The sequence below is a fragment of the Pantoea sp. T14 genome (assembly GCF_036663535.1).
GTDB lineage: Bacteria > Pseudomonadota > Gammaproteobacteria > Enterobacterales > Enterobacteriaceae > Pantoea > Pantoea phytostimulans.
This window is the reverse complement of sequence record NZ_JAWUEB010000025.1, coordinates 345,211-402,881: the sequence shown is the minus strand read 5'-3', so window position 1 is coordinate 402,881 and position 57,671 is coordinate 345,211. Positions and strand designations below refer to the sequence as shown.

Here is a 57,671-nt window from a genome sequence, read left to right as displayed (position 1 = left end):
TAACAATAATAATTAATAATCCAATCAAGGTACCGGCATCGCGCACATTAAACTTAAACAGCGACGATGAGTGCGGAACAGCCCGGTTATTTGTTTGTGTCATCATGTTCATGGCCTTTAAATAAATGCAGGTGAAAAACTCAGGCAGTTTGGTCTACATCTTTAATCGCAAAACGGGCAATGTTATCTTCCGTTATTGCATCACCCTGTAATTCTTTCGTGATTTTCCCTTCTCTCATCACCAGAACGCGGTCAGAAATACGGATGATTTCGGTCATTTCCGAGGAAACAACAACTATCGCCTTACCCGCTTTCGCCAGCTTCTCAATCAGGTTATAGATTTCGGACTTGGCACCAATATCAATTCCCCGGGTGGGTTCATCAAATAAAAAGACTTTTGCATCGGCGGCGACCCACCGTCCAATAATCACTTTTTGCTGGTTGCCGCCACTGAGCGTACCGATGGTTTTTTCAATATCCATAGGACGCAGTTTCAGATCATTCATGACCTCATGCGCCACACGGTTCAGTTTGCTTTTATTAATCAGGCCCGCCAGCGTGAAATTACCCATTGACGGTAACGCCATATTCATTTTTACGGCGCGCTCTTTGATGATGCCCTCTTTCTTACGATCTTCAGGTACTAATCCAATACCCGCTTTGATGGCGGCACTGACGTTGTGATTGCGCACCGCATTGCCATTCACCAGCACGCTGCCGCTACTGCGCTTATCAATGCCGGCGATCAGCTTCAACAGTTCTGTACGGCCTGCGCCCACTAAACCGGCAATGCCAAGCACTTCACCCGCTTTAACGCTGAAGTTGGCCGACAAAACATCATGGCCGCGTGCCAGGTTCTCAACGCGCAACACTTCCTGATCGGTCACGTAGGAGTTGTGATCGAGCCTCTCAATCTTGCGTCCCACCATTTTGGCGACAATGCTCTCTTCATCTTCATCGCAAATATTCACCACGCCAACCTGCTTGCCATCACGCATGATGGTAGCGCGATCGCAGACTTTGAAAATCTCGTTCATCTTATGCGAGACGTAAATCAGCGACACGCCCATCGCTTTTAAATCGGCAATCAGCTCCGCCAGGCGATCAAACTCACGGGGTGTCAGGCTCGATGTCGGTTCATCCATCGCGATGATTTTGGCGTCATCCAGCATAGCGCGGGCAATTTCTACGATCTGCTGCTGCGATACCTTGAGATTTTTGATTGGCTCGTTGGGATCGATGCTCGGATCCAACTGCTTCAAAATCAGTTTGGCGCGCGCCAGCTGCGCTTTTTTATCAACCCATAAACCTTTTGCTTTGGTCAACGGGCGGCCAAGAAACATATTCTGGGCAACAGAGAGTTCTGGAACATGCTGTAACTCCTGATGAATCATGGCGATGCCAGCATGACGGGCGCTGAGTGGATTCTTCATTTGTACCGTTTGGCCGTTAACGCTGATCTCGCCACCGTCAGCCGCACGAACGCCAGAAAGAATATTCAGCAGCGTTGATTTCCCCGCGCCGTTTTCACCAATCAGTGCATGCACTTCACCGGGCTTTACAGAAAAATCCACATTTTGTAAAGCAGCAGCACTGCCATAGGTTTTGGTAATGCCGCGCATCATTAAGCGATACTGTTCCATACCCTCTCCGCCTGACTTATTGCTGGGCCAGAAGCTGGCGCAACGTGTTGTTATCTTTGGTCGAAAACGCCTCAACATTCTCTTTGGTGATCAGCGCCTGAGGCGTAGAAACAACGCGAGAGATTTTCTGACCGTTGATCAGACGAATCATGACGTCCATTGCCACTTCACCCGTTAATACCGGGAAGCTGTCGACGGTGCCGGTTAGCTCACCGCGTTTGATGGATGCATAGGCGTCTGAGATACCATCGGTACCAAATACCGCAACCTGCTCAGATTTGCTCAACGAACGCACGGCTTCCACTACGCCAAGCGCCATGGTGTCGTTGTTTGCGTAAAAACCAATCAGATCAGGATGCTGCTGCAAAATGGTGGACGCGGCGTTGTAAGCCTGCTCACGACTCCAGTTGGCGGGGACGCTGGCAACAATGTTGAATTTGCCATTAGCTTGTAGCGTTTCTTTGAAACCGCCGGTGCGCTGGCCAGCCGCATACACGCCCGGCTGCCCTTCAATCACCGCCACTTTGCCGCCTTGCGGATGGTGTTGAATAAACCACTTGGCCACGCGAACGCCGTTGTCTTTTTGCACGTTACCGACGTAGTGCTGTGCATTTGGCATCACGGCATCGTTGACGTTTATCACCGGAATATTTTTACTTTTGGCCGTTTCCAGAGCGGGTTCGAGGTTGATGTCTGTTTGCGGCGAAACCAGCAATCCATTGAAGCCCTGAGAAATCAGCGTTTCCGCAATGGATAACTGTCCCATCTGATCGTCTTCATTCGCGGCCGCCTGATACGCCACGGTAAATCCCTGTTTTTTGGCTTCGTTCTGATAACCCTGACCCAGCGAGCGCCAATATTCATTGGTCAGCGTTTTTGATACGCCACCAATTTTCAATGCCTTATCTGCTTTCGGCAGCGCGCCATATTTGCTTTCAAGTTGCGACCAGTCTGTGCGATCCGGTTCGGTGTCTGATTTTAAGGGTGCCAACTCAGCAGCATAAACTGTTGAGCAGAGCAGTGATGAGGCAAGTACAGAGAGTAATAATTTCTTCATTTTTCAGCCTTTTAGTCTCAGCATGTGGGGTACAACTTTTCTCTTTATGACGAGCAGAGCATTTTTATTTGGCGAACATAATGTCATTAACGATCTGTTGCGAGGCGACGGCATCCTGACGGCTGATAGCGTCTAGCAGCGCCGGGTTATCGTGCAGTTTTTCACACAGCTTCAGCAAATGAAGCACCGTGGTGATATTGGTTTCCGCTTCACGGATTGGATCCAGACCGCTGGCATCCGGGAAGGTGTCAAAGTAGTAAGCACCTTTATAACCATCGCGCTGCATCTGCCAGAGGAATTCCAGCGTGGCGCGTGGATTTACAGAACCCGCCATCAGGCCATCATCGCGTTTGCCCCAGCCATCGTTGAGATCCAGGCCTAACAGTCGTGAACGACGGGCAACCATCGCAGCGGCATAAGCAGGGATTTCATTAGCGAACAGCACGTGGGCGAAATCCAGGGTAATACCGAGATTCGGGCAGCCCGCTTCTTCCACCGCCAGCAAACAGGTGGTGGCATTCGGGAAGATACTGTAGGCGCGCGGCTCGTTGGGTTTGTATTCGATACTGACATCAACATCTGGCGCATATTCAGCGATTTCACGTACTGCGCTGACCGCGTCTTCCCAGATTTTTTTGTAATCCGCCTGGAAGCAGTAGTCGAAACCATCTTGCCCCATCCACAAGGTCATTAGCGTTGAGCCAAATTCACGTCCCGCATCAATGCCACGCTTGGTCAGTTCAATCGCTTCACGACGAATTGCCGGGTTCGGGTTAGTGAATGCACCAATTTTGAACTGCGGCGCATCCCAACGCATCTGCATGCCATTCACTGCCAGGCCTGCATCTTCGATTGCCTGTCGCATGGTTTTGATATCGGTGGTCATATGTTGCGGATAATTCAGGTCGAGATGTGTTAATCCTTTGACCTTACCGGCGCGAGCAATCATCTGCAGGACTGATGGCTTTCCCTGTAGGTCTGGCCAGTAAAGGTTTGCTCCAGAGGCAAACGAGTTAAGGCGTGTAGCAAATTTCAGTTCCGACATAAGGATTAACCCTTCAAAATTAGATTGTGATGTACTTTCCAAGTTCACGACATCTCGTGAAGTTATATAAAATCTACCTTTACCCAAATAATAAGCAAGCGTAATTATGTGCAGGTGTTGTTTTTTGGGATGTGCTTCACAAAGCGTGCAAGAGCAGCAGAAGCCCCGTTATTTCTGGCACACGAAAAGCGCAGCGGTACATGGCCGACCGTTTTTTAATCCAATGCAGTTAGCTGCGCGATTATTTTATGGAGGGTTTTCAGTCGATTTACTTCACAAACTTGCACCAAGTTGTTGAGCAGCGATCTCTTTTGAAAAATTATTCGCGGCCAAAAGGGGTGAAGCATGATAATGGCGGACGCTTGCGGCACGCCGGACTCATCCGTGCGTTCTGCAACACTTACTCTCTCAAGGAACTGGAGTGATATATGTCCACATTGCGTTTACTGTTATCGGAATCGAATGATCCCTGGTTCAACCTGGCCGTTGAAGAGTGCATATTCCGCCAGATGCCCGCGACGCAACGGGTTCTGTTTTTATGGCGAAATGCAGATACCGTGGTGATTGGTCGCGCGCAAAATCCGTGGAAAGAGTGCAACACCCGACGAATGGCGGAGGACAATATCAAACTAGCGCGTCGCAGCAGCGGCGGGGGCGCGGTGTTTCACGATTTGGGTAACTGCTGTTTTACTTTTATGGCGGGCAAGCCGGAGTACGATAAAAGCGTTTCTACCGCCATCATTTTGCGTGCTTTGACAACGCTGGGTGTGCCTGCGGAAGCCTCTGGTCGTAACGATTTAGTGGTTAACACACTGGATGGGATGCGTAAAATTTCAGGTTCTGCCTATCGTGAAACCCCCGATCGCGGTTTTCACCATGGCACAATTTTGATGAATGCCGATCTTTCGCGCCTGGCGGATTACCTTAATCCTGATATCAAAAAATTACAGGCCAAAGGCATCACCTCTGTGCGCTCTCGCGTAGCGAACCTTGAGGAGTTGGCGCCCGGCATCAGTTATGAACAGATCTGTTCCTCCATCATTGATGCCTATTTTGAACATTTTGGTGAGCAATGCGCACCCGAATATATTTCACCCGATGCATTGCCTGACTTGCCTGGTTTTGAACAGCAGTTCGCCAAACAAAGCAGCTGGGAATGGAATTTTGGCAACGCCCCGAACTTTTCTCATTTGTTAGATACGCGTTTTAGCTGGGGCGGCGTGGAAATTCACTTTGATGTGGAACGTGGGGTTGTCAGTCGGTGCCAGATATTTTCCGATAGCCTCAATCCTACGCCGCTTGAAACGCTGGCGGTGCGGCTACAAGGCGTGATGTATCGTCGAGACGCTTTATCCGAACAGATGCTGCAATTAAAAGCTGAGTTTCCTGAACAACACAATGAACTTGATCAGCTGGAAGCGTGGCTAATTGAAAGTGTGAGTTAAATCCTTACTCTTCACTGTTAGTACCTTTAAAAACAATAACATGCAGTTTTTTTGGAACGCAATGCTATGCGATTTATCAAAGGATTCTAAAAAATAGCTTCCCTTATAAACATAAAAAACCGGCCCTGAGGCCGGTTGTCTGTTTAACGCAGAATCCACTTTTGCAGGATGTAGATATAATAAAGCCCTGTCCTATTGGACAGGGCCTGATACAAAAGATGACTTAAACAGAGACACCGTGCTGTGATGCCAGTGCTGACAAGCCACCCGCAAAACCTTGACCAACCGCTTTAAATTTCCACTCACCGTTGTGGCGATAGAGTTCGCCAAACACCATTGCCGTTTCAGTGCTGGCGTCTTCAGAGAGGTCATAACGCGCGATTTCGGCGTTGTTGTCTTCGTTAACAATGCGGATATAGGCATTGGAAACCATACCGAAGTTCTGCTTACGCGTTTCTGCATCATAAATAGTGACGGCAAAAACCGCTTTCTTCACTTCTGCAGGGACGTTGTTCAGTGCAATTTTAACCTGCTCATCATCGCCTTCGCCTTCACCGGTGCGGTTGTCGCCTTGGTGCGCAACTGAGCCATCTGGGCTGGTCGCGTTGTTGAAGAACACGAAGTGTTGATCGGACAGTACTTTACCGTCATCACCGACCAGAAATACTGATGCATCGAGGTCGAATGCCTGTCCGTCAGTCACACGAGCATCCCAGCCAAGACCCGCGATCGCTTTGGTCATGGTTGGGGCTTCTTTGGACAGGTTAACGTTACCGCCTTTCGAGAGATTCACTGCCATTGTGTTATTCCTCTTTGCTTTTCACTTAGGCCCGGAGTCACTCTCCGGGCAGGATTTAACTGCTTAAAACACCCTAATGTTAGGATGCGTTAATACCATATTGAGCACAGACAGAAGCCAGACCACCGGCATAACCTTGGCCTACCGCGCGGAACTTCCAGTCACCGTTGTGGCGGTAAAGCTCACCAAACAGCATTGCGGTTTCGGTGCTCGCATCTTCAGACAGGTCATAGCGTGCGGCTTCAACGTTGGTGTCGTTATTGACCAAACGGATGAAGGCGTTAGCAACCTGACCAAAAGATTGACGGCGCGTGGTGGCGTCATGGATGGTCACAACAAACACGACTTTGGTCACTTCAGCCGGGACTTTATTCAGTTCGATGATCAGTGATTCGTCATCGCCGTCACCTTCACCGGTACGGTTGTCGCCGGTGTGGGTCACTGAGCCGTCAGAAGAACGTAAGTTGTTATAGAAAATGAAGTCCTGATCGCCGCGGACTTTGCCCGCATCAGTTAACAGGAATGCGGAAGCATCAAGGTCGAAATCCTGACCATCAGTGGAACGGGTATCCCAGCCGAGGCCGATTTTCACGTTTTTCAGTGAAGGATCGACTTTTGCCAGAGAGACGTTTCCGCCTTTAGAGAGAGTCACTGCCATGTTGTTTTCCTCATCAATTCATTGTGCATACTGCGTATGCTTCTGTTAGAGGCGCGACTTACTCGCGCCCTTCTTCTTTCTCTTCTTCTTTTCCTGGGAAAAGCAGACTTGCAATGATACCCAACGCCAGTACGCCCATGACGACATACAGACTGGCGGTTGCGCCGATCGAATAGCCGTGATGGAAGAAGTGTTCTGTTGCATTCAAGCCCAGTTTCACTGCAATAAAGAACAGCAGAACAATAACGGCTTTTTCCAAATGCACCAGATACTGCTTCAGGCCTTCAAGCACGAAGTACAGGGTACGAAGCCCCAGAATGGCGAACATCATCGCACTGTAAACAATCAGTGGCTCACGGCTTACCGCGATCACCGCCGGTACCGAGTCGAAAGCAAACATAACATCTGAAAGTTCAACGACAGCCAGACACAACAGCATTGGTGTTGCATAACGGGCTGCTTTGGCCACACGACCTATTTGAACATCTGCGTTCTCAGGTTTTGCCAGCTCTTCATCCACTTCCTTCTGGCTTATGACAAACGCATTGCCTTTGAGTTTCGGCCAGATAGGATAAAAACGTTTCACCATACGGTAGGCGAGGTGCTGAGAGTAATCTTCGATCTCATCATCGTTACCGCCACCTTTAAGCATCATTACTGCTGTCCAGCCTACAATGATGGCAAACACAACTTCCACCCACGGGCCTAACGCCAGCAGACCGGTACCGATGGCAACGAACACGCCACGGAAGACGATTGCACCGATGATGCCCCAATAAAGCACGCGATGGCGGTAGCGATCGGGGATAGCAAACCAGGAGAAGATAGCCATCATCACGAACAGGTTATCAACGGACAGCACCTTCTCAAGGGCGTAACCGGTAACAAACAGGCTAGCGACTTCGGGGCCGTGATGAATGTACAGGAAGCCCGCAAAGGCCAGCGCCATAAATATCCAGAAAACAGACCATGCGGCCGCGCTTTTCAATGAGATTGGCTTGTCATGACGGTGCATGAACAGGTCAATAAAAATGGCACCGACAGACAACAGCAGGAATACTGCTACCGTCTCAATCGGAAAGCCAATGTGGGTGGATTGCATGCATTTAACTCCAGGGATTGAAAATCAGTAACCGTTACAGACCAAATTCGCTGGTCTTGAAGCCCAGGGCTTCAATGATTTCGCGCGCGTTGGTTTTTTCGGTTTCATCAAAGTCGCCATCGCTTTTAGCCACAGCAATGCCCACGCGGACAGCAAGTTGCGCCTGCTCGGGCTTGTTTTTTAACGCAAGGATGTACTTCATGGTTTCGCCTTTGCCAATTTCGATATCGAAACTGAAAGAGGTAACCAGCTTGTTGAAAAAGTCGATGACTTCCGTGGTATCGAAGATGCTCAGCTCTGGCGACTCACGCAGGAAACCGATCATTTTCTGTTTTTCTTCCGGGCTGACGCCGTCGCTTGCTATCGCAATTCGGGCACATACGGCTACCGTACCTTCAAGGAAAGCGCGGTTCTTATAGCGGCCAACCTGCTTGGTCAGTTCGGCGCGGCCAGAATTAAAACTCTCTTTCAGCTTGTTGAAAAAGCTCATTAAAATACCCTCTTAGTTACTTAGAGCCTGACTTCCAGCGGAATCCCCAGCCGAAAGCCTGATCCATATCCTGATGACCACCAAAATAGCGATTGATGCGTTCAACGCGGATTGCACCAGATTCGTTGACCAGGCGCGCAATGGCGCACATGGTTTGGCGATTATTGCCTTCGGTCAGCAACGTCTCGATAGGTGGCTGGCCAGGCACATGCATCGTGACGATGCCATCTGTGTTTTCCCAGCTTGGTACACCTTCAAAAATAAAGGCGAACACCAACACCTCACGCACGTTTTTCCACTCAGCGCCGTTGATGTGGATCCATTCACCGTCGCTGACAGCACCGGTGCGATCGTCACCCTGCAATTTTACATAGGGCGAACCGTCTAAATTGCCAAAGTTATTACCCAGCGCCTGAATAATGGTGCGCTGCCCATCGGCAAGTTCAACATAGGCGGCAAGATCGAGATCGATGCCTTTATTGTTATTGAACACGCCGCTGAAAAAGCCTTTTTTGCTGGGCTCGCTGGAGCGTTTATTCCAGTTCAGGTTGATGCGGATCAGACCGTAATCATCTTTCTTTTTCAGGCTGATGGCGGGCTTTTCTTTAGTCAGGCTGACTTTGCTCAGATTCACCGCTGGTGCTGGTGCTGGCGCTGGCGCTGGCGTAGGAGCCTGAGCCGGTGATGCCTCATCAGCCACATCAATACCAAAGTGCTCAGCAAGCGGTTGCAGACCTCCGTTGAAGCCTTGCGAAACGAAGCGGAATTTCCATTCGTTGTTACGGCGATAAAGCTCACCCAAAATCAATGCGGCTTCGCTACGTCCCGCAACATCGACGTCGCAGGTCAGCAAGACATTGCCGACTGATTCGACCTGAATCGTGAGACGCTGAAGTTGTGCGACAGTTTTACCTGCCTCACACGTCACCGTAAAAGCGACTTTTTGCACGTCCTGACGCAGCTGGGGCACGTTCACCGTGAACATGGTTTCGTTACCAGAAGAGGAGAGACGAATGGTTTTATCGTCATTCTCACGCTGGCCATAAAAAACCATATCCGCATCACCGCGTACTTTTCCGTTTTCGTGAAGTCGGAATGATGAAACATCGACCGGTATGCCGGAAGAGACACGAACCACCAGCGATTGATTAGGAACGGGGGCATTGCCCCCTGGCGTCAGGTTCATTAGCAACCTACCGCGGCTTTGATGTCGGGGATCATGTCGTTAATGGTGCTGCCACGGGAGATGTTTCCGTGTGCAGTGAAATTCCACTCTCCGCCGCTGCGGCGTAGAGACGCGATCACTACAGCTGTATGTGAGCCTTGCTCAGCCAGTTTGTAGCGGGCAAGTTCTTTACCTTGCTGATCGACCACGCGACAGAATGCATTATCAACATCTTTGAAGGTCTGACCGGTAAAGCTGTTAACGGTCAATACCAGATGTTCAACGTTAGACGGCAAGCGAGAGAGATCCGCGCTGATGACTTCGTCATCGCCATCGCCTTCACCGGTGCGGTTGTCACCACTGTGGCGGATGGAACCCTCTTTTGAACTCAGTTGGCGAAACCAGACGGTGTCCAGAACGTTACCGGCGCTGTCGAGAAGAATGCAGCTTGCGTCAAGATCGATGCTTGAGCTGTTTCCACCCAGAAGCCCACCCAGAAATCCCTTTTTCTTGGCAGGATCCCAGCCGAGGCCGAACTGAATTTGGGAAATTGCGCTGCTGGATTTAGCCAGCGAAATCGTCTGATTCTTACTTAAAGATACCATCATATCTCCTTACTGATTGGTGTTTTGCTGCAGTAAAAAAAGGCGATCAATTTGAAAGCCCGGCAATCATAACATGAGATTTTTCCCTACAACATAAAAATCATCGTATGATATTGTAAAGTTATTATTTACATGTTTTTAAAGACAAATAATCAAAATTACCTTTTTGAATTACAAAAAATACTATACCAAAACAGAGCCTGTTCAAATTATAGTCAATAATATCATGTTATGATTGAATTATTTTAAGCGGGTGCTTACACTGCATTTTCTCGTCCTCCGGCAAACTTTTCAGGGCTCAAAAAAAATGGTCAAAACCAAATCCGTATGGTTTATGGAAGGCGTGTCTTCGCAAAAAGATATCTTGAATGCAGTGAGTGAAATGCGTGCGGCAGGTGGATATAACTTTGTCACGGTAGCTTCGCATCGATCTCACCGCCCGGAAATACTCTCTGAAGCTGACCATGCTTACATTGAGCCAGAGAATCCCGACGCGCTGATCCCGTTCATGAAAGCGGTGATCGAGAAACACAACGTTGTTGCCATTCATGCGGGCAAACGCGGCGCGCTGTATGAAGGGTTGCGACAGGAAATCGAAGCGTTGGGCGTGCGTTTAATCACCGGTGCCAGTCATCCAGCAACCTTTTTACTGGCCGATGATAAAGCTGCGTTCAGTGAGCAGATGCTCGCGCAAGGCCTTGCTGCTGTGCCTTCAGAGGTTGTCGCGTCATCTGAAGAAGTTTTGGCAGCCCTTTCCCGTTTGGAACACGCGGGTAAGCTTCCCTGTATTAAACCCGTAAGGGGTATATACGGCATGGGGTTCTGGATCCTTAAGAAAACCGCGCCAATTATGCAGATTTTAAATCACCCGGATTCACGCATCGTTCATCCTTCGGTCTTGATCAATACGTTGAAAATGGCCGAAGCCGCAGGTGAAAGCCTGCCGAAGCAAATCGTTATGCCTTTCCTCTCTTCACCCGAATGTTCAGTGGACATGCTGGTTGAGAAGGGAAACGTACTTTTGGCCGTATCACGCAGTAAAAGTGGATCGGTTCAGACGCTGGAAAACAGCGGCGCGGCTTTTGACCTTGCTTGCCAATGTGCGCAGACCATGAAAGCAGATGGACTTATCAATGTTCAGACGCGAACCAATGACAGCGGTGAACCTGTCTTGCTTGAGGCTAACCTGCGCCCTTCGGGGGGAATTGGCTTCACGCTTCATTCTGGGGTGAATCTTCCCGGTATTTTTGCGTTACGTCAGCTCGATCTTATCAATGAGCACGACATTGCTGTTCACGCAACCCGCTTCACCCGCGTTCAGGTTACACCGACCCATGCTGTTAAGCCGATTCCGGCCTGCACGGTCAACATCATTCATGAGATTTCGGCGAAAACTGAGAGCATATAATAATGACTAATAATCCTCCCCAAACCGCTGGATTTGAAATGGCTGGCGGCACGCTGTCTGTTGTCACCCATGACACACTTCCGCTCACGTCACTCTTTGGCGTAGCGGAGCGTAAAAACCCTAAGCGGGCCTTTCTCTTTGTAAGCAAAGTGCTGGGTCGTCATATCCCGATTGCCCCTGCGACCATGCGCCAAACCTATTGCCAGTTAGCCGCACAGATTCCGCAGGATTTACCCGAGCCAGTGCTCTTTATTGGGATGGCTGAAACCGCGGTTGGCCTTGCCGCAGGCGTTTTCCAGGAAGCCAAAAAGCAACTGGCTCAACCGGTCTTTCTTACCAGCACGCGCCACCCAGTGTCAGGTGAACTGCTTTGTGAATTCAAAGAGAATCACAGCCACGCAACGGATCACCTGATCTATCAACCAGAAGATGCTGAACTGCGCAGCCGGGCGCTTAATGCCCGAACACTGGTGCTTGTTGATGACGAAGCGACAACCGGTAACACCTTCCTCAACCTTTTGCAGGCCTTGCGTGAAGCTGGCCTTGATGAAGTTGAACGGGTGGTGACGGTGACGATAACCGACTGGAGCAACGGTGACATTGCGAACCGTAGCCCTTTGCCCGTCGATGAAGTCGCCTTGGTTAAAGGTCGCTGGAGTTGGACCCCGCGCCCTGACGCGCCTGTTCCGGTCATGCCTTCTGTCAATGTCACCGCATCAGGTACTTCTCGCCTTTCTCCGTATCAGGATTGGGGCCGTCTCGGTATGGATGAAACCGAATGCCGTATTGGTACCCATATTGTGGCTGAACCAGGTGAAAAAGTGCTGGTGTTGGGATCGGGTGAGTTTGTCTGGCAACCCTTTCTGCTGGCAGAGAGACTTGAGCAGCAGGGTTCAGATGTCCGCTTCAGTTCGCTAACGCGTTCTCCGATTGCAACGGGAATGGCTATCGAGTCCGTGATCGCCTTCAGTGATAATTATGGGCTTGGCATTCCTAATTACGTCTACAACGTGGCTCATCAAAAATTTGATCGCATTATTGTCTGTGTTGAAACCCCGGCTGAAACGGTTTGCCCTGCGCTGCTTAAGCAGCTCGCAAACGTTGCACCACACGTTGAGGTGCTGACTTATGAATAAGCCTGTGAATCTGCCGGTTGTACTTTGCGATCTGGATGACACGCTGTTTCAAACGCTGCGTAAAATGAAAGATGAAACGCATCAGGAGCCGGTTCGCGTAGGGGCATTTGATCGACAAATGGAACCGCGAAGCTTCATGTCGCAAGAGCAAGCGATGCTGGTGGATTGGATGATGGCCACCGCTGAATTGATCCCGGTTACTGCTCGCGGAACAGAGGAGACAAGCCGCGTTGCGGTGCCGTTTACCTCCTGGAAAGTCATGACTCACGGTGCGGTGATCACCCGCCCGGATGGCAGCCTTGATCCTGAATGGGCTGCGCACGTGCTGAGCAATCTTGGGCCTTTACAGAAACGTTTGATCAATTACCGCCAGCAAATCAGCGATGCACTTGAGCAGAGTGGCGTTGATGCCTGGTGTCGCATGAATCATGAATATGACGGCACGTCGGTCTATTTCGTGATGAAACATCGCGACAGCACCCGCATTGAAGAGCTTTACCGATTTAACCAGCAGATGATGGCAGTACTGGATACCTCCGATTTCTATATTCACCAGAACGGCAACAATGTTGCCTGGCTTCCGCTTTGTATCCAAAAAGGATTAGCGGTGGACTGGCTGTTGAAAAAACTGCGTAGCGATCGTGGCGCTTTCCCAGTGATGGGGCTGGGAGACAGCTTGAGTGATTACACCTTCATGAAGCATTGTCACTGGTTCGGCATGCCATCGCGTAGCCAGTTTTCCGAAGCCATTCAACAAAAGCTGTTTTAGGAGAAGTGGGCATGACAATTCAAAAAGAAAGCCACTTTAGCGGCTCATACTCTCCTTCAGACATTGAATTTCTTTTGACGCCAGTTGAGATTGAAATGACACCGGTTGAGGAGAAGGAGCTACTGATCCAGTCTGGACAGAAACACTACTCCGATATGTTGAGCCAGGAACCTGCGCCAACAGAGCAGCATCTGGAACTTTTTCATAAAGCGCTTGATATCGAAGGGCCACGTTTGGCCCGCGAAGTTGTGATGCTGGCGAAAGGGCTTGCTACTGAATTGCGCGATAAAGCCATTGTGCTGGTCAGCCTGGTTCGCGCTGGCGTGCCACTTGGTGTGATGTTACAGCGTGCGCTGCAGGATATGGGTGTTGAATCGCACCATTATGGCATCAGTATCATCCGCGACCGGGGTATCGACACTGAAGCACTCAATTACATTGAACGCCGACATGGTGCGGAAAACATCGTGTTTGTTGATGGCTGGACCGGTAAAGGCGCGATCACGGGTCAGCTGATTCAAAGCCTTGCAGGTCGTCCGGATTACCCTGAAAGCCCAAGGCTGGTGGTTTTGGCTGATCCGGCCGGTTGTGCCTGGCTTGCTGCATCAGACGATGACTGGTTAATTCCGTTCGGCATTATGGGTGCGCCCGTATCGGGTTTGGTTTCCCGTTCGATTTGGACTGAGCAGGGTTATCACGGCTGCGTTCACTGCGATCATTTAAAAGAATTTGAATGCAGTGTGATGCTGGTAGATGCGGTGGACGCATGGCGTCGCCGGATCAATGTTGCCGAAATCAAACCCGCCTCTCCCCTCTTCACACAACAGGCAGAACAGCGGAAACGGAGCCAGCAAGTGGTTGCAAATCTTGCCGCGCAATTTGAAATAAGTTCGATTAATCGCATTAAACCCGGCATCGCTGAAGCGACGCGCGCCGTTCTCAGACGTGTCCCCGATTATGTCTTGGTGAGACATAAATCTGATCCTGATGTTTCTCTGCTGGTCTATCTTGCTGAGAAAAAAGGGATTGAAATCATGGAAGTCGGCGACGCGCTCGATCAATACAGGGCTGTGACTATTATCAAAAAGGTGGCCTGAGATGAAAACAGCTCTTTCACCCTACATGCTGGGTGCCACGCTTTATATGCCAGCGACTCGCACAGATCTGGCTGATATCATCCTCAACGATAAAATTCCTGAGCTGCGCTCGCTGGTCGTCTGTCTTGAAGATGCCGTGAGCGATTCAGAAGTTGAGTATGCGTTACAGAATTTACATCAGCTTTTGGCTGAATTAGCCTGCACCGCGTCAGAACCACAAGAACAGAGGCGTCCGCTGGTTTTTATTCGCCCACGTAATGAAACAATGGCCGCAAAGCTGATCAGCGATCACTCGCTTGAAGGCATCGACGGGTTTGTTTTACCGAAGTTTACCTTGGCTAATTTATCCTGCTGGTGGGACATCATCTCCGGTACTGATCTGCATATGATGCCTACCTTAGAAACACAGGATGTGTTTGATGTGAATGCCATGACAGCGCTGGCAAACGAACTCACAAAACACGCTTGTCGTGCCCGCATCATTGCATTACGAATTGGCGGTAACGATCTTATGAGTGTTATCTCATTGCGCCATCCGCGAAATATGACACTTTACGATGGCCCGATGGGATATGTAGTGAAAATGCTGGTAGCCGTCTTTGCATCACGTGGATTTGCTTTGACCGCCCCCGTCTGTGAGCAAATAGACAATGTTGAGTTACTGCAACGTGAGCTCACACTTGATATTGCGCATGGGCTGGTGGGTAAAACTGCCATCCACCCTACCCATTTAGATGTTATTCACCGCGCGCTTGAGGTTCAACCTGACGAGTATGAAGACGCGTTACGTATCCTCAACTCTACCCAGGCGGTGTTTAAGTCTCAGGGAGCGATGTGCGAACCTGCCACCCATCGCAGCTGGGCTGTCAATGTGCTGGAGCGGTCAAAATATTGCGGCATCGCTAAGCAGTTTAATAATGTCCTTTACGCCTCACGCCAGTAAACCGTGAGCGTCTTTTGAGAAATGGTGTGAAATGTCCCTGAGCGCAAAACAATACAGACAATTTAAGCTGATTGTCTTATTGCATACCGGAAAGCCAGTAGGTAAGGAGACGCTTATCAAGGAACTGGATTGTTCCGAACCCACTTTTAACCGCGATTTGCGGAATTTACGGGATGAATATAAAGCTGAAGTACGCTTCCTGAAGAGCACTAACAAGTATCAGCTCACCACACCGGGCGACATTACCCCAAAAGTGGTGCGTTATACGCGTGAAGCGCTGGCTGTTTATGAGAAATCGGCCCCTATTGGTAGCACCTCTTCTGTCATTTTGGACAAAGAGGCCAAGAAGCCCGTTTCATTATCTTTGCGTTTGTCCGTGATACGCAAAATAGAATCTTATGGCAATAAAGAAGGCATGAATCGTAGCCAAGTGGTGGAGTGGTTGGTAGATAATTACCTTGCCCGCTGCCTCGGTGCGGCGAAAACCAAGAAATAAGCGGGTCCATACAATACAATAAACGGCTTTAGGGCCGTTTATTTTTTTATAAATAGTTTTTCTCGCTCTTAATTACTGTCGCTAAATATAAATCACTCACTGTGGCTCATTCTGTATTTGTCTCACTTTACGGTGATGACGATTTCTCTCCAGCGAAAGAGTAGAAGAGTTACCCTCTTATATCCTCAATCATTCGAATTGCAGAGAGGCGCTAAGCGGCTAAATTCCGGGCGCTTACCGTGGTCAGTGAAAATAGTGAACAAGTGAAGCTTGAGGTATGACGGGTCTCTATCATTAATGATCAAGATAGAGATAATGCATCCAGCTGGTCATGCGCAGCAAAACCTTTCGCATCACGGAAACATGACTAAAGTGATCAGAATAAACAGCTACTTGTGCAAATATTCCATCGGGGAGCGCGTCAACATCATGGTTGGGATCTAATTCAATCACCGTCAGGACCCCGTCAGAGCCGGGCACGATATTCAACGATTGCAGCACGCCCTGAGCTTGATAAGTGCCGCCCGGTACCACCGGTAAAACGCTAATAAGCTTGCCGGAAAAAACTTGACCCGGTAATGCATTAAAAACAACTTCAGCTTCATCGCCTGTCTTTAAGCGCAGCAGCGAATTTTGCCTGAACTGCGCAATGATCAACCGTTTTTGCTCCGGTATAAAAATCATTACCGGACGCAGAGGAAGAGCCGCCGCATAGGTTCCGGGCCGAATCAATACCTGTGTGACATAGCCGTCACTCGGGGCGCGAACCACTGTTTGTTCCAAATTATATTGCGCTTCGGTCAGCTGGGCCCGCAGGCTGACAATTTGCGATTGCTCGCCATTGACCACGCTCTCCAGCTGACTTTTAATCTGCCCCTGCTCCGCTACTGAGCCTTTTACTAAGGCATCCTGCGCTAAGAAATCCTGCCGGGCATTATCAATATCTCTTTCAGAAAAAGGGTTTACCTTGGCCTTACTTCCCGCCACATAGCGCTGGTAATCTTTGAATAAGCGGTCTCTTTCAGCCGAAACGTGTGAAGTATTCGCGATGGCTTCTTCTAGCTGGCCTTTTAACGCCTGTATGTTATGAACAGCTGTCGTCAGATCGGCCTTGAGCCTGTCGACTCTGGCCTGAAAACGGGTTCGATCTAAACTAAACAGCATTTCGCCTTTGCTGATTCGCACGTTTTGTTTATCAGTGACTTGCGTAACGATCCCCGTCACCTGAGGCGTGACAGGTATAGCAATTACCGCCTTTTGCGCCAACGCGGTGTAAGGATGGTTATAATTCATCAACAAGATCAGTGCGCTAACCAGAAAAACACCCCCTAATGCGGCAGTGGGTATTGTCCATTTATTTACCGGGATTTTGAATATTTTGAAGACAGCCCAGGCGAAAGCAACATAGGTGAGGATAATGAGTAAATCCATAGGGTTACTCCCGCGGACGCGCCTTGATACCGCTTAATTTGTGCTCCAGTTCCGCCACCCGCTGCTGCAGTTGTTCCAGTGACGCCTCTTGTTTTTGCATTCCCCAGCCACGATCCGCCCGATAAAGAGTGGCCCAAATCCACAAAAAGGGCCAAATGACATGCAAGGTAAACAAGCTAACCCAGCCCGCAACGTGAATAGCATCGGCATGGGGATGATTACGCGATTTAGCAATCAGGTAGGGAATATCATGAAGAATGATAATTCCATAAAAGATGATCAGAAAAACAACCACCAGAACGCCTAGCGCAAAGTAGTTAAGAAACATACCCGCCTCGAATAAAATACTTAGTTACTTAAATGTAGCCGTTATTTATTTACAAAATACGCCTATCGAGAAATTCCCACTCAATACAGCCCCGACAAATTAAATTATTTTCAGTTAAGCAATGAAGCTACGCCCGACTCTTTAACTTCATGTGAATAAAATTAAACCCTGTACCGATTAAACGAGACAAACCTCTTAATTAAGCATAACGTTCATTCATGCAAATGCGTTTTTATGGTTAAAAATGACATGAGGAGACATAAGGAAAATTTACGTTTATTGGCCGGCTTATCTTTTAATTTTTCAGCCCAATTTTGATATTTATCATAAACATGTTATCAGCAATCGTCTGGCTTCCGGCAGAGATTAACTATAATGACAGAGTTAAAATAGATGCAGAAGAAAGCCGCACCTCATCTAAAGTAAATTCAACTATTGCAACTCATTAATTTAATTGCGTTTCATTTAGTCACCTTTGCGGAATATTTATTTATCGCTGTAATCATGTCTCTAAAAAAGCAGCCTTAAGGAGGCGTGTCTTGAAGGCAAATAGTGATGGCATTGCCAAAATTGATAAAATAAAACGCTGGTCACCGGTCTGGATTATCCCCGGCGTGACCTTATTGATTGGCGGATGGATTTTATATTATCACTACAGCCGTCAAGGGCCGGAAGTCACGCTGATCACAGCGAATGCTGAAGGAATAGAAGAGGGAAAAACCACGATCAAGAGTCGCAGCATCAACATCGGTTTGGTTGAAAGCGCAGTATTGAGTGAGGATCTTCATCACGTTGAAATCAAAGCGCGTCTGCAAACCGGTATGGAAAGATTGTTGCACGGCAATAGCGTATTTTGGGTGGTCAAACCGCAAGTGGGACGCGGCGGCGTGACAGGTCTCGGGACGTTATTATCCGGCGCCTATATTGAATTACAGCCGGGTTCCAGCGGCGCACAGCCAACGCAATACACCTTATTAGATTCCCCTCCGCTGGCACCCGCTAACGCCAAAGGCATTCATATCACCCTCGACAGCAAAAAAGCGGGACAGCTCAATCCAGGCGATCCGGTGTTATTTCGCGGCTATCGCGTAGGCGCAGTTGAAACCAGTGCCTTTGATACCGATAAGCGCCTTATGAATTATCAGTTATTTATCTATTCACCTTATGACGCGCTGGTGACAACTAACGCCCGCTTTTGGAAAGACAGCGGTGTGGCCGTAGAAATGTCTGCTTCTGGGATGCGCGTAGAAATGGGATCGCTGACCACCCTGCTCAGCGGTGGCGTAAGCTTTGACGTGCCGGAGGGCTGGCAACCCGGTGCAGCGGCAGAGAATAAAGCGGAATTCCATCTGTTTGACGATCAGCGCAGCATTCAGGACTCCCTTTATACCGAACACATCGATTTCCTGATGTTCTTTACGGATTCAGTGCGCGGTCTGCAAGCGGGCGCACCGGTGGAGTTTCGCGGCATTCGCCTTGGTACCGTGGCTCAGGTACCCTTCTTTTTGCCGGGCGTGACGCAAGATCTTCACACCAATTATCAGGTTCCGGTGCTGATCAGCATCGAACCGGATCGTTTTATCAAAGGTATGGGCAAGAATTTCAATCTTGAACAACGACTTCATGAGGGCAAAAAACGCGGCCTGCGTGCCACGCTAAAAACAGGGAATTTGATCTCCGGCGCGCTTTATATCGATTTAGACTTCTATGAAAATGCGACGCCTTATAAAGGCCCTGTTGAAGTTGCCGGATATGAGATCATTCCCACCACCAATAGCGGGCTGAATCAGATTCAACAAAAACTGGTTGCCACGTTAGATAAAATTAACGGCTTGCAACTCAACCCGGTGCTGGCTGAGGCAACAGGTACCTTGAAAGAGAGCCAGCGCACACTGCGCGAGCTGCAAACATCACTGAAGCATGTCAATCAGTTCACTGCTAGCCCGGCCATGAAAACCTTGCCTGAAGAGATGCAGCAAACGCTGCGTGAATTGGGACGTAGCATGAAAGGATTACAACAAGGTTCCCCTGCCTATGACAAGTTAGTCGGCGATATGCAGCGCCTGGATCAGGTACTACGGGAATTACAACCGGTACTGAAAAAGCTCAACAGCAAAAGTAATGCGCTGGTGTTTGAAGCTGAACGCGATCAAGATCCGCAGCCAAAAAGAGCCAAATAACAGGCGACGCGTCAACGCTATGAATCACGCCGCCTTTTATAATTGAAAGGCGGCGTGAAAGACTATGTACGTTAATAACGCGATAAAATATTCACCTTTACCACATCAGTGGTGAAGCATTTCATCAACAACCTGTTTATTCATTAACTGGTAAGGATAGTAAGTAGGCCAACTTTCCATCTCTTTCAGCAGGGCCTCTTGAGAGCTGTTGCCAATGAAAATATGGTAGTGCGCGGACTTGCGTGGAGCGATGGTGTGATCGCTGAACTGCACATACTTAGGCGCTTTACTGTTGGGCTCTTTACACTCAAATAAATAGCGAACGCCTTTATTGCCCGATGCATAAGTGAGGATTTTGTAACCGGCACTGTCATATTTGCATGAACTGACCTTATCGCCTTGATGAAACTCTATTACGCCGTTTTCAATACCAATGGTATCAATATCTGTCGCGTATCCTTTACGGTAATACTCTTTTATCTCTTCAAATGTTTTACGTGTATCTTTTTCCGCTTTTTTTCTGAAGACAGGATCCAGCTCGCCACTCTGCAATAAAGGATAAACAGACTGCCAAATGCCATCCCAGTCTGTCAGGCTTCTCTCTTTCACGCTTTCGTTACTAAAAATCCCTTCAGACGCTTTTTGCTCAGCTTCAGTCAACGGTTTACCGTGTGAATGATGCGCATGAGCGAAAACCTGACTGCTTAAAACAAGCGTACCCAGAGCCAATACAAGTTTACCCAAGCTATGTGCCAAAACGTAATCCTCAGTGAGCAACATGAGATGTAATGTTATATTATTACATTTGGCGCATCAACTGAAGTTTCATTGCTGACTCAGCAAAATCGCAACGTATTGAGCTAAGTAATAAGCCCATTCAAAAACAAGGATATCGGGGGAAGTGCTGACAATAATAAAGCAGCAAGTCAGCGCACAAAGCTGCGGCTAAACTTGCAGCGCGTGAGGCGATAAAAACGGGAGAGTTTTACACCCCCTTTTTTATCCACTCGATGGCGTAATCAAGAATCTGTTGTTGAGCGCGGTTTTGCGAGAAACTCCGTTTTTTTTCGATCATCTTCAAGATGCTGTCAGAAGCAACCAGCTCTTTTCTTTCAATGAGTTCCAAAACGGCTTCTCCAATAACGCCAGTAAGAAGTGCGTTTGTAGACATTATCTTTTCCTGGTTAAGGATGAAAAAGGGTAAAAAGTTTAACACCTAAACTTAGCAACTCGTGTGACCTCTGACCACGTAGAACTGTCCGAATCGTGATAATGAGCGTGGAGGCTTGATGAATGCAGGATTGTGCTGCAAACCCGGCGTAAACATAAACCGGGCTTCTGGCGACTTCAGCGGGTAAAGAGGGGCGGAATTTCAATAAGCTGCTTATCCGTGGCACCGGCATCAATAATCTTGAATATCGCGTCTAACATGGCCGGTACATCTTGCCGCACCATTTCGATGTCATACCCTAATAGCGCGACGAAAGGATCCCAGTCAAAGCAGCCCATCGCCAGCTGTTTTTCACCGGTATAGCCTGACATCAGCATCCATCGCATTACCCCTTCCAGCGAAATAGTGGAGTTAACAAACAAGCCTGCAATAGGACGTTCGCCCTGCCCGACATACTCTTTAAGTGCCTGTTCTGATTTTTCTGGCGCATAGCCGCAGGCCAGAAGTCTCGATTCAGCCACCTCTAAACCCCATTCTTTGTGGGCATCCGTAAATCCGCGCAAACGTTCAAGGGTGTTGTGATCTGTCCGCCGGCCCCCCACAAACACCAGCGACTGCGCCGAACCGAGACGCCTCTCACAGCTTTTAAAAATACGATGCGTCAGCTCTTTTGCGCCGCCATAGTTATCTGAAATCACTGAGGGCGCGTGTCTGCCGGGAAGATCCAGATTAAGCGTTGGCACGCCAGCCTGGGCACAAATATCGGTGATTTTGTCGGGATCGGTTGCGCCGGTCGAGATCATCCAATCCACCTGATAAGAGAGCATGGCGCTTGCGGCTTCGACTTCCAGCGCAGGTTCTCGTTGGGTGCAAGTGATGATGGGAAAAAGCCCGCGTTCGCGCGCCATGGACTCGAAGCGCTCAACAATCGATCCGAAATAGCGGTTGTCGTATTTAGGCACAATCATGCCGATAATTTTCGACTTTTTACTGCGTAACAGGCTGGCGGGTTTGTTTAGTGCATAGCCCTGCTCTTCGGCAATGCGGGTAATTTTTTCCGCCAGCTTTGCGCTGATACGACGTTTCTTCCAGCTGCCGTTGAGCACAGAACTGACCGCGCTGGCAGATGCGCCGGTCAGTTCAGCCAGGTCGTAGATCGTCGTTTTCTTGACTTGTTTGCGTTGAATCACAAATCCCAATCTCTGTTTTTTAGTTAGCTTGACACTAATTTTCAATAGTGACAATCATGCTCCATCGATTGAGCAAATGTAATATCGATGTGAATTAAATGTGATTTAAAAGGCAAATAAACGTTATGGAAAAAGTCATAGCGGGAGAAGCCTGTCGCAGTTAACAGACCCCTGATGTCCCGTAGCCGCTTTCTCCTTCGCGTTTTTCAGTCGCGAATGTCATGCCGACACGCACTGAAATGCTTTCCCGTCTAATCGAGGAGAAGAGAAATGCGTTATCGCAATATTCTGGTGGCTTCGGCTGCCGCGTTGGTTTGTGTTGCTGGTGCTGCCCAGGCAGCGGAGTCGGCGACAGTGGCTTTTCTGATGCCCGATCAGGCATCTACACGTTATGAACAGCATGATTACCCCGGATTCAAAGCGGAAATGGCGAAACTCTGCGCCGAGTGCAAAGTGATTTATCAAAACGCCAACGCCAGCGCCTCTTTGCAGCAACAGCAATTCAACTCGGTGATTGCGCAAGGTGCGAAAGTCATTGTACTGGATCCTGTGGATTCCTCGGCGGCGGCAGGTCTTTTAGAAATCGCCCATTCGCAGGACGTTAAAGTTGTCGCTTACGATCGTCCCATCCCGGGCAAAGCGGCTGATTTCTATATTTCTTTCGACAACGAAGGCATTGGTTACGCCATTTCTAAATCACTGGTCGATCACCTAAAAGCATCGGGGGTCAAAGCCGGTGCAGGCGTTCTGCAGATCAACGGTTCACCCACGGATGCCGCCGCAGGATTGATTCGGGACGGTGTGCATCGCGGGCTGAAAGAGTCTGGCTACAAAACGCTGGCTGAGTTTGATACGCCTGAATGGGCACCGCCGAAAGCACAGGAGTGGGCTTCCGGCCAGGTCACTCGTTTCAGCGATCAAATCAAAGGTGTGGTTGCGGCTAATGATGGTACAGGCGGCGGTGCGATAGCCGCATTCAAAGCCGCTGGCGTCACGCCGATCCCGCCCGTCACCGGCAATGATGCCACTATTGCCGCGCTGCAACTGATCATCGCAGGCGATCAATACAACACCATTTCCAAACCCTCAGAAGTGGTAGCGGCCGCAGCGGCTAACGTCGCGGTGGCCTTGATTCAAGGCAAAACACCCAAAGCGGGCACCACCTTGTACAACACACCTTCGCAACTCTTCGTGCCCGCAGTGATTACGGCCAAAAACATCAAAGCCGAAATCTTCGACAAGAAGATCCAAACGCCAGCGCAAGTCTGTACCGGTGAATATGCCGCAGACTGCAAAAAGCTGGGTATTCAGTAAGTCAGCAAGTCGTCCGTAGCGGACGCTTACGGACCTCTTTTTCATCGAATCAGGGTCACGCCATGTTGAATGAAAATGACACTCTGCCCGATAAGGGGCAGCCAATACTGAAGCTCAGTAAAGTATCGAAAAACTTTGGCGCGGTTTCTGCACTGACAGATATCGATCTGGCGATCTTCGCAGGCGAAGTGGTGGCGCTGGTGGGTGATAACGGCGCGGGGAAATCGACGCTGGTGAAAATCCTTGCGGGTGTGCACCAGCCCACTTCCGGTACGGTGGAATTTGAAGGCAAGCCGGTGAATCTCGACAGTCCCGGCAAAGCGTTGGAATACGGTATCGCCACCGTGTTTCAGGATCTGGCACTGTGTGAAAACCTTGATGTGGTTGCCAATCTGTTTTTAGGCCATGAGATTTCCGCCTGGCAGTTAGACGAAGTCTCGATGGAAGTACGCGCCTGGACACTGTTAAACGAGTTGGCGGCTCGGATCCCTTCAGTGCGCCAACCTGTGGCGTCATTATCAGGCGGACAACGTCAAACGGTCGCCATTGCCCGATCGCTGCTGTTAAACCCGAAAATCGTCATGCTTGATGAACCCACCGCGGCACTTGGCGTAGCCCAGACGGCTGAAGTGCTGAACCTGATAGAACGCGTGCGGGCCCGCGGGCTAGGCGTCATTATTATCAGCCACAACATGGAAGATGTGCGGGCAGTTGCAGACAGAATCGTTGTGCTTCGTCTGGGTCGTAATACCGGCATTTTCACTCCCGATGCGTCAAACCAGGAATTGGTCGCGGCCATCACCGGTGCCACGGAAAATGCCGTGTCACGCCGGGTCGAGAGAAGATCGCATCAAAGCCAGCCTGGAGATCTGTAAATCCATGAACACCATTATCAAAAAAAGGCGCGCCGCTCTCGATCGTAGCGATGAACGCGTGCATCACGATGAAAGCCTGTCCGGTGTTTTCCACTCCTTCGTTGATCGAATAAAAACCGGTGATTTGGGCATGTTGCCGGTGGTGCTCGGCCTGATTTTAATCTCTACCGTGTTCAGCATTCTTAATCCGGTTTACCTGGCTCCCAACAACCTGGTCAACTTGCTGTTCGACTGCGCAACCATTGGTTTTATTTCGCTGGGTATTGTCTGCGTACTGATGCTGGGAGAAATCGATCTTTCTGTTGGATCGATGAGCGGGCTCTCTTCCGCCATCATCGGGGTATTGTGGGTTAATCTTGGCTGGCCGATAGCCGGTGCGATTGCCGTAGCGCTGGTGATGGGTGCAGTGGTTGGGATGATCTATGCGCAACTTTATAACCGCCTTGGTATGCCGAGTTTTGTCGCGACGCTTGCCGGGCTACTGGCCTTGCTGGGGATGCAACTCTACATCCTTGGCCCATCAGGCAGTATCAACCTGCCCTATATCTCCCCGCTGGTACGTTTTGGCCAGGTGATGGTAATGCCTGACTGGTTCGCCTATCTGGTGGCAGTGCTGCCTGGCGTAGCCATGGCGATTCAGGGCCTGAGAACCCGTAACCGTCGTGAGAAGGTTGATCTCTCATCTGAACCCATGGGTGCGCTGTTCATTCGCGCCATCCTGTTAACAGTGGTTTTCGAATTCGCGGTTTTCTACCTTAACCTCGGTCGCGGCGTCCCGTGGATTTTTGGCCTGTTTGTGGTCTTTACCGTGCTGCTTAACTATGCGCTGAAACGAACCAAATGGGGACGCTCGATGTTTGCCGTTGGCGGCAATCGTGAGGCCGCTCGTCGTTCAGGAATTAATGTGCGTGCCATCTACATCAGCGCATTTATGCTCTGTTCAACCCTGGCGACGCTGGGCGGGATCCTTGCAGCCTCCCGATTAGCTTCCGCCAGTCAGCAAGCGGGCACAGGCGACGTCAACCTTAATGCAATTGCTGCCGCTGTCATTGGTGGCACCAGCCTGTTTGGTGGGCGGGGAAATGCCTATTCCGCGCTGCTGGGCATTATCGTTATTCAGTCCATCTCCAACGGCCTGACACTGCTTAATCTGCCCTCATCACTGCGCTACATGATCACCGGCGGCGTGCTGGCCATTGCTGTCATTGTCGATTCTCTCGCCCGGCGCTCTCGTGTTAATCACGGTCGCGCTTAAATAACGCATTCCTACAGGAGAAATAACCATGCTTAATTCACTTGAAAATAAAGTTGTCGCCATCACCGGGGCGGCTTCAGGAATCGGTCTGGAATGTGCCCGAACTTTTTTAGCCGCTGGCGCGAAAGTGGTACTGATTGACAGGGCGCGTGAGCGGCTAGAACAGCTGACAAATGAACTGGGTGAAAACGCGTTTCCGTTGGTGATTGATCTGCTTAAGCCGCAAGAAATATCAGGCATGTTGCAGGGCATTTTGGATGCGGCTGGCGGCCTGGATATTTTTTACGCCAATGCCGGAGCCTATGTGGGGGGCCCGATTGAGGAAGGCAACCCCGATGAATGGGACCGCATGTTGAACCTGAATATCAACGCGGCCTTCCGTACCGTTCATGCAGTACTGCCGCACATGATTGCGCAAAAATCGGGTGATATTCTCTTTACCAGCTCGATTGCCGGCGTTGTACCCGTGATCTGGGAACCGATTTATACGGCGTCGAAATTTGCCGTGCAGGCTTTTGTTCACACCACGCGTCGGCAGGTAGCGAAACATGGCATCCGCGTTGGCGCCGTTTTGCCGGGCCCGGTTGTCACCGCGCTAATCGATAACTGGCCAAAAGAAAAGTTAGAAGATGCACTGGCGAACGGCAGCCTGATGCAGCCGAAAGAGGTGGCAGATGCGGTACTCTTTATGGTGACACGACCACGTAATGTCACAGTACGCGACTTGGTTATCCTGCCAAACAGCGTTGATCTTTAACCCTGTGATTCAGGAAAAGGAGAGCGTATGGGCAGCAAATTACAGGATAGCGCAGCGGATAATCGCGTCATGATTGGAGTCGATGTCGGCACCACCAGCGCGCGTGCTGGCGTGTTTGACCACTCCGGCGAAATGTTGGCAACCGCAAAACGCGAGATTACCCTTTTTCGCGCGCCCGGACATATCGTTGAGCAGTCGAGTCGCGAGATTTGGCAGGCTGTTTGTGCCGCAGTGAAAGAGGCGATCCAGCGCGCGGCCATTGATCCTCAGCGGGTTGCCGGTATCGGTTTTGACGCCACCTGCTCGCTGGTGGTGTTGGATGCCGCCGCTAAACCGCTGGCAACCAGCGACAGCAACAATGACGATCGCAATGTCATTGTCTGGATGGATCATCGGGCCACCGCTCAAGCGGAGCGTATCAATACGCTGCAACATCCGGTATTGCGCTATGTCGGGGGTAAAATCTCGCCAGAAATGGAGACGCCAAAGCTTCTTTGGTTGAAAGAGCATCGCCGCGAAACCTATGACAAAACCTGGCAATTTTTCGATCTGGCCGACTTTCTCACCTGGCGCAGCAGCGGCGATCTGGCGCGTTCCACCTGCACCGTGACCTGTAAATGGACCTATATCGCCCACGAAAAGCGCTGGGATGCTGACTATTTTCGCCAGATCGGGCTTGAAGAGCTGGCCGATGAGCAGTTTTCCCGCATTGGTCAGCAGATTGTCGAACCGGGCACTTGTTGTGGTAAAGGGCTGACACAAGAAGCGGCGGATGAAATGGGATTACCGGTCGGCACGCCTGTCGCTGCCGGGATGATTGATGCCCATGCCGGCGGTATCGGTACGGCTGGCGCCAAAGGCAGCGCCAGCCATAATCTTGCCTACGTATTTGGTACTTCATCCTGCACCATGACCACCACCGAAGCGCCGGTATTTATTCCTGGCGTGTGGGGACCTTATTTTTCTGCAATGGTGCCAGGAAAGTGGTTAAACGAAGGCGGGCAGAGTGCCGCTGGAGCAGCAATTGAACAATTGTTAGCGTTTCATCCGGCAGCTCGCGAAGCAGCAAATAGGGCGAATCAGCGTGCTGTTTCGTTACCGGTTTTCCTGGCCGACTTAGCGCTGGAAAAGTACGAGAACGCCTCGGCAGCGGTAGAACATACCCAAGGCATTCACGTTGTTCCTGAATTCCTTGGCAACCGCGCACCCTTCGCCGATCCTCACGCGCGTGCATTGATTGCGGGTTTAGGGATGGAAAACGATCTGGACAACCTGTTGTCACTCTACATTGCGGGCATTTGCGGCATTGGTTACGGATTGCGACAGATCATTGATGTTCAGGATGAAGCCGGGGCAACCATCGAAAATATTGTCATCAGCGGTGGAGCTGGCCAGCATCCCTTCATTCGACAACTGCTCGCAGATGCCACCGGACACAAAGTGATTGCCACTAAAGCCAGTGAACCGGTGCTACTGGGTGCTGCTATTCTCGCGGCTTTTGCGGGCGGCATGGTTTCATCAGTCAGTGAAGGCATGTCACGTTTTACACACGTCGCCAGTGAATACATACCGGATACGCATTATCGCGAGCGCCACCAACTTCGCTATGCTACCTTTCAACGCCTTCAGGAAAGTGCACGGCAGTTGGAAGGTTAGCGGTGTGTATCTCTACGCGTTATTAGCCAATCATTCATGCCGTCTTGCTGGAGTTTAGCACCAACCTCAGCGTGGCATTAACAATGCCTGTTTGCCCTGCTTCAGTACCTACTACAGTGAGTCACACATGTTATTACGCCCCATGAAAGCGGATGAGTTTGCGGTTTACCAGTTACTGTTTATTGATGAATATGCCAATGACCTCGCCGCCAGCCGGAACTATTCACCCGAGGAAGCCTTACAGCGTGCAACCGAATCCATTGATTTTTCACTGCCTAAAGGCGTAGAGACCGCAATGAACCGGCTTTGGTGCCTGGCGTTATCAGCAAGCGACGACCCGCCAGTAGGTTACTTATGGCTGACAATGAAGGGTCAATCCGCCTGGATTTGTGATTTCTTCATCTACCCTGAAGGGCGCGGAAAAGGCTATGGCCGTGCTGCATTAGAAAATCTGAGCCACCAATTAGCGCTGGAAGGTATCGCGGAGATCGGTTTACGTGTTGCGCCGACCAATGCAGCGGCCAAACATCTTTATGAGAAACTGGGATTTTCAATAACAGGCATTAATATGTCGAAGCGATTGGCGTGCTAAGCTATTTTTCACCCGACTCAGCATCATCATTCCGCTAAACCATAGCGCTTATTTAGGCCAGGACACCGATGATAATTGTCCAGATCTCCGATATTCATGCAGCGCCCAACAACGACAACTTGTCACGATTGGAGCGTATTTTGATGTGGTTGGATTGTATTGATGTAAAGGTCTTGGTTATCACCGGTGATTTAATTGATGACGACTGGACGGAGGGTTATGAGCAAATTTCAGCCCTGCTTAAAAATAAAAATTACGCCATACTCATCTTGCCCGGTAATTCTGATCACCCTGCGCTCATGCGCGCTGTTATTAAATCACCCTATTGGCACGATGATGTCGAACCCCTGCATTTTGCCGCGGATTTTGATGCGGTACGCCTCATCGGGCTTGATACCACCCTTTCCGACTCCGCTGCAGGTGGCTTAACCGAGCATCTCCCATGGTTAGAAAAAAGCTTATCAGCCGAAGGTCCTGCGACATCAATAGTGTTTATGCACCATCATATTTTCCCCAGTGGTATTCCAACGCTGGATCAGATCATGTGCCGCGATGCAGCAAAGCTTGAGGCCTGTTTACGCACTCATCCTCGAAAACCTGTCGCCCTATCATCAGGACATGTTCATCGTCCTGTCGCCGGCATTTTTTCAGGTATACCTGCTTATATTTGTGGCTCGGTTTGCCCGGCAAATCCAGTATGGTTTGGCTCCGAAAAAGTTCCTCCCGTTACCGACTCTTCCTCTTTTATGCTGCATTGTTTTACCGATGGCACGTTAGTCAGCCATTTTATTAATTTTTAAGTCTCCCGTTTCTCTACCGGCTATTTTTTAATCTCAAGTGGCACGTTGGTTATAAGTTATATCCGAAGCAATGTGTGCAGGTGTGAACACTTATATTACTATTCAGCGATTACCCAAACTGAAGGAAGTTGTTAAACATGAAAGGTCTGATATCAGCGTTGCTCGCCTGTTCCGTTGTGCTGCTGTCTGGTTGCTCGCCGGATAAAGATAATAAAGTTAAAGTGGCGATTAATACGGGGCCCGATCAGGCAATCTGGGAAGAAGTACAAAAAGTTGCCAAAGATAAATACCAGCTGGATGTCGAGGTGACTTCGTTTAACGACTATGTGCTGCCCAACGAAGCGCTGAATAACAAAGATGTTGATGCGAACGCCTTCCAGAGTCTGCCTTATTTAGAAGATCAATCTAAAGAGCGTGGTTATAAGTTTGCTGTCGTGGGTAAAACCTTTGTGTTCCCGATTGCAGCTTACTCGCACAAAATCAAAAACATCAGTGAACTGACAAACGGTGCGACCATTACCATTTCCAATGAGGCCACCACGCTGGGCCGCAGTCTGCTGCTATTACAGGCGCAGGGTTTAATTAAACTCAAAGACGGTGTGGGTTATTTGCCAACTTCACTGGATATTATTGAAAATCCAAAAAACCTGAAGTTGGTTGAAGTGGATACACCGCAGTTGACCCGTACGCTTGACGATCCAAACGTTTCCTTGTCGATTATTAATACCAACTTTTCGGCGCAGGCAGGCTTGTCCGCCACTCGCGATGGATTATTTATGGAAGGCCCAGATTCACCTTATGTGAATGCGCTGGTGTCACGTGAAGACAATAAAGAGAGTGACAAAATTCAGAAATTGAAAGCCGCGTTGCAATCTCCAGAAGTGTTAAAGAAAGCAGAAGAAGTCTACAAAGGCGATGCTATCAAAGGCTGGTAATGTTGTATTACGGGTGAGCCTTAGCCCGTGATGAATGGCCGCAGCAGAGATGCTCGCGGCCATTTTTTATGCACCAGACAATGATTCACACAGAAGCGAGCCGTGCAACGAACAATTTTTAAACAAGCCTCAGCCTATTATTCTGCGAATAAGCTTGGTTATTCTTTCCCATGAGGTTTTTCACGTCTAATCGCAGGCGTTAGCTCTTTTTAAGGACATTTATAGACAAAACGGATGAGGCTTCTGTTAATGTAGGCGACTAAAGAACACAGATTCTGGAACAGAGCATGCTGTCAACAATCATCTATCGCAGTCATCTCAGTGATGACGTTGCCATTAAATCTCTCGAAGCGTTAGCCGTTAAAGCCAATAAAGTTAACGAGTCGTTTGGTGTCACCGGCATTTTGCTCTTTAACGGCACCCACTTCTTTCAAGTATTGGAAGGCCCAGATGCAGCAATAAATAAAATTTACGATCGCATCTGCGAAGATCCTCGCCATCATAATCTGGTTGAATTGCTGCGTGATTACGCACCCTTCCGTCGCTTCGGTAATGTCGGCATGGAACTCTTTGACTTGAGAGAGCATGACAAAGCGACCGTGCTTCAGGCGGTTTTAGATAAAGGCACCTCAAAATATCAACTCACTTATGAAGATCGTGCGCTGCAATTCTTGCGCACTTTTGTCGAATCTCGAGAAAAAGAAAACTACTTCGAGATCCCACCGGCGAGTGCCTGGGAGTTTATCGTTGATGATCAACCCGCAATAGAAAGAGAGATACCGCTTTCCATTGCTGAAAATTACAGCTTTGCCTTCCAGCCTATTATCGATCCGCTTTCACAGCGTATCGTCTCGCTTGAAGCCTTAATGCGAAACGCCACTGGCGGTTCTCCGCGTGAATTTTTTGCTCAGCATTCCCAGGAAGCGTTTTATCGGTTAGATCTCGAATCTAAAAAACTCGCTTTTGCGCTGGCTAATAGGCTAGACGTTCAAGGACTGACACTTTCTATTAATTTGCTGCCGATGTCGTTGGTTATGGTGCCCAACGCCGTTGATTTCTTGCTAAATGAAATTGCAGCAAATGGCTTAGTCCCAGAGCAAATTGTGGTTGAAGTGACCGAAAACGAAGTCATTTCACGCGCCGAAGAATTTGACTCTGCTATCAAGCAACTGAAAGCGGCGGGCATCAGCCTGGCAATTGATGATTTTGGTGCGGGATCTGCCGGGCTGTTATTGCTCGCACGCATTCAGCCGGACAAAATCAAAATTGATCGTGACATCATCTGTGATGTACACAAAAGTGGACCTAAACAGGCTATCGTCCAGGCAATTTTAAAATGTTGTTCTGCACTGGAAATATCAGTGATTGCGTCAGGCGTTGAAAAGCCCGAAGAGTGGATGTGGCTGGAAGCGGCAGGCGTCTGTTATTTCCAGGGTTCACTCTTTGCTCCACCAAAATTAACCGGCATTTCAGCGGTGGCCTGGCCTGAATTAAAATAATGTTCATTGCCCTTGTCAGGATATCGGATGCGCTGACAAGGTTTTCCGCTTATGACTCAACTATTTTGAGCATAGTGAAAAAACATTTCCTTTCTCTTCACGCTTCCCTTAAAAATTCCCGTTCTTGTTTTGACTCTCTCGCCTCGCTTATTTAAACCATGTTCATTTCCTGACCAAATAAATGCCGAATCGAAGCAGCACCTTATTTCTTACACTACGCTTTAACTTCATCGCCTGTTACGCAACAGCTTGTCTGTTAATCAATCAATATACGTGTGCGATAAACAATTCGCTTTATTTGAACAGCGCTGATTTGCTTGTGCTGCCACGAAAAACAATTCAACCCCTGTAAAAGGAGACCTTATGTCAACGAAAAATCGTCCACAGCCTCCCTTTCCAGAGCAACAGCTGAGCTGGCCGGGTAACACCGCCGAGATGCAGCCGCTGCCCGATCACGGTGAAAACAGTTACAAAGGTTCTGGTCGCCTGGCTGGCAAAAAGGCAATTATTACCGGTGGTGATTCCGGTATTGGCCGTGCGGTTGCCCTTGCTTATGCACGAGAAGGCGCAGATGTGCTGATTTCCTATCTCGATGAACATGAAGACGCGCAGGAAACCGCCCGTTTGGTCGAACAAGCGGGGCAAAAAGCGGTATTGGTGCCGGGTGATATTACCGAAGCCGAAATCTGTAAAAGCATTGTCGATAAAGCGGTTGAAGCCTTTGGTGAGATCAACATTTTAGTGAACAATGCCGCCTTTCAGATGACGCGCCAGTCACTGGATGAGATTAGCGATGAAGAATTTGATCGCACCATGAAAACCAATATTTATGCCATGTTCCGTATTACCAAAGCTGCGGTGCCGCACATGCCGCCGGGCGGCTCGATCATCAACACAGCTTCAATTAACGCCGATCAGCCCAAACCAATGCTCATCGCCTATTCAGCCACCAAAGCCGCCATTGTTAATTTTTCGGGCAGCCTGGCCGCGCTCTTGGCTGAAAAAGGGATCCGATCGAATGCTGTGGCGCCCGGCCCCATCTGGACGCCGCTGATCCCAACCACCATGCCGACTGAGAAAGTTAAAGATTTTGGCAGTGAAGTTCCCTTAAAACGGCCTGGACAGCCCGCAGAACTGGCTTCCAGTTACGTCATGCTAGCAAGCGATGAGGCAAGCTATATTTCAGGTGCAACGATTGCTGTAACCGGTGGCGTCGCGGTGATCTAATGCCACACGTTCAGCGCCTGCTTAAGGCAGTAAGCAGGCGCTTACAGAAGGAGCTGAACCATGAAAGCCTATCCTTTGTCACTCTCTTTACCGCTGGCTTATCACGTTTTTGGCGGTGATCTGATTCAAACCCGCTTGGGTAAAACAGGCTTGCCCGATAAACGAATCGCTGAAACCTGGGAAGTCAGCGATGTAGATGGCATGAACGCTATTGTAACCAACGGCGAGTACGCCGGACTGACCTTACGCGAGCTGACGCAGCGCTATCCCGATGAAATGGTCGCACCCGGCTGGGTTGGACCTCATTTCCCCCTGCTAACCAAATTTATAGATGCGTCACATAGGTTGCCGGTGCACCTCCACGCTAACGACACCGCCGCGCAGCAGCTTGAGCAGCAGCCCAATGGTAAAACCGAAGCCTGGCATATTTTATGGGCAGCTCCGAATGCGTCTTGTCTGGCTGGCATTAAACCCAATCTTACGCCTGAAGAGGTTCGCTCCGCCTTACTGGCTGAAAAGTACGATGAGGTGATGGTGCGTAAACCGGTCAAAACCGGCGATACTTTTTACATACCCGGCGGCATGCTGCATTCATTCGGACCCGATACGCTGATCTATGAAATAGAACAAACCTCCAATATTCAGCAGCACGCCATGCCGTGGCGAATGGAAGATGGCAGCGAAATTTCTCGGCCAGAGCGAGAAAAAAATATTGATGCGCTAATGGCAGAACTTCGCCCGACGCTGACAACTGAACCGCAGCCCGGTTTAATCATTGAAGAAACAGCAAACATCTCCCGTCTGATGTGCTGTGCTGGCCCCTACTTCGCACTTGAGCGGTGGAAAATTGCCACAGCTTATGAATATGCATTTAACGGGACGCGCATTTTTTCCAACCTCGGTGATCCTCTTCATATCGAGGCCGCAGGCGAAAGTTACACCTTAGGACGCGCGGAGACGCTGCTCCTGCCCGCTGCTTTAGCCAATATTCGCTTGCAAGGCACAGGTGAACTTCTGGTGGGTTATCTGCCGAACATGCAACGTGATGTCGTTGAGCCGCTAAGCAGGCAAGGTTACGACCAGCAAACCATTGAGCGCATGGGTGATATTTTGGGTAAAAAGCGCTAACGAGATACGCGGGCTCAAATCAATGGGTTCCAAAATAGCGATCACTTATGCTATGGGCCGAAAAAAGTTATCCACAGAAAATGGGGATAGCCTGTGTATGGATGCGTATGAATGGTAACGCAGCAGGCACAAACAGGCTTTATGCATGCCCCAAAACCGCGTTTTTTACGGGGCTGTATTCAAAGCACCTCAAGATTTAACGTCAGCGCCTGCACTTTTCAATGCGCTCACTTCTTAACCAGTCTCGCCGTGGGTTTTATGGTTAAAAAACCGAACCAACCTCTTTAACTCGCTTCTCAGGCCGCCTTTGTAATGAAGTTTTACTCTTTTTTCGAACCCTCTTTTCCGTTCTCCGCCTTCTCTTTATTCAACACAGTAAACCTACCGCTGTAAAAAACCGCTTATAACTAAAAATTCCATTAACATATTGGTATTAACAAAATCCGCTAACGTGTTGTTATGAATCAAAAAGAAATGGAGCCTTCAAATTTAAGGCGCGCTTTTCGTGCTTTATTAATAAGTACATAACATAAATTTGACATTTTTTACGGTCAAATACTCAGCAACATATTGATTCATAATAAAAACTCATAAAACTGCGCCCGCAAAATTAATTATTGAGTCCCACAACAAAAAGTCCTATATTGGCCGCGCTTTTTTAATGAACGGTTCACTTTTTATTCAATTATTCAACTGAGACCTAACCTGACGTCTTGGTTGTAGGAGAGATATGATGACGGATAAAGTCCGTATTGACAGTGTAGATGCGCATTCATTAAACCGTAATAATGAGACTTATTTGGCCAGACAGGCTGAATTTGAATCAAACGTCAGAAGTTACCCTCGCAAATTGCCCTTAGCCATCGCCAAAGCACAAGGCGTATGGATTACTGACGTTGAAAATAAGCAATACCTCGATTGTCTGGCCGGCGCAGGAACACTGGCGCTGGGTCACAATCATCCTGATGTATTGCAAAGCATCCAAAATGTCATTACCAGCGGCTTGCCGTTACATACCCTCGATTTAACAACACCGTTAAAAGATGAGTTTTCAGCTTATCTGCTCTCGCTGTTGCCAGGCCAAGGTAAAGAGTATTGCCTGCAGTTCACCGGTCCATCGGGTGCCGATGCGGTTGAAGCAGCGCTGAAGTTAGCGAAAAAACACACTGGCCGTACGGGTGTGATCAGCTTCTCTGGCGGTTATCACGGTATGACGCACGGCGCACTTTCCGTGACCGGTAACTTGTCACCGAAAGAAGCCATTAACGGCATGATGCCTGAAGTGCAGTTTATGCCTTACCCGCACCTTTACCGTTGTCCGTTGGGCATTGGCGGTGAAGCAGGCGTGAAAGCCTTGACCTACTACTTTGAAAACCTGATCAACGACGTGGAAAGCGGCGTTCGTAAACCGGCTGCCGTCATTCTGGAAGCGGTTCAGGGCGAAGGCGGTGTGAACCCAGCACCTGCAGAGTGGTTGCAACGTATTCGTAAAGTGACTCAGGAGCACGGCATCCTGTTGATCATTGACGAAGTACAAGCGGGCTTTGCGCGTACCGGTAAACTGTTCGCCTTTGAACACGCAGGTATTGAGCCAGACATCATCGTGATGTCAAAAGCGGTGGGTGGCGGTTTGCCATTAGCGGTTCTGGGCATCAAAAAGCAGTTCGATGCGTGGGAGCCTGGCCATCATACCGGTACTTTCCGTGGCAACCAGTTGGCCATGGCTACCGGCCTGACCACGCTGCGCTACCTGAAAGATAACAACGTTGCCAGCAAAGTCGCTGAGCAAGGCGAATGGCTGAAAGGCAAACTGGCGGACCTGCAGAAACGCTATCCAGTGCTGGGTAACGTGCGCGGTTTGGGCTTGATGATCGGTATTGAAATGGTCAAGCCAAACGAAGCGAAAGATCACATGGGTTGCTTCCCGGCTGATGGCGAACTTTCCGCGCTGGTGCAGAAGAAATGTTTTGAAAATGGCCTGATCCTTGAGCGCGGCGGCCGTCACGGTAGCGTGCTTCGTCTGCTGCCATCGCTGCTGATCACCAATGCAGAGCTGGAAATCTTTATCGATAAGTTTGAAAACGCCCTGCTTTCCGCTGGCGTCAAACCGGTTTGAGTGGAGTGAATTCGATGTCCCGGTTAAATCCCATTCTGGCTGCCTCAGCACAGAGTACCGAAGCGTACCAGCAAGCGATTGAGCAGAGCAGCCAGGCCGTGGTTAAGTGGCTGCAACAGCCTGAAATGTATCAGGGAAAATCTGTTGCAGAACTGCGCGACCGCATTACGCTGGATTTCAATCCGCAAGGCCTGGGCAACCAGGCCGCCATTGAGCGTGCGATTGAATACTTCCTGAAAGACAGCTTGTTAGTGCACCATCCGCAGTGCGTGGCGCATTTACATTGCCCAAGTCTGGTGGTGAGCCAGGCCGCTGAGGTGATGATCAACGCCACGAATCAGAGCATGGATTCCTGGGATCAAAGCCCTTCCGCTACCATCATTGAGATGAAGCTGATTGAATGGCTGCGTACTCAGGTTGGTTATCAGCCTGGCGATGCAGGCGTGTTCACCAGCGGCGGTACGCAAAGTAACCTGATGGGTTTGATGCTGGCGCGTGATGCGTTCTTTGCGCGTCAGGGTCACTCCATTCAGCAGGATGGGTTGGTTGGTAATCTGCGTAAGATCAAAGTGTTCTGTTCTGAGAACGCACACTTTTCGGTGCAGAAAAACATGGCGCTGCTGGGTCTGGGTTATCAATCCGTCACGCTGGTGAAAACCGATCGCTTTGCGCGCATGGATCTCAACGATCTTCGCGTAAAAGTGGCGCAGGCGAATGCCAACGGCGAGCAGATTTTGGCTATCGTTGCCACCGCAGGCACCACTGATGCTGGCGCGATTGATCCGCTGCGAGACATTGCTGCGCTGGCTGCTGAACACAATATCTGGGTTCACGTGGATGCAGCATGGGGCGGCGCGTTGTTGCTGTCTGAAAAATACCGCGATTATCTGGACGGCATTGAGCTGGTGGATTCCATTACGCTGGACTTCCACAAGCAGTTCTTCCAAACCATCAGCTGCGGTGCTTTCTTGCTGAAAGAGGCGCGCCACTATGAGTTGATGCGCTATCAGGCGGCTTATCTCAACTCTGAGTTTGATGAAGCACAAGGCGTACCTAATTTGGTATCCAAATCTTTGCAGACCACCCGCCGTTTTGATGCGTTGAAACTGTGGATGGGCCTGGAAGCGTTGGGACAAAAACAGTACGCCGAGATCATCGATCACGGCGTTACGCTGGCGAAGCAGGTTGCGCATTACGTTGCTGAGCAAGCTTCACTGGAACTGGTGATGCAGCCGCAGTTAGCCAGTGTGCTGTTCCGTTATCGTCCCGCGTCACTGGCAACGGCTGACGACGCTGCCATTGCCTTGCTGAACCAACGCATTGGTGATGCGCTGCTGGACTCTGGCCGCGCGAATGTCGGCGTAACTGAATTTGATGGCGTAACCTGCCTGAAAATGACGTTACTGAACCCGACAGTGACCTTAGAGGACATTCAGCTGCTGTTGGCATTAGTAGAGAAGACGGCTGAGCAGCTGCAAACCGCGTAATTTGCGTTAACGAAGAGATAAATAAAAAGCCGATAACGTTTTGTTATCGGCTTTTTTATTGCTGTGTAAGTGCGTTAAACGCGCGTCCTATATTTCATCATCCAGATCACGCAGATGGTCATCTTTACGTAGCGTCATCAATGCCGTAATGCTGACCAGCGCAGTTGCCATCACATACCAGGCAGGAATATCCAGATTACCGGTTTGTTTAATCAACCCGGTGATGATCAGTCCCGCGCAGCCAGAGAACACCGCATTTGAGAGCGAATAAGCCAACCCAAGGCCGGTGTAGCGTACACGCGTGGGAAACATCTCCGCTAACATAGCCGGTCCCGGCCCCGCGAGCAGACCAACAATGGCACCAGCAATAAAAACCACCACGCTTTTGATCAACAGCGTGGAAGATTGATCCTGCAATACGTGTAACAACGGCAAGGCCAACAGCAGTAATAACACCGCAGCGAATACCATCACCGATCGCCGGCCTATTTTATCGCTCAGCATGCCAGCGGGAATAATAGTGGCAGCAAAACCCAAATTAGATATTACCGCGATCAACAATGCCGTATTGAATCCGGTATGTAAGGATGATTGCAAATAGGTAGGCATGATCACTAAATAGGTATAACCCGCTGCTGACCAAACCATAACGCGGCAAATTCCGATCATAATCGTTTTTAGCGTATCGCCAAGATTGGCTTTTTTCTGCGTCAAAACAGGCTCTGTTTTTTGCTTAATAAAAGTGGGCGTCTCTTCCATATTGACGCGCAGCCATAACGCCACCGCACCCAGAGGTAAAGCAATAAAGAAAGGAATGCGCCAGCCCCAACTTAGCATCTGCTCAGGGCTTAACAGCACGGAAAGCAAGGCGACAATGCCCGCACCCGCCAGCAAACCTAATGCAACGGTAAATGATTGCCACGCACCAAACAGACCGCGTTTACCGCGTGGCGCAAATTCTGTCATCAATGAAACTGCACCACCATATTCTCCACCCGCAAACAAACCTTGCAGGATACGCAAACCGGTAATGATCAACGGCGCAGCGATACCGATGCTGGCATAGGTGGGAATGAGACCAATAGCCGCCGTGGCCAGCGTCATCATGATCAGCACTACGATTAAGGTTGGTTTTCGCCCTATTCGATCGCCGATGCGGCCAAAAACAATGGCGCCAAGCGGTCGGAAGAAAAAGGCAATCGCAAAAGAGGCATAGGTAAGAATAATGCCGGTTAGTTCCGCTTCTCCCGCCAGGCGAAAGAAGTTTTGCGCAATAATTGTGGCCAGGAAGCCATAAACCGCAAATTCATACCATTCAATAAAGTTACCGACCGAACCGGCAATTAATGCGCGCTTTTGTGATGCGATAATATCAGCAGGTTGAAGATGAGAACTCATGGTGAAGCGATCCCTTTCGACTATTCATCAGCGCCTTACCAATACCACAACCCAACGATGAATGCCTGCCAGCGAATGACAGGGTTTTATTTCACTCTAGCCCCGTGGGTTGGCTGCAAGACGTTTTGGGGCAACCCGTGACGCGTGCGGTTTACAGCGTTTAGCCAGCCATATTGTGCCTGTCCGGCCAATTGACATGGATTTAAACCTGCTATCAAATGCGCCATCCTCTTTGCTGAACCGTTGTTATGAACAAACCGACTCTTCCTGGCTTTCTCTTTAGCTTGCTGATGCTTTCCACCAGCGCCTCTGCCACGCAGGTATGAAAGCAACGGTGTGCGTACCGGCATGACACAAACTCCTGATGAACAACCCGTGCTGATTAGCATCGCTTTTCCCGGCCATGCGCAGTCAAATATTATGATTTCGTATAGCGCGAATGAAAAATGCACCAACAGTGCCAACACCTTTTCTTTGCCAGTTGATCACACCACTTTTGAGGTCGATTACCGCTGTACCCTAATCGATGAAAAATCGAGCGTGCAGCATTTCTCTATTACTGATGCCAAAGCCGTTGCTTACCTCTACGGAAGGTTACAGGCGGGATTTACCGTGGTGCTGCATCGCAGTATCAAAGTTTATGTCGCTAATTTTACCTATCCAAAACAGGGTTCCTCACCCGATTTGTAAGACTTCTCCTCACGCTTTTAATCGCAAATCTTGCACATCCGCACGCTGACCGTTAGGGTGTGCAAAATTTTCTGACATCGCTGGATACACCATGACTTCTCACACTTCAAAAGATCCCTTGCACGGCGTTACGCTAGAAATGCAGGTGAATAGCCTGGTTGCGCATTATGGTTGGGTTGAGCTGAGCAAACGCATCAACATCAACTGCTTCAAAAGCGATCCCAGCGTGAAGTCCAGCCTGAAGTTTTTACGCCGAACACCTTGGGCGCGCGCAGAGGTTGAAGCGCTTTATCTCGCTTCGCTGGATGAAGTGGATGATGTAAAAGAGGATGAGCCGGATGAATCGGCTGAGGATCCTTGGTCGAACTGGCGCGGCAATCAAGAGTAATTGCGGGATAAAGACAAAAAGGGCTGGTTTAAAACCAGCCCTTTTACTTTTTAATTCGCGGCATCAGCAATGATTTATCATCCGCGTATCCGCATCATTAATTTTTACGCGAGATTACAGCGCCATGTCGTGTTGCGCGTCTGCCGCTTTATGCTCAGTGGCTGGGGCAGCTGGCGCGTCCGCGGTTTTGCCCGTCATGTTAATCACCGGCGGTTTGGTCAGTTGCAGCGTTGCTGCGGTGTCATCCCAAACGCTTTGCGCCAGTGCCGCATCGTCGTTCAGCTTTTTGCCGTAGCTCGGCACAAACTTGTGCACTTTTTCCTGCCACTCTGGCGTTTTAAACTGTTCTGGGAACAGTTTCTGAACCACGCTCAGGGCGATCGGTGCTGCAGTTGATGCACCCGGTGATGCACCCAACAGTGCCGCAACGGTTTTCTGCTGATCGGTCACAATTTCGGTGCCCAATTTCAGCACGCCGCCTTTGTCTGCATCTTTCTTGATGATCTGTACGCGTTGACCCGCCTGGATCAGTTTCCAGTCTTCTTTCTTAGCGTTTGGATAGTACTCTTTCAGCGCCTCGAAACGATCTTCTTCGCTCAGCATTACCTGACCAACCAGATATTTGACCAGGTCAAAGTTATCCAGACCCACGTGCGTCATTGGCACGACGTTTTTGGTGGTGGTCGTGCTTAACAGATCAAACAGCGAACCATTTTTCAGGAACTTGGTTGAGAAGGTCGCAAACGGCCCAAACAGCACAACCTTTTTGCCATCCAGAAAACGTGAGTCCAGATGCGGAACAGACATCGGTGGCGCACCTACAGAAGCCTGGCCATACACTTTTTGGTTGTGGCGGTTAGCCAATACTGGGTTTTCTGTTACCAGGAATGAACCACCGACCGGGAAGCCCGCGTAGTTATCCGCTTCAGGAATACCGGTTTTTTGCAGCAGCTTCAGTGCACCGCCACCTGCGCCGATGAAGACATATTTCGCATCAACCTCACGCTCTTCACCGCTCTTGCCATCTTTGATGGTGACATGCCAGGAGTTGTCGCCGTTGCGTTTGAAGTCGGTAACTTCAGAAGAGGTTTCCAACTTGAAGTTTTCATTCTTCTTCAGGCTACCGATCAGCTGACGGGTGATTTCACCGTAGTTGACGTCGGTACCTACTGGCGTCCAGGTTGCGGCCACTTTTTGTTGCGGATCGCGGCCTTCCATAATCAGCGGAGACCATTGCGCGATCTGCTTATGGTCAGTAGAGAATTTCATGCCCTGGAACAGCACAGTTTTCTGCAGTGCTTCATAGCGTTTGCTCAGGAATTCAACGTTATCACCCCAAACAAAACTCATGTGTGGCGTTGAGTTGATGAAAGAGTGTGGATTTTTCAACACACCGCTTTTCACCTGCGCAGTCCAGAATTGACGAGAAATCATAAACGCTTCGTTGATTTCCAGCGCTTTGCTGACGTCGATTGAACCGTCTGCACGCTCTGGCGTGTAGTTCAGTTCCATGTTCGCTGAGTGGCCGGTACCTGCATTGTTCCAGCCATTAGACGATTCCAGCGCAACACCGTCGAGTTTCTCAACCATTACCTGTTTCCAGTCCGGTTGCAGCTCTTCAAGCCAGGTGCCTAATGATGCACTCATGATGCCGCCGCCAATTAACAGGACATCGGTTTTTTCTGGTGTGGTTGCAGCTTGCGTGGCAGATGTCACTAATAAAGCCAATAGGGAAAGCGAAGGAAGTACTTTTGTTGATTTAATCATTACGGTCTGCAATTTAACGGTTGTGGTTAAAAAAAGTCCGCGAAGTTTAAAATATTGTTACTTATTAGTTGATTTGTTTTTAGTTAATTAATTAAAAAACAATGCCACTTATTTATTTAGTTACAAAATAATGTACGCTGTAATGCGTCACTTTCTTTGGTTAAGACGAGTCTTATCCCTGTTAAGCTGCAACGCAAGCCTATACTGATGAAGGTTCATCGCGTATGTTTCACAACGTTAAAATGAACTCACCCTTTTACTTTGAAGCATTGCCATGAACCCCTCTTTGCCGCGTAAACCGGGACGTAAACGTCCAATGAAACTTAGCACCCTGACCACGCTAATGATGGTGGCAGTGATCTTCACGGTGCTGCTTAGCGTTCATCTGCTCTATTTTATTCAGATAGATAATTTCACCCGCTCCCACGTCAAAGATAAAGCGCTGGCCGTTGCGCGCACCTTAGCTGACGATCCGCAAATCCAGCGAGGGTTAACACTATCTGCTGACCAGAGCATGATTCAACCTATCGCCAAAGCCGTACAAAAGCGCAACGATTTATTGTTTGTGGTGGTGACTGACATGAACGGCATTCGCCATTCGCACCCCAACACAGCCTTAATTAATCAGCGTTTTAAGGGCGCTGATTTGCTACCCGCCTTGGGCGGTCATGAAAATATCTCGGTCAATCACGGCACGCTGGTGGAGGCATTACGCGTTTTTACGCCCGTCTTTAACGCGCAGCATCAGCAAATTGGCGTGGTGGCGATCGGTATATCGCTTAGCGATGTGTCGGCGCAGATCTCTAAAAGTCGTTGGAATATCTTCTGGACCATTTTGCTTGGCGCTTCGGTGGGATTACTTGGCGTGCTCATTCTTGTCAGGCGACTAAAAGGTATTTTGCTGGGTCTGGAGCCTCATGAGATTTCCAGCTTGTTTGAGCAGCGTCAGGCGATTCTCGATTCGATCAAAGAGGGCGTGATTGCCGTTGATGAACAGGCGCGCGTTACGTTGATCAATCAGGCCGCGCAGCAATTGCTACGTGAAACAGCCATTGAAGCCCCGCTTAGCGGCGATCGCGTGCCCGAAAACTCCCTGATGCTGAATCATTTGCGAGACGCGCTGCATGGCGGCAAAGCCTGGCACGATGAAGAGTTGAACGTGCGGGGTCGGATCATGATCAGCAATACCGTGCCGGTTCGTAGCCGTGACCGCATTATTGGCGCGGTGTGTACCTTCCGTGACAAGACCGAAATCAGCCAGCTGATGCAGCGTCTGGACGGCATGGTAAACTATGTCGATGCGCTGCGGGAACGCTCCCACGAATTTATGAATAAGCTGCATGTTATTCTTGGCCTGCTGCATATGAAAAATTATGCGCAGATGGAAGCGTACATTTTAAAAACCGCGAATAATTATCAAACGGAGATTGGTTCGCTGCTACAACGCATCAAATCACCGGTCATTGCTGGCTTTCTGTTAAGTAAAATAAATCGGGCCTCGGATCAGGGACATCGTTTGATGCTCAGCGATGCCAGTTATCTGCCTGACAGCGGCAGTGAACAGCAGGTAGCGGTATTGATTACTGTTATCGGGAATTTGATCGAGAATGCGCTCGAAGCGTTGGATCAACAACAGGAAGGTGAGATACACCTGCTGTTGCATTACCAGCGTGGTTGGTTGTCGTGTGAAGTGAGTGACGATGGGCCGGGCATCCCGGCTGAGATTGAAACCGCTATTTTCGAGAAAGGGTTCTCCTCAAAAGGCGATGATCGTGGCGTGGGCCTGTTTCTGGTTAAACAGCAAACAGAGAGCCTTGGCGGGAATATCAGCGTCGAATCAGAACCGGGCGTGTATACCCAATTTTTTGTACAACTCCCGTGGGATAAAGGAAATAAAGTTTCATGATCAATGTGTTAGTGGTTGACGATGATGCGATGGTCGCAGAGCTGAATCGCTGCTATATCGGCCAGGTTGCAGGGTTTACTTGCTGTGGAACCGCGTCGACCTTACAACAAGCGAAAGATCGATTAATGCAAACCGATCCACCCGTGGATCTCATCCTGCTGGATATTTATATGCAGCAGGAAAACGGTCTGGATCTGCTGCCAGAATTGCGCAGCTCTCAGCGCCCGGTTGATGTCATTATTATCTCTTCAGCGGCCGATGCAGCGACCATTAAAACGTCGCTGAACTATGGCGTGGTGGATTATCTGATAAAACCGTTTCAGTTTTCGCGCTTTGAAGAAGCGTTAACCAGCTGGCGGCAAAAACGTGTGCAGATGGACAACCAACACTATTATCAGCAAGCAGAGCTGGATCAGCTGATTCATGGTAATCCTCCCGCCACCAACGAACAAAAGCGCTTGCCCAAAGGGCTTACGCCGCAAACGCTTCGCACGTTATGTCAGTGGATTGATGCGCATCCCGGAACGGAATTTTCCACCGATGAGCTGGCAACGGAAGTCAATATCTCGCGCGTATCTTGTCGTAAATACCTGATCTGGCTTGCTGAAATAAATATTCTGTTTACCACTATTCATTACGGTGCCACCGGCAGGCCGGTTTATCGCTATCGTCTGCAAGCGGAATGTCACTCTTTACTCAAGCATTATTGTCAGTAAAACAGCTCAACTGATATTGATGATCCAGCAGCTCAAAATTGAAGTGGCGTTGTGATGAGCAGATAACGCGCTGATCACGGGTGACGAAAATGGCTTCTATGTCAGCGTGTTCGGCAAGATACGCGATGCCCTTTTCGACACCCATGCCATACAACAGCGTGGTATAGATATCGCCATCAATTGAACGATCAGAGATTATGGTCACGCTCAGTAATTCATTGTTCAGCGGATAGCCCGTTTTAGCATCCAGAATGTGATGATAAATTTGGTCATTAACCTGGAAATAGCGCTCATACACGCCTGACGTCACCACTGATTTATTCACTACTGTGATCACACCAATCAACGCATCGGTTGCGGCAAAAGGCTTTTTGAGGCCAATCGCCCAACCTTGTTGATCAGCAGGCTCGCCCAAGGTTTGTACGTTGCCGCCCAGATTAATCAATCCGCGCGTAACGCCTTGCTGGCGCAGAAAGCCCTGCACGCAATCGGCAATATAGCCTTTTGCAATCGCGCCTAGATCAATCTCCATTCCCTCTTTCGCTAAAAATACGGAATGCGTTGATTCATCTATTATCACGTCATGCGGATCACAGCGCGTCAGACAAGCCGACAGTTCGCTTTCTGGCGGTACACTGTTGCCCTGAAAACCAATCTTCCAACATTTTACGACCGGGCCGATGGTGAAGTTAAAAATGCTGCCGGGTAGCAAGCTGACTGCTTTGGCACAGCGAATCAGCTCGAAAACACGCGGGCTAACCTGAACCGGATGCTGACCTGCAGCCAGGTTAATATTCATCACTTCCGAGGGCGTACGGTTTACCGTAAGCAGATTTTCCTGATGCTTGATTAAACGGAAAACATCTCTGGCCAGGGCTTCATTATGATCGAAGAGTTTGAGCTGAATGGGCGAGCCCATTAATACAGCGGAGTAAGCATAGACTGCGTCGCTTGTTGACATGATCGCCTCTGCTTAAGCGTTGAAAAGCGCTGTGCCCATATTGTCATGGGCACAGCTAACGTTTAACGTCGGGCGAAAGCCGCAGCGTTACGTCCCGCCAGAATACCGAAAATGATAATATCTGCCACCGCGTTACCGCCAATGCGGTTAGCACCGTGGATACCACCGACCACTTCACCCGCAGCCCAGGCACCGTTGATCACCTGTTTTTGGCTGTCCAGCACGGCGGTATCAGGATTGATCGTCACGCCGCCCATCGTGTGATGCACACCCGGCGCAATGCGAATCGCATAGAACGGGCCTTCATTCAGCGGATGGCGCAGCGCAGTAGTACGGTTGAAGTCTTCATCTTTCTGCTTAATCACAAACTGATTGTAGCGATCCAGCGTCGCTTTTAAGGCGTTTTGATCCATATTCAGCTTCACCGCCAGCTCTTGCACAGTTGGCGCGCTGTTCACGAATCCTTTGGCAATGTATTCGTCAGCGGCTTTATTGTTTTGACGAACCTGTTCATCAAAGATAATCCAGGCACTTTTTTCCGGTAACGCGATGATCTCTGCAGAGACTTTGTCGCGCGTTTCCATCTCATTGAAGAAGCGTTGCCCCGCCTGACTGACTAAGATGGCCCCGCCGCCACGAATGGACTCAGAAATCAGATAAGACGTGGTCTGCTCAACGGTAGGGTGTATTTGGATTTCGCCCATGTCCACGGTATCTGCCCCGATGCGTTGCAACATAGCGATACCGCTGCCGGTGGCGCCTTTATGGTTCGTTGTAACAAAGCCATCCAGCTCAGGACGATACTGAACCACCATTTCGCGGTTTGCGCTGAATCCGCCCGTCGCCACAATCACGCTTTTCGCATACAGGATACGGCTGTCGTTGTACTCATCAACAACCTTCACCCCAGCAACCGCGCCGTTTTCATACAGGATTTCAGCGACTGACGTTTCTAACAACACCTCAATGTTACGTTTATTAATGTTTTTCACCAATCCGCTGATCAAGAAGCCACCCACCGCAGAGCGGTCAGCAGGACGGTGCGTACGGTCAATACTCATACCGCCTGTGATGGTGATATCGTTCAGTTCGATGCCGTGATCAGCTAACCAGTCAATCGCTTCAGGGGCCAGTTCAACAAATTCTCTTAACAACACCGGATTGTTTTTGAATTTGCCGCCTTTAAGGGTTTCTTCATAGAACAGCTCTTTGCTGTCTTCAATGCCCCTGAGTTTCTGATAACGGGTTTCCGCTGCGTTCATGCCAACGGATGCTTTGATGGTGTTGCCCCCGATGGTAGGCATTTTTTCAATAATGACGACGCGCGCGCCTTCATCACACGCCTGAATCGCCGCAGCCAGACCTGCACCCCCGCTGCCGACAATCACCACATCATAGTTTTGTGGTGCCGCAGGATTACCGCCCTCCTCAATTACGTGCTCTTTGCTGGAGGTGGCCATGGCGCGAGAAACCGCTTTTTTCAACGCTTCACTTTGCGTAGTTGCCCCGGTGATGGCATCCACATGTGGGCTGTTTGCCACCAACATGCGGGTACGCAAGCTTTCAAAGGTGGTGGTGAAATCAACATCCAACGAATCATCAGGCACCAGCGAAATATCGGTAATACGGTCGGTATCAAGCGTGACGTTGATTTTCAGCTTCAGCGCTTCCGCCTCAACTTTTTCCTGATAAACGCCCGCTTTGTATTTGCGACCGCTGTCGCTGACGTCACGAATCATCGCGTCCACCAGCGAGAAGCGCCACAGCGGCTCAGGAATGTTCAGTGCCTCGCGCTGGGTGCTGTCGATGTAAAGTTCAAGCTGCTCATTATTGATAATGCGGTCAGCCCAGTTGGGATAGGCGATGCAGGCTTTACCCACCGCGACCAAATCAAAACCGTGTTCCAGCGCAGATTCCGCATCCGCTTTGTTCAACACGCCGCCGACACCAATCACCGGCACTTTCGCCAGCGTTTCAGAACGCATGGCGCGGAACTTGGTGATCAACGGTGTAGGGTCGCTGGTATCAACAATGGAAGGTCGCAGCAGCTGTCCGACGGAGAAATGCACATAATCCAGCCCGCGCGCCGCCAGTTTTTCCAGCAAATACATCGTGTCGTCAAAACGAATGCCGGGCACTTCGAGCTCTTCTGGCGAGAATCGATAGCCAATGATGAAGCCTTTGTGCGCGAAACGGTCTGCCATTTTGTGAGTAATGTCGAGTACTTCCAGCGGAAAGCGGGCGCGATTGTCGCGACTGCCGCCCCACTTGTCATCACGCTGGTTGGAGTTTGGCGAGTAGAACTGCTGGATGAGATAAGTATTTGCGCCGTGAATTTCTACGCCATCAAACCCGGCCTTGATGGCGCGGTTAACGGCATCACCAAATTTGGTGATCATCACGTCGACTTCTTCTGCTGTTAACGCTTGTGGCGTCGTCGCCCCTTCACGCGGTGCGGCGATGGCGCTTGGCGCTACCGGCTTTTTGCCGCCGATCAGCTCGGGTTCGACCATGCGGCCGCCGTGGTAAATCTGCAAAATGGCGAGTGAACCTTCCGATTTGATCGCGTCAGCAATGCGCTTTAATCCAGGTATTTTGTTGTCGCTATCAATGCCGATAGCGCCGGGAAACGCAGGGCCTTTGGTGTCAATAAAACAGCATTCAACGATCACGGTACCAATGCTACCTGCGCGGCAACGATAATATTCCACTAATTCGCTGGTGACGGTTCCATCATAAAAACCGGTGCAGGTCGTCATGGGTGCCATGACAAGACGATTTTTAAGCACGGCACCGTTTGGCAGCGTAAGAGGATTGAGGATCGGGGTGAGCGTATTCATTTATGATCGACTCCAAAAATTAAAAAACCTTGAATTCTTTTGCGGACGCTATTTCTCAAAGAATAAAGTGGTCCGATGTCATGCTGTAAATATACCAATTTCTTTAGCTATATAATCGATAAATTTAGTTTTTTAACTTTTTAATTATTTGGAGTTAATTATTGCTGTTTTGCTAAAATAATATTTGACTTAATTGTTAACCATAGGTTGACAAAAATCAACCTTTCATTTACAATTTAAATATATACCTATAAAACAACAAGTTACAAATAAGTAAGACCATACAAAAATAAAGCCTCTGGCTAATCTCAGCCTGCAATAGATTTAATGCATCTGAAATTCACGTTATAAAGAATGAAGCTTGTTAAAAAAGAAAACGTCTTTAATTATTTCTTGATCTAGATCAAAATCATTAATTATATAAATCGCAAAATATTCTCATCCACCCAATAAAGAGCTTCACAGCAATTGGGAAATAAAAAATGAAATACTTCACCTGTCGCGATTAAACCGCTAAATAATCAGAAAAGAAACTAAAGTTAATGTTAGCGAACTATCGTGGCGTAAACCGCATCCTTATCAACTTGTAGACCAAAACTATGAAACCACTATCAACGATGAGTGAACCCCCAAAAGCGGCACCTGCTGCAACCGGGCAAAAAAAACGCTATATCATGTTGTTTCTTCCTGTCTTAGTCGCTGTTCTGTTACTCCTCGTTCCGGTCCCTGCGGGACTTGAACCTCACGCCTGGCATTTCTTTGCTATTTTCGTGGGCGTCATTATCGGTTTGATCTTTGAACCGCTGCCCGGCGCGGTCATTGGGTTAACCGGTGTGGTGGTCATCGCCTTGTTTAGCCAATGGCTGCTGTTTAGTCCGGCAGAACTGGCTGATCCGACATTCAAAACGGCAACGCAAGCCTTTAAGTGGGCGGTCAGCGGATTCGGCAACTCAACCGTCTGGTTGATCTTCGGTGCCTTTATGTTCGCTGCGGGTTATGACAAAACGCAGTTTGGTCGTCGACTGGCGTTGATTTTAGTGAAGTACCTGGGACGTCGCAGCCTGACATTGGGTTATGCGATTACCTTCGCTGACCTGCTGCTCGCACCGTTTACGCCGTCTAACACCGCACGCAGCGGCGGCACTATTTATCCCATTATCGCTAACCTTCCTCCGCTTTACGGCTCTAAACCCAACGACCCAAGCGCCCGTAAAATTGGCTCTTACCTGATGTGGGTTGCTATCACTGCCGCATGTATCACCAGCTCTATGTTCTTATCCGCCTTAGCCCCTAACCTGCTGGCGCTGGCGCTGGTAAAAAGCATTATTGGATTTGAAATCTCTTGGGGAACCTGGTTCCTGGCCTTCCTGCCGCTGGGTATCTTGCTGATTTTAACCATGCCTTTACTGGCGTACTTGTTCTATCCGCCAGAAGTCAAAATCAACGATGAAGTACCGCGCTGGGCCAGCAGTGAACTGGAAAAACTGGGTCGTCTGTCACGCAACGAAATTCTGTTACTGATCTTCGTCGTCTGCGCACTGCTGATGTGGATTTTCGCAACAGCATGGATTGAACCGGCTATGGCTGCGCTGCTGGTGGTAGTACTGATGCTGTGGACCGGCGTCCTGAACTGGAACGACATCACCAGTAACAAACCGGCCTGGAACACCTTTGCCTGGTTTGCCACGCTGGTCGCGTTAGCGGATGGTTTAGCACGCGTTGGATTTATCGCCTGGCTGGGTAAAGAAGGTGGGCATTTGCTGAGCGGCTTCGACCCACAAGTCGCGGCGGTAATGCTCATGATCGCCTTCTTCTTACTGCACTACCTGTTCGCCAGCACCACTGCACATACCACCGCGTTGTTACCCGCCATGTTGACCATCGCGGCCTCAATTCCAGGTATCAACATGCCCGTCTTCTGTCTAATGATGGTTACGTCGTTGGGTGTGATGGGCATTATTACCCCATACGGCACCGGCCCAAGCCCGATTTATTACGGTAGCGGCTACCTGCCAACCAAAGATTACTGGCGCCTGGGCACTATTTTCGGTGCTATCTTCCTGGCCGCCATGATGCTGATTGGTTATCCGTGGATGGTGTGGATGTTCTAAAAGCGCGATACAAAAGCGTGTAGATCAACGGCTTGTATTATACCATTCCAACACTTGCCAGCCCGTCATCTCCTCGGCGGCTGGCAAGATAATAAAAGATTTCATTCTGCCAATGGTGTTGTTTCTTCTCCGACAAGAGGGAGAACGAAGCTGCAGATCATTAAGTGAGCATAAAATGTCGAATAAGCCTTTCTATTATCAGAACCCTTTTCCACTTACCCATGAAGAAACTGAATATTATCTGCTGAGCAGCGATCACGTTTCAGTTGCCGAATTTGATGGTCAGGATGTATTGAAAGTCGATCCTCAGGCGCTTACCCTGCTGGCCCAACACGCGTTCCATGATGCCTCCTTTATGTTGCGTCCTGCGCATCAGCAGCAAGTTGCCTCAATCCTGCACGACCCGGAAGCCAGCGAAAACGATAAATATGTGGCGCTGCAGTTTTTGAAAAATGCTGAGATTGCCGCCAAAGGTATTTTGCCCACCTGTCAGGACACCGGCACCGCGATCATCATGGGTAAAAAAGGTCAACGCGTCTGGACCGGCGGTGGCGATGAAGCCGCGCTGTCGCAGGGCGTTTACAACACATTTATTGAAGACAACCTGCGCTATTCACAGAATGCTGCGCTGGATATGTATAAAGAAGTGAATACCGGCACCAACCTGCCCGCGCAGATTGATCTCTACAGCGTGGATGGCGATGAGTATAAATTCCTTTGTATTGCAAAAGGTGGCGGTTCGGCCAACAAAACGTATCTCTATCAAGAAACCAAAGCGCTGCTTGCTCCGGGCAAGCTGACAAATTATTTGGTCGAAAAAATGCGCTCGCTGGGCACCGCTGCCTGCCCGCCTTATCACATTGCGTTTGTGATTGGCGGCACTTCCGCTGAAAGTACCCTCAAAACCGTGAAACTGGCCTCAACGCATTACTACGATTCTCTGCCCACTGAAGGTAATGAGCACGGCCAGGCATTCCGTGACGTGCAGCTTGAGCAGGAGTTACTGGAAGCGGCGCAAGGTCTTGGTTTAGGCGCGCAGTTTGGCGGCAAATATTTTGCTCACGATATTCGTGTGGTGCGTTTGCCGCGTCATGGCGCATCCTGCCCGATTGGCATGGGCGTATCTTGCTCTGCCGACCGTAATATCAAAGCGAAGATTAACCGCGACGGTATCTGGATTGAAAAACTCGAAGACAATCCCGGCCAATATATTCCCGCAGAACTGCGTCAGAAAGGCGAAGGCAATGTGGTTAACGTTGACCTCAATCGTCCGATGAATGAGATTCTGGCCCAGCTTTCTGAATACCCGGTTTCTACCCGCGTATCGCTGACCGGCACCATCATCGTGGCGCGTGACATTGCTCATGCCAAGTTGAAAGAGCGTATCGATAACGGTGAAGGTTTACCGCAATACATCAAGGATCATCCGGTCTATTACGCGGGTCCAGCCAAAACGCCAGAAGGCTATGCTTCAGGTTCGCTTGGCCCAACAACCGCAGGTCGCATGGACTCCTACGTTGACCTGCTTCAGGCGCATGGCGGTAGCAAAGTGATGCTGGCAAAAGGCAATCGCAGCCAACAAGTGACGGATGCGTGTCATAAGCACGGCGGCTTTTACTTAGGCAGTATTGGTGGCCCGGCAGCGGTGTTGGCTCAGCAAAGTATTAAAAGCCTGGAATGCGTTGAATACGCAGAACTGGGAATGGAAGCGATTTGGAAAATTGAGGTGGAAAACTTCCCTGCCTTTATTCTGGTCGATGATAAAGGCAATGATTTCTTCCAACACATTGAGCGCAATCTGTGTGCGAAATGCGTTAAGTGAAGGAATGAAGCCGATGCTGTCTAAACGTCACCTTTGACAGCAGACGGCACAGCCTGAATTGCTAAAAAGGTCTGAGTCCAACTCAGACCTTTTTTATTTCCTCTTGATCATTCATCGCTATTGAGCCATCTCATAACCCGGGGGTGTTCAGCCGCAGTCAGACGCTGAAAAGCGGGCAGCAGCGCTGCAGCGGCATCTTCCAGCGCACCAATCAAGGCTTGCGCTGCGACCGGCAGCTGTCGATTTTGCTGCGTGATAACGCCAAAGAAATAGGGAATATCCTCTTCCAGCGGAACAATCGTGACGCCTTCCAGCGGAATACCCCACGCCGTTACCGGTTCAAGAATCGCCACGCCCAGCCCGGCGCGAACGCAGGCAAGAATATTGGCCGACGAATTGGTTTCAATCATTTCATGAGGCGCAACCTTGAGTTTTTTCAGCGCCTTTTCGAAACGGCCTCGCAAACGTAGCGGATTCAAGGGTGCAATGAGACGACGTCCTGCCAGGCAAGTCAGCGTAAGCTGCGGCTCTTTCGCTAAAGGATCATCATGGCGTAGCGCAACCACACAGCGCGACTGCCCAATCCAGTGTAAATCCATCGCATGGTGTTCCAGCGGCAGGCTGCAAAGGCCGATATCCGCTTCGCCCGTAATCACCGCGTGCGCCGTTTGCTCGGCAGATTCGCTAATAATCTGCACTTTGTTTTGCAGATCCAATGTTGCCAACGCCTGGGGCAGCAGCCCGGCGGCCAAGGCAGGTGTCGCAGCAATACTCAACGGGCGATGCTGTTGATGACCAATTTCTTCCGCACGTAGCCGAATTTGTTGCAGTGATTGCAGCGCTTTTTGCACATATTGATGCAGTTGCAACGCTTCTTCACTGGGGTGAATACGCGGTCCATTACGGATAAAAAGCAGATATCCCAGCGACTGTTCCAGCTCTTTAATCAAGCGCGTAACAGCAGGTTGAGAGCGGTTTAACGCTTTGGCCGCAGCCGTGACGCTGCCGGTAGAAATCACTGCGGCAAAGGCTTCCAGCTGTTTCAAATCCAAATCATGTAACGTTGTCATTCAGAAAACATGTCCTGGCGAAAAGAATTCACGGCAATCATAGGGTAAACCATCATTTTTGTAGAAATCCTGCGACGACCCTTACCGCTTGATGGCGAAAGAATGTGAGTTTACCGCTGAAAGCGTTACAGCCCGACACCTGCCGGACTGTAACAACGTTGCGTTAAACAGGGGTTAACCCCATCAGGTTCTGACCCTGAGCGCTGCTTCAATTTTATCGGCGGCTTTTGTCACGATGTAAGCGATAACCATGTAGAACACCACCGCAATCGCAAAGGCTTCGAGATAATAGAAATTTAATGCTGCAGTCAACTGTGCCTGCGCAAAGATATCAATCACCTCAATGGCGAATGCCAGCGAAAGTGCCTTCATGATCACCATGAATGCGTTTGCCAGGTCAGGAATAGCCGCGACGATAATTTGTGGAAACAGCACGCGTCGAAACAATTGCGCTTGGGTATAGCCTAAAGAGTGAGCCGCATCAGCCTGACCGGCGTCAAAAGAGTTCAATGCGCCCTTCACCACTTCAGCCTGAAACGCTGCAACACAGGCTGTCAGCGCGACAATAATGATCACCCAGTTCGGCAACGAATGCGCATTCACATCAACGCCAAACATCGACGCCACAAAATGCAGTGCGGGCGGCAAACCGTAGTACGCAAGGAAAATCACCACCACCATCGGAACGCCTTTAAAGGCGATCTTGTAAGTAATGACCAACTGTCGCAACACCACAATGCGTTTGTGTTCAATGAACGCAAACAGGCCGCCAACCAGCGTTGAGAAGAGAAAAATCGTCACCGCCATCGCCAACGTGACAGGCACCGCCTCCATAATGCTGAGGAAGTCCGGCAGCAAAACGTCAATATCGAACATAATTATGGCTCCCCCCTTTAGACGTTTGCGGTGAATGTGATCTTCGCTGACGCGGTTTTCGAGGTGTATTTCGCATGGCGAAGCTCGAAGAAACGCACAATGATCCAGGCGATCAAGCACAGCAATGAGTAGATACCAGCCAACACCAGATAAGTACCAAACTGATATTGGTTGTAGTCGCGTTCCATAATCAAATGCGCCGTTGCCATCACATCCGCCGCGCCGATATACATCACCAACGCCACATTGTGGATCAGGTAAATAATGGCGTTGCCGTAACCCGGTAAAGCAATGTGTACCGCCTGCGGTCCGATAACACGGGTAAGCTTTTGGCGAAAGGTATAGCCGAGGCTGTCGGCGGCATCATGCTGACCGCGCTCAACCGCCAAAAATGCTGGACGCATCACCTCAGACAAATAGCCGCCGTGGTAAAGACTCAATCCCACCATTGAGGCTGTTGTCGCCGAGAGGAAATCGTCCATCCCAAACAATCCTGTCACCAGCGGTAAACCGTAAAACGCCACAAACAGTTGCAGCACCACGGGAACACTTCGGGCATAGGAGACATAGAGATCGGCCAGCTGGCTAATCACCGCAATCCTGCGTACCCGGAATGTTGTCGCCACCAGCGCCAGCACAAAGCCGACGAGTAAGGCGACAAACATAATGGCGAGCGTCAGCGGCAAAGCCGAAAGTAGCTCGGGAATCATGGAAGAGAGATCCACTTGAAACACTCCTGATTAAAAATTCAGCGTTTACCTGTCATCATCGACTCTGTGATGTTAAGCGGATCGATTACTTCATGTACCGAACAACGTCTTCGCCAAACCATTTCTGTGAAAGCTTATCCAGCGTGCCATCATCTTTCAGCTCTTTAAGCGCCTTGTTAACGTCATCGTTCAGCGCTTTGTTTTCATCTGATTTATGAATCATCACGTAGGTGTTATTGATTGATACCGGTTCGCTCGCTTTGATCGCCAGTTTCTGATTATCAATCACTGTCTGCTCACCCAGGTTAGAGGGCAGAATCAGGGCATCATACTTGCCGCTTTGCACTTCTTTCAGGCGATCTGGATAAGGAATACCGGCGCTTGAGGCTTTAATAGTGACCTCATCGCTTGGGTTCTCTTTCTGCCACTGAGTAACAAATTTATAGACGCCGCCACCTGCAGTTACCGGCACGATTTTCTTGCCTGCCAGATCTTTCATCCCGTTGATGTTGCTGTCTTTACGGCTGTAGATCTTCATCAGACTGGCACCGATTGGGCTATCTGGGATCAGGAACTGTTTGCTGCGCGCAGGCGCTTTGTAATAACCGCCGGAGACCATGTCATATTTGCCGGTAACAAGGCCGGTTTCTTGTGCCAGATCGGCGGCCCCCTCCATTACAAATTTGTACTGCGGCAGTTTAGCGTTGACCGCTTTAAGTACATCCGGCTCATAGCCTTGTGGCTCAACGCCGATAGCGCCCCATGACAGCGGCTTAGATTCTGCCGCCGTGGCAATTTTAATGGTACGCACGCTATCTGCGTAGCTAAACCCAGCGGTGGTCATTGCCAGGGCAACGATGCCCGGCATAGCGAGGCGACGTAATGTGGTTTTGATTGCAGGCATGTCTGTCTTTCCTTTTTAGTTTTTAGAGTACGCGTTCTGAACTGAGGAACTGAGCCAGTCGCGGTGTCGCAGGGTTGTCGAAAATCTCGGCTGGGCTGCCTTCTGCAGCGACCACGCCCTGATCCATAAAGACAATGCGGTTTGAGATACTTTTTGCGAACTGCATTTCATGCGTGACCAGCAATGACGTGATGCCTGAAGACGTCACTTCTTTGATCACTTTAAGCACTTCACTGACCAGTTCAGGATCCAATGAGGAAGTCGGCTCATCAAACAGGATCACATCGGGGCGAACCGCCAGCGCACGCGCAATACCGGTGCGCTGCAACTGCCCGCCAGAGAGCTGAGAAGGATAGTGATCTTGTTTGGCAGACAACCCAACGCGCTCCAGCTCCTGCATCGCAATGTCGCGCGCCTCTTCTTTAGACTTGCGTTGCACCACGACCAGCGGATCCATCACGTTTTGAATCACCGTCATGTTCTTGAAGACGTTGAATTGCTGAAACACCATCGCCGTTCGCAGGCGAATAGCGTTGATTGCCGCTTTGTTGGTGGACTGATAATCCATGCGGATTTGATCCAAGGCGATGGTGCCGGACGTTGGCTTCGCCAGATAATTGATACAGCGCAGCAGCGTGGTTTTCCCGGTTCCGCTTGGGCCGATGATTGATACCACATCACCGCGTTTTACCGAAAGATTGACGCCTTTGAGAATCTGGTTGCTGCCGTACGACAGTGTAATGTCATTGAGTTCAAGCATGGTTATTGACGCCCTTTTGCGTGAGAAACTCTGTTTAACGCGACTGAATTTGCCCTACCTGGCCTAAATAATGCGAATGGCAGAGAGGCGGCCAGCGTGTTCACCCTTAGGAATGGGGTCAGTTGCGTAGCCAGCGCCTTCGCGGTTCGAACGGTGACGGGAAGAAAGATCACTTTTCGATCTCTGCATGGCCGAGCACATGCATCAAACGATTAGCCCAACCGAAAATCGAAATAGCATGAATCAGGTCGAGTATTTCGTTGTCGTCCAGGCCTTCTGCTCGCAGCGCGTGAATATCTTCTGGCGTTGCCTGTGACGGTGTCACCGAAAGGCGACGGGCAAAACGGTAAATGGCCGCATCGCGTGCGTTGAGCGTTTCGGGTTTATTGAAATAGAGCGCGCTGACCACTTCATCGCTTTTGGTCAGTTGTGCATGGCGGCGGGCGTGAACAACCGCGCAATATTTGCAACCATTGACGATGGAAGCGCCTAACGCACCCAGCTCACGGTCAGCGCGCGCCAGGCCGCCTTCGACATACATGATCGCGTTAAATAACTCGGTGCGAGCCACATAGCTGTCCGGGTCATGTGCCAGCGTGCGCACATATTCTGAGACCTTCTTGTTAGAAGGCGTCACCTTCATCGCATTAAGTTGCTCGGGTGTGGCCTCGGCAAGTTCAACCGGCGCGATATAGGGATGCCAGGTCAACGGTTTCAGGCTAACTAAGGGGATCATGCTGACCTCATCAGGCGTAAGCCAGCCGCAACGCGTGTCTGGAAATTCACAAATGCAATCAGTTCAGAGAGCGCGACAATCTGGGCATTATTCAGGCCCGCCTGCTCGAGACGCGCAATATCATCTGCTGCTGCCTGATCTGGCGTCACCGTCACCAAATCAACATGGCGCGCAACGGTTGCCAACGGCTCAGGTAATTCTTGCGTGCCTGCGGCCA

At 49.8% G+C, this 57,671-nt stretch carries 52 protein-coding genes and 2 pseudogenes (2 of these 54 only partly in view); 28 read left to right on the top strand and 26 right to left on the bottom strand.

Translation table 11 applies throughout. The annotated features are described in order from the left end of the window. From SC127_RS14720 to SC127_RS14705, 4 genes are all read right to left on the bottom strand, one after another. Positions 1 to 106: the 5' portion of an ABC transporter permease gene (locus SC127_RS14720; protein ID WP_243079154.1), read on the bottom strand. The gene continues 866 nt to the left of window position 1, outside the view; the window shows 106 of its 972 coding nt (coding positions 1-106); it begins with the start codon at positions 104 to 106; the stop codon falls past the left edge of the window. Between the two features lie 34 nt (positions 107 to 140). Continuing rightward, positions 141 to 1,643: a sugar ABC transporter ATP-binding protein gene (locus SC127_RS14715; protein WP_243079155.1), complete on the bottom strand. Its 1,503-nt coding sequence runs from the start codon at positions 1,641 to 1,643 to the stop codon at positions 141 to 143. A gap of 16 nt (positions 1,644 to 1,659) precedes the next feature. Next, positions 1,660 to 2,700, bottom strand: a complete 1,041-nt coding sequence (locus SC127_RS14710) for a sugar ABC transporter substrate-binding protein (protein WP_215848671.1) — start codon at positions 2,698 to 2,700, stop codon at positions 1,660 to 1,662. 64 nt (positions 2,701 to 2,764) lie between these two features. Beyond that, the gene (locus SC127_RS14705; protein WP_243079157.1) at positions 2,765 to 3,745 is read right to left on the bottom strand and encodes a TIM barrel protein; all 981 of its coding nucleotides are present in this window, start codon (positions 3,743 to 3,745) and stop codon (positions 2,765 to 2,767) included. 428 nt (positions 3,746 to 4,173) lie between these two features. Between SC127_RS14705 and SC127_RS14700 the strand changes: the two genes are divergently transcribed. Continuing rightward, positions 4,174 to 5,190: a lipoate--protein ligase A gene (locus SC127_RS14700; protein ID WP_243079158.1), complete on the top strand. Its 1,017-nt coding sequence runs from the start codon at positions 4,174 to 4,176 to the stop codon at positions 5,188 to 5,190. Positions 5,191 to 5,413: 223 nt separating this feature from the next. Here SC127_RS14700 and SC127_RS14695 read toward each other — a convergent pair whose 3' ends face one another. From SC127_RS14695 to SC127_RS14670, 6 genes are all read right to left on the bottom strand, one after another. After that, on the bottom strand, positions 5,414 to 5,989 hold the full coding sequence (locus tag SC127_RS14695; protein WP_215848669.1) for a TerD family protein: 576 nt from the start codon (positions 5,987 to 5,989) through the stop codon (positions 5,414 to 5,416). 79 nt (positions 5,990 to 6,068) lie between these two features. Then, entirely contained in the window at positions 6,069 to 6,647 is a 579-nt protein-coding gene (locus tag SC127_RS14690) for a TerD family protein (protein ID WP_215848668.1), read from the bottom strand. A gap of 58 nt (positions 6,648 to 6,705) precedes the next feature. Next, complete coding sequence (locus SC127_RS14685; RefSeq protein WP_215848667.1) at positions 6,706 to 7,749, bottom strand: TerC/Alx family metal homeostasis membrane protein; 1,044 nt, start codon at positions 7,747 to 7,749, stop codon at positions 6,706 to 6,708. A gap of 34 nt (positions 7,750 to 7,783) precedes the next feature. Next, a complete protein-coding gene (locus SC127_RS14680) occupies positions 7,784 to 8,239 on the bottom strand; it encodes a tellurite resistance TerB family protein (protein ID WP_243079159.1) in 456 nt (151 codons plus the stop codon). Between the two features lie 16 nt (positions 8,240 to 8,255). Then, positions 8,256 to 9,425 (bottom strand): TerD family protein, encoded by a 1,170-nt coding sequence (locus SC127_RS14675; RefSeq protein ID WP_332627001.1) that lies wholly within the window; start codon positions 9,423 to 9,425, stop codon positions 8,256 to 8,258. Continuing rightward, a complete protein-coding gene (locus tag SC127_RS14670; RefSeq protein ID WP_243079426.1) occupies positions 9,425 to 10,009 on the bottom strand; it encodes a TerD family protein in 585 nt (194 codons plus the stop codon). Before SC127_RS14670 ends, SC127_RS14675 begins: the two co-directional genes overlap by 1 nt. Before the next feature lie 307 nt (positions 10,010 to 10,316). On the opposite strand from SC127_RS14670, the gene SC127_RS14665 reads away from it, so the two are divergent. The 7 genes and pseudogenes from SC127_RS14665 to SC127_RS14640 all read left to right on the top strand — a co-directional run bounded on the left by SC127_RS14665 (position 10,317) and on the right by SC127_RS14640 (position 15,858). Continuing rightward, positions 10,317 to 11,417: an ATP-grasp domain-containing protein gene (locus tag SC127_RS14665; RefSeq protein ID WP_332627000.1), complete on the top strand. Its 1,101-nt coding sequence runs from the start codon at positions 10,317 to 10,319 to the stop codon at positions 11,415 to 11,417. Next, positions 11,417 to 12,553, top strand: coding sequence for a phosphoribosyltransferase domain-containing protein (locus SC127_RS14660; protein WP_409076215.1), 1,137 nt, complete (start codon positions 11,417 to 11,419; stop codon positions 12,551 to 12,553). Before SC127_RS14665 ends, SC127_RS14660 begins: the two co-directional genes overlap by 1 nt. A gap of 4 nt (positions 12,554 to 12,557) precedes the next feature. Next, the gene (locus SC127_RS14655) at positions 12,558 to 13,322 is read left to right on the top strand and encodes a hypothetical protein (RefSeq protein ID WP_332627050.1); all 765 of its coding nucleotides are present in this window, start codon (positions 12,558 to 12,560) and stop codon (positions 13,320 to 13,322) included. An 11-nt stretch (positions 13,323 to 13,333) separates the two neighbouring features. After that, a pseudogene (locus SC127_RS14650) lies at positions 13,334 to 14,084 on the top strand (cysteine protease StiP domain-containing protein); the annotation flags it as partial. A gap of 80 nt (positions 14,085 to 14,164) precedes the next feature. After that, positions 14,165 to 14,419: pseudogene (locus tag SC127_RS22620) on the top strand (RNA-binding protein); the annotation flags it as partial. Between the two features lies 1 nt (position 14,420). Continuing rightward, the gene (locus SC127_RS14645; protein ID WP_243079163.1) at positions 14,421 to 15,362 is read left to right on the top strand and encodes an HpcH/HpaI aldolase/citrate lyase family protein; all 942 of its coding nucleotides are present in this window, start codon (positions 14,421 to 14,423) and stop codon (positions 15,360 to 15,362) included. Between the two features lie 31 nt (positions 15,363 to 15,393). Beyond that, positions 15,394 to 15,858, top strand: a complete 465-nt coding sequence (locus SC127_RS14640; protein ID WP_243079164.1) for a tellurium resistance protein TerW — start codon at positions 15,394 to 15,396, stop codon at positions 15,856 to 15,858. Between the two features lie 294 nt (positions 15,859 to 16,152). Here the strand turns inward: SC127_RS14640 and SC127_RS14635 are convergent, their stop codons facing one another. Both SC127_RS14635 and SC127_RS14630 read right to left on the bottom strand, forming a co-directional pair. Continuing rightward, positions 16,153 to 17,289: an HlyD family secretion protein gene (locus SC127_RS14635; protein WP_332626998.1), complete on the bottom strand. Its 1,137-nt coding sequence runs from the start codon at positions 17,287 to 17,289 to the stop codon at positions 16,153 to 16,155. Positions 17,290 to 17,293: 4 nt separating this feature from the next. After that, positions 17,294 to 17,617, bottom strand: a complete 324-nt coding sequence (locus SC127_RS14630) for a DUF3302 domain-containing protein (protein WP_215848660.1) — start codon at positions 17,615 to 17,617, stop codon at positions 17,294 to 17,296. A gap of 539 nt (positions 17,618 to 18,156) precedes the next feature. Between SC127_RS14630 and pqiB the strand changes: the two genes are divergently transcribed. After that, on the top strand, positions 18,157 to 19,797 hold the full coding sequence (pqiB, locus tag SC127_RS14625; RefSeq protein WP_243079166.1) for an intermembrane transport protein PqiB: 1,641 nt from the start codon (positions 18,157 to 18,159) through the stop codon (positions 19,795 to 19,797). 105 nt (positions 19,798 to 19,902) lie between these two features. On the opposite strand, the gene zinT is transcribed toward pqiB, so the two are convergent. The 3 genes from zinT to SC127_RS14610 form a co-directional block, all read right to left on the bottom strand. Beyond that, positions 19,903 to 20,577 (bottom strand): metal-binding protein ZinT, encoded by a 675-nt coding sequence (gene zinT, locus SC127_RS14620; RefSeq protein ID WP_409076045.1) that lies wholly within the window; start codon positions 20,575 to 20,577, stop codon positions 19,903 to 19,905. A gap of 205 nt (positions 20,578 to 20,782) precedes the next feature. Then, positions 20,783 to 20,968, bottom strand: a complete 186-nt coding sequence (locus SC127_RS14615; RefSeq protein WP_243079168.1) for a hypothetical protein — start codon at positions 20,966 to 20,968, stop codon at positions 20,783 to 20,785. Between the two features lie 176 nt (positions 20,969 to 21,144). Continuing rightward, positions 21,145 to 22,158: a LacI family DNA-binding transcriptional regulator gene (locus SC127_RS14610; protein WP_332626996.1), complete on the bottom strand. Its 1,014-nt coding sequence runs from the start codon at positions 22,156 to 22,158 to the stop codon at positions 21,145 to 21,147. A gap of 270 nt (positions 22,159 to 22,428) precedes the next feature. Here SC127_RS14610 and SC127_RS14605 point away from each other — a divergent pair, with 270 nt between their 5' ends. The 13 genes from SC127_RS14605 to SC127_RS14545 all read left to right on the top strand — a co-directional run bounded on the left by SC127_RS14605 (position 22,429) and on the right by SC127_RS14545 (position 37,799). Further along, positions 22,429 to 23,472 carry an ABC transporter substrate-binding protein gene (locus SC127_RS14605; RefSeq protein ID WP_243079170.1) on the top strand — a complete coding sequence of 348 codons (1,044 nt, stop codon included), beginning with the start codon at positions 22,429 to 22,431 and terminating at the stop codon, positions 23,470 to 23,472. A 62-nt stretch (positions 23,473 to 23,534) separates the two neighbouring features. Continuing rightward, positions 23,535 to 24,347, top strand: a complete 813-nt coding sequence (locus tag SC127_RS14600) for an ATP-binding cassette domain-containing protein (protein WP_215848657.1) — start codon at positions 23,535 to 23,537, stop codon at positions 24,345 to 24,347. Positions 24,348 to 24,351: 4 nt separating this feature from the next. After that, the gene (locus SC127_RS14595) at positions 24,352 to 25,602 is read left to right on the top strand and encodes a sugar ABC transporter permease (RefSeq protein WP_332626995.1); all 1,251 of its coding nucleotides are present in this window, start codon (positions 24,352 to 24,354) and stop codon (positions 25,600 to 25,602) included. Positions 25,603 to 25,630: 28 nt separating this feature from the next. Beyond that, the gene (locus SC127_RS14590) at positions 25,631 to 26,359 is read left to right on the top strand and encodes an SDR family oxidoreductase (protein ID WP_243079172.1); all 729 of its coding nucleotides are present in this window, start codon (positions 25,631 to 25,633) and stop codon (positions 26,357 to 26,359) included. Positions 26,360 to 26,386: 27 nt separating this feature from the next. Next, a complete protein-coding gene (locus SC127_RS14585; RefSeq protein WP_332626994.1) occupies positions 26,387 to 28,015 on the top strand; it encodes an FGGY-family carbohydrate kinase in 1,629 nt (542 codons plus the stop codon). Between the two features lie 127 nt (positions 28,016 to 28,142). Continuing rightward, positions 28,143 to 28,607 carry a GNAT family N-acetyltransferase gene (locus SC127_RS14580; protein WP_332626993.1) on the top strand — a complete coding sequence of 155 codons (465 nt, stop codon included), beginning with the start codon at positions 28,143 to 28,145 and terminating at the stop codon, positions 28,605 to 28,607. Positions 28,608 to 28,675: 68 nt separating this feature from the next. Then, complete coding sequence (locus tag SC127_RS14575) at positions 28,676 to 29,407, top strand: metallophosphoesterase (RefSeq protein ID WP_243079175.1); 732 nt, start codon at positions 28,676 to 28,678, stop codon at positions 29,405 to 29,407. Between the two features lie 137 nt (positions 29,408 to 29,544). Beyond that, a complete protein-coding gene (locus SC127_RS14570) occupies positions 29,545 to 30,342 on the top strand; it encodes a MetQ/NlpA family ABC transporter substrate-binding protein (RefSeq protein WP_215848652.1) in 798 nt (265 codons plus the stop codon). 287 nt (positions 30,343 to 30,629) lie between these two features. Continuing rightward, positions 30,630 to 31,841, top strand: coding sequence for a diguanylate phosphodiesterase (locus SC127_RS14565; RefSeq protein ID WP_243079176.1), 1,212 nt, complete (start codon positions 30,630 to 30,632; stop codon positions 31,839 to 31,841). 363 nt (positions 31,842 to 32,204) lie between these two features. Continuing rightward, a complete protein-coding gene (locus tag SC127_RS14560) occupies positions 32,205 to 33,068 on the top strand; it encodes an SDR family oxidoreductase (protein WP_332626992.1) in 864 nt (287 codons plus the stop codon). Positions 33,069 to 33,128: 60 nt separating this feature from the next. Then, on the top strand, positions 33,129 to 34,196 hold the full coding sequence (locus SC127_RS14555; RefSeq protein ID WP_243079177.1) for a class I mannose-6-phosphate isomerase: 1,068 nt from the start codon (positions 33,129 to 33,131) through the stop codon (positions 34,194 to 34,196). A 730-nt stretch (positions 34,197 to 34,926) separates the two neighbouring features. Continuing rightward, positions 34,927 to 36,312 (top strand): diaminobutyrate--2-oxoglutarate transaminase, encoded by a 1,386-nt coding sequence (locus tag SC127_RS14550; protein ID WP_243079178.1) that lies wholly within the window; start codon positions 34,927 to 34,929, stop codon positions 36,310 to 36,312. A 14-nt stretch (positions 36,313 to 36,326) separates the two neighbouring features. Continuing rightward, positions 36,327 to 37,799 carry a pyridoxal phosphate-dependent decarboxylase family protein gene (locus SC127_RS14545; protein WP_332626991.1) on the top strand — a complete coding sequence of 491 codons (1,473 nt, stop codon included), beginning with the start codon at positions 36,327 to 36,329 and terminating at the stop codon, positions 37,797 to 37,799. Between the two features lie 87 nt (positions 37,800 to 37,886). Here SC127_RS14545 and SC127_RS14540 read toward each other — a convergent pair whose 3' ends face one another. Further along, complete coding sequence (locus tag SC127_RS14540; protein WP_332626990.1) at positions 37,887 to 39,197, bottom strand: MFS transporter; 1,311 nt, start codon at positions 39,195 to 39,197, stop codon at positions 37,887 to 37,889. A gap of 348 nt (positions 39,198 to 39,545) precedes the next feature. Between SC127_RS14540 and SC127_RS14535 the strand changes: the two genes are divergently transcribed. After that, positions 39,546 to 39,887, top strand: coding sequence for a hypothetical protein (locus SC127_RS14535; protein WP_332626989.1), 342 nt, complete (start codon positions 39,546 to 39,548; stop codon positions 39,885 to 39,887). Between the two features lie 91 nt (positions 39,888 to 39,978). Next, complete coding sequence (locus SC127_RS14530; protein WP_215848646.1) at positions 39,979 to 40,275, top strand: VF530 family DNA-binding protein; 297 nt, start codon at positions 39,979 to 39,981, stop codon at positions 40,273 to 40,275. A 114-nt stretch (positions 40,276 to 40,389) separates the two neighbouring features. Here the strand turns inward: SC127_RS14530 and mqo are convergent, their stop codons facing one another. Further along, on the bottom strand, positions 40,390 to 42,042 hold the full coding sequence (mqo, locus tag SC127_RS14525; protein ID WP_332626988.1) for a malate dehydrogenase (quinone): 1,653 nt from the start codon (positions 42,040 to 42,042) through the stop codon (positions 40,390 to 40,392). Between the two features lie 274 nt (positions 42,043 to 42,316). On the opposite strand from mqo, the gene SC127_RS14520 reads away from it, so the two are divergent. Beyond that, the gene (locus SC127_RS14520; protein WP_243079184.1) at positions 42,317 to 43,948 is read left to right on the top strand and encodes a sensor histidine kinase; all 1,632 of its coding nucleotides are present in this window, start codon (positions 42,317 to 42,319) and stop codon (positions 43,946 to 43,948) included. After that, complete coding sequence (gene dcuR, locus SC127_RS14515; RefSeq protein ID WP_332626987.1) at positions 43,945 to 44,664, top strand: two-component system response regulator DcuR; 720 nt, start codon at positions 43,945 to 43,947, stop codon at positions 44,662 to 44,664. Before SC127_RS14520 ends, dcuR begins: the two co-directional genes overlap by 4 nt. Here dcuR and SC127_RS14510 read toward each other — a convergent pair. Beyond that, a complete protein-coding gene (locus tag SC127_RS14510) occupies positions 44,645 to 45,625 on the bottom strand; it encodes an FAD:protein FMN transferase (RefSeq protein ID WP_332626986.1) in 981 nt (326 codons plus the stop codon). The two genes, dcuR and SC127_RS14510, sit on opposite strands and share 20 nt — an antisense overlap. A gap of 62 nt (positions 45,626 to 45,687) precedes the next feature. Next, positions 45,688 to 48,465, bottom strand: a complete 2,778-nt coding sequence (locus SC127_RS14505; RefSeq protein ID WP_215848642.1) for a flavocytochrome c — start codon at positions 48,463 to 48,465, stop codon at positions 45,688 to 45,690. A 599-nt stretch (positions 48,466 to 49,064) separates the two neighbouring features. Between SC127_RS14505 and SC127_RS14500 the strand changes: the two genes are divergently transcribed. Further along, on the top strand, positions 49,065 to 50,576 hold the full coding sequence (locus SC127_RS14500) for an anion permease (RefSeq protein WP_243079186.1): 1,512 nt from the start codon (positions 49,065 to 49,067) through the stop codon (positions 50,574 to 50,576). A gap of 175 nt (positions 50,577 to 50,751) precedes the next feature. Beyond that, the gene (gene fumA / locus SC127_RS14495) at positions 50,752 to 52,398 is read left to right on the top strand and encodes a class I fumarate hydratase FumA (RefSeq protein WP_243079187.1); all 1,647 of its coding nucleotides are present in this window, start codon (positions 50,752 to 50,754) and stop codon (positions 52,396 to 52,398) included. A gap of 107 nt (positions 52,399 to 52,505) precedes the next feature. Here the strand turns inward: fumA and SC127_RS14490 are convergent, their stop codons facing one another. The 7 genes from SC127_RS14490 to SC127_RS14460 form a co-directional block, all read right to left on the bottom strand. Next, positions 52,506 to 53,468: a LysR family transcriptional regulator gene (locus SC127_RS14490; RefSeq protein WP_215848640.1), complete on the bottom strand. Its 963-nt coding sequence runs from the start codon at positions 53,466 to 53,468 to the stop codon at positions 52,506 to 52,508. Between the two features lie 183 nt (positions 53,469 to 53,651). Next, a complete protein-coding gene (locus SC127_RS14485; RefSeq protein ID WP_243079189.1) occupies positions 53,652 to 54,344 on the bottom strand; it encodes an amino acid ABC transporter permease in 693 nt (230 codons plus the stop codon). 17 nt (positions 54,345 to 54,361) lie between these two features. Then, positions 54,362 to 55,054 (bottom strand): amino acid ABC transporter permease, encoded by a 693-nt coding sequence (locus tag SC127_RS14480; protein ID WP_243079429.1) that lies wholly within the window; start codon positions 55,052 to 55,054, stop codon positions 54,362 to 54,364. An 85-nt stretch (positions 55,055 to 55,139) separates the two neighbouring features. Beyond that, on the bottom strand, positions 55,140 to 55,958 hold the full coding sequence (locus tag SC127_RS14475; protein WP_243079190.1) for a transporter substrate-binding domain-containing protein: 819 nt from the start codon (positions 55,956 to 55,958) through the stop codon (positions 55,140 to 55,142). A gap of 22 nt (positions 55,959 to 55,980) precedes the next feature. Then, on the bottom strand, positions 55,981 to 56,718 hold the full coding sequence (locus SC127_RS14470) for an amino acid ABC transporter ATP-binding protein (protein ID WP_215848639.1): 738 nt from the start codon (positions 56,716 to 56,718) through the stop codon (positions 55,981 to 55,983). 169 nt (positions 56,719 to 56,887) lie between these two features. Beyond that, positions 56,888 to 57,454, bottom strand: a complete 567-nt coding sequence (locus SC127_RS14465; RefSeq protein ID WP_215848638.1) for a peroxidase-related enzyme — start codon at positions 57,452 to 57,454, stop codon at positions 56,888 to 56,890. Then, on the bottom strand, positions 57,451 to 57,671 hold the 3' end of the coding sequence (locus SC127_RS14460) for a CMD domain-containing protein (protein ID WP_332626985.1). The gene runs 262 nt beyond the window's last position; the window shows 221 of its 483 coding nt (coding positions 263-483); its start codon lies beyond the right edge, outside the window; it ends in the stop codon at positions 57,451 to 57,453. The genes SC127_RS14465 and SC127_RS14460 overlap by 4 nt, the downstream gene beginning before the upstream one ends.

What these genes read in the sequence shown, in the direction of transcription:
- SC127_RS14715 (WP_243079155.1), bottom strand. Translation starts at nt 1,643, where the DNA reads ATGGAACAGTATCGCTTAATGATGCGCGGCATTACCAAAACCTATGGC.
- SC127_RS14710 (WP_215848671.1), bottom strand. Translation starts at nt 2,700, where the DNA reads ATGAAGAAATTATTACTCTCTGTACTTGCCTCATCACTGCTCTGCTCA.
- SC127_RS14705 (WP_243079157.1), bottom strand. Translation starts at nt 3,745, where the DNA reads ATGTCGGAACTGAAATTTGCTACACGCCTTAACTCGTTTGCCTCTGGA.
- SC127_RS14700 (WP_243079158.1), top strand. Translation starts at nt 4,174, where the DNA reads ATGTCCACATTGCGTTTACTGTTATCGGAATCGAATGATCCCTGGTTC.
- SC127_RS14695 (WP_215848669.1), bottom strand. Translation starts at nt 5,989, where the DNA reads ATGGCAGTGAATCTCTCGAAAGGCGGTAACGTTAACCTGTCCAAAGAA.
- SC127_RS14690 (WP_215848668.1), bottom strand. Translation starts at nt 6,647, where the DNA reads ATGGCAGTGACTCTCTCTAAAGGCGGAAACGTCTCTCTGGCAAAAGTC.
- SC127_RS14685 (WP_215848667.1), bottom strand. Translation starts at nt 7,749, where the DNA reads ATGCAATCCACCCACATTGGCTTTCCGATTGAGACGGTAGCAGTATTC.
- SC127_RS14680 (WP_243079159.1), bottom strand. Translation starts at nt 8,239, where the DNA reads ATGAGCTTTTTCAACAAGCTGAAAGAGAGTTTTAATTCTGGCCGCGCC.
- SC127_RS14675 (WP_332627001.1), bottom strand. Translation starts at nt 9,425, where the DNA reads ATGAACCTGACGCCAGGGGGCAATGCCCCCGTTCCTAATCAATCGCTG.
- SC127_RS14670 (WP_243079426.1), bottom strand. Translation starts at nt 10,009, where the DNA reads ATGGTATCTTTAAGTAAGAATCAGACGATTTCGCTGGCTAAATCCAGC.
- SC127_RS14665 (WP_332627000.1), top strand. Translation starts at nt 10,317, where the DNA reads ATGGTCAAAACCAAATCCGTATGGTTTATGGAAGGCGTGTCTTCGCAA.
- SC127_RS14645 (WP_243079163.1), top strand. Translation starts at nt 14,421, where the DNA reads ATGAAAACAGCTCTTTCACCCTACATGCTGGGTGCCACGCTTTATATG.
- SC127_RS14640 (WP_243079164.1), top strand. Translation starts at nt 15,394, where the DNA reads ATGTCCCTGAGCGCAAAACAATACAGACAATTTAAGCTGATTGTCTTA.
- SC127_RS14635 (WP_332626998.1), bottom strand. Translation starts at nt 17,289, where the DNA reads ATGGATTTACTCATTATCCTCACCTATGTTGCTTTCGCCTGGGCTGTC.
- SC127_RS14630 (WP_215848660.1), bottom strand. Translation starts at nt 17,617, where the DNA reads ATGTTTCTTAACTACTTTGCGCTAGGCGTTCTGGTGGTTGTTTTTCTG.
- zinT (WP_409076045.1), bottom strand. Translation starts at nt 20,577, where the DNA reads ATGTTGCTCACTGAGGATTACGTTTTGGCACATAGCTTGGGTAAACTT.
- SC127_RS14615 (WP_243079168.1), bottom strand. Translation starts at nt 20,968, where the DNA reads ATGTCTACAAACGCACTTCTTACTGGCGTTATTGGAGAAGCCGTTTTG.
- SC127_RS14605 (WP_243079170.1), top strand. Translation starts at nt 22,429, where the DNA reads ATGCGTTATCGCAATATTCTGGTGGCTTCGGCTGCCGCGTTGGTTTGT.
- SC127_RS14600 (WP_215848657.1), top strand. Translation starts at nt 23,535, where the DNA reads ATGTTGAATGAAAATGACACTCTGCCCGATAAGGGGCAGCCAATACTG.
- SC127_RS14595 (WP_332626995.1), top strand. Translation starts at nt 24,352, where the DNA reads ATGAACACCATTATCAAAAAAAGGCGCGCCGCTCTCGATCGTAGCGAT.
- SC127_RS14590 (WP_243079172.1), top strand. Translation starts at nt 25,631, where the DNA reads ATGCTTAATTCACTTGAAAATAAAGTTGTCGCCATCACCGGGGCGGCT.
- SC127_RS14585 (WP_332626994.1), top strand. Translation starts at nt 26,387, where the DNA reads ATGGGCAGCAAATTACAGGATAGCGCAGCGGATAATCGCGTCATGATT.
- SC127_RS14580 (WP_332626993.1), top strand. Translation starts at nt 28,143, where the DNA reads ATGTTATTACGCCCCATGAAAGCGGATGAGTTTGCGGTTTACCAGTTA.
- SC127_RS14575 (WP_243079175.1), top strand. Translation starts at nt 28,676, where the DNA reads ATGATAATTGTCCAGATCTCCGATATTCATGCAGCGCCCAACAACGAC.
- SC127_RS14570 (WP_215848652.1), top strand. Translation starts at nt 29,545, where the DNA reads ATGAAAGGTCTGATATCAGCGTTGCTCGCCTGTTCCGTTGTGCTGCTG.
- SC127_RS14565 (WP_243079176.1), top strand. Translation starts at nt 30,630, where the DNA reads ATGCTGTCAACAATCATCTATCGCAGTCATCTCAGTGATGACGTTGCC.
- SC127_RS14560 (WP_332626992.1), top strand. Translation starts at nt 32,205, where the DNA reads ATGTCAACGAAAAATCGTCCACAGCCTCCCTTTCCAGAGCAACAGCTG.
- SC127_RS14555 (WP_243079177.1), top strand. Translation starts at nt 33,129, where the DNA reads ATGAAAGCCTATCCTTTGTCACTCTCTTTACCGCTGGCTTATCACGTT.
- SC127_RS14550 (WP_243079178.1), top strand. Translation starts at nt 34,927, where the DNA reads ATGATGACGGATAAAGTCCGTATTGACAGTGTAGATGCGCATTCATTA.
- SC127_RS14545 (WP_332626991.1), top strand. Translation starts at nt 36,327, where the DNA reads ATGTCCCGGTTAAATCCCATTCTGGCTGCCTCAGCACAGAGTACCGAA.
- SC127_RS14540 (WP_332626990.1), bottom strand. Translation starts at nt 39,197, where the DNA reads ATGAGTTCTCATCTTCAACCTGCTGATATTATCGCATCACAAAAGCGC.
- SC127_RS14535 (WP_332626989.1), top strand. Translation starts at nt 39,546, where the DNA reads ATGACACAAACTCCTGATGAACAACCCGTGCTGATTAGCATCGCTTTT.
- SC127_RS14530 (WP_215848646.1), top strand. Translation starts at nt 39,979, where the DNA reads ATGACTTCTCACACTTCAAAAGATCCCTTGCACGGCGTTACGCTAGAA.
- mqo (WP_332626988.1), bottom strand. Translation starts at nt 42,042, where the DNA reads ATGATTAAATCAACAAAAGTACTTCCTTCGCTTTCCCTATTGGCTTTA.
- SC127_RS14520 (WP_243079184.1), top strand. Translation starts at nt 42,317, where the DNA reads ATGAACCCCTCTTTGCCGCGTAAACCGGGACGTAAACGTCCAATGAAA.
- dcuR (WP_332626987.1), top strand. Translation starts at nt 43,945, where the DNA reads ATGATCAATGTGTTAGTGGTTGACGATGATGCGATGGTCGCAGAGCTG.
- SC127_RS14510 (WP_332626986.1), bottom strand. Translation starts at nt 45,625, where the DNA reads ATGTCAACAAGCGACGCAGTCTATGCTTACTCCGCTGTATTAATGGGC.
- SC127_RS14505 (WP_215848642.1), bottom strand. Translation starts at nt 48,465, where the DNA reads ATGAATACGCTCACCCCGATCCTCAATCCTCTTACGCTGCCAAACGGT.
- SC127_RS14500 (WP_243079186.1), top strand. Translation starts at nt 49,065, where the DNA reads ATGAAACCACTATCAACGATGAGTGAACCCCCAAAAGCGGCACCTGCT.
- fumA (WP_243079187.1), top strand. Translation starts at nt 50,752, where the DNA reads ATGTCGAATAAGCCTTTCTATTATCAGAACCCTTTTCCACTTACCCAT.
- SC127_RS14490 (WP_215848640.1), bottom strand. Translation starts at nt 53,468, where the DNA reads ATGACAACGTTACATGATTTGGATTTGAAACAGCTGGAAGCCTTTGCC.
- SC127_RS14485 (WP_243079189.1), bottom strand. Translation starts at nt 54,344, where the DNA reads ATGTTCGATATTGACGTTTTGCTGCCGGACTTCCTCAGCATTATGGAG.
- SC127_RS14480 (WP_243079429.1), bottom strand. Translation starts at nt 55,054, where the DNA reads ATGATTCCCGAGCTACTTTCGGCTTTGCCGCTGACGCTCGCCATTATG.
- SC127_RS14475 (WP_243079190.1), bottom strand. Translation starts at nt 55,958, where the DNA reads ATGCCTGCAATCAAAACCACATTACGTCGCCTCGCTATGCCGGGCATC.
- SC127_RS14470 (WP_215848639.1), bottom strand. Translation starts at nt 56,718, where the DNA reads ATGCTTGAACTCAATGACATTACACTGTCGTACGGCAGCAACCAGATT.
- SC127_RS14465 (WP_215848638.1), bottom strand. Translation starts at nt 57,454, where the DNA reads ATGATCCCCTTAGTTAGCCTGAAACCGTTGACCTGGCATCCCTATATC.